At 39.0% G+C, this 57,671-nt stretch carries 53 protein-coding genes and 1 pseudogene (2 of these 54 cut by a window edge); 21 read left to right on the top strand and 33 right to left on the bottom strand.

Annotation, left to right across the window (positions count from 1 at the left end; genetic code table 11):
- The 4 genes from KN1_RS00535 to KN1_RS00520 form a co-directional block, all read right to left on the bottom strand.
- On the bottom strand, positions 1 to 399 hold the start of the coding sequence (locus tag KN1_RS00535) for a hypothetical protein (RefSeq protein ID WP_221288704.1). The gene continues 489 nt to the left of window position 1, outside the view; only the first 399 of its 888 coding nucleotides appear in the window; it begins with the start codon at positions 397 to 399; its stop codon lies beyond the left edge, outside the window.
- 1 nt (position 400) lies between these two features.
- Complete coding sequence (locus tag KN1_RS00530; RefSeq protein ID WP_221288702.1) at positions 401 to 2,671, bottom strand: nickel-dependent hydrogenase large subunit; 2,271 nt, start codon at positions 2,669 to 2,671, stop codon at positions 401 to 403.
- A 2-nt stretch (positions 2,672 to 2,673) separates the two neighbouring features.
- On the bottom strand, positions 2,674 to 4,029 hold the full coding sequence (locus tag KN1_RS00525; RefSeq protein WP_221288700.1) for an NADH-quinone oxidoreductase subunit B family protein: 1,356 nt from the start codon (positions 4,027 to 4,029) through the stop codon (positions 2,674 to 2,676).
- Positions 4,030 to 4,105: 76 nt separating this feature from the next.
- Positions 4,106 to 5,116 (bottom strand): hypothetical protein, encoded by a 1,011-nt coding sequence (locus KN1_RS00520; protein WP_221288698.1) that lies wholly within the window; start codon positions 5,114 to 5,116, stop codon positions 4,106 to 4,108.
- 87 nt (positions 5,117 to 5,203) lie between these two features.
- On the opposite strand from KN1_RS00520, the gene KN1_RS00515 reads away from it, so the two are divergent.
- From KN1_RS00515 to KN1_RS00500, 4 genes are all read left to right on the top strand, one after another.
- Entirely contained in the window at positions 5,204 to 6,466 is a 1,263-nt protein-coding gene (locus KN1_RS00515; RefSeq protein WP_221288696.1) for a thioredoxin domain-containing protein, read from the top strand.
- On the top strand, positions 6,447 to 6,938 hold the full coding sequence (locus tag KN1_RS00510) for a hypothetical protein (protein WP_221288694.1): 492 nt from the start codon (positions 6,447 to 6,449) through the stop codon (positions 6,936 to 6,938). Before KN1_RS00515 ends, KN1_RS00510 begins: the two co-directional genes overlap by 20 nt.
- Before the next feature lie 84 nt (positions 6,939 to 7,022).
- Positions 7,023 to 7,439 carry a DUF3211 domain-containing protein gene (locus KN1_RS00505; RefSeq protein ID WP_221288693.1) on the top strand — a complete coding sequence of 139 codons (417 nt, stop codon included), beginning with the start codon at positions 7,023 to 7,025 and terminating at the stop codon, positions 7,437 to 7,439.
- Positions 7,440 to 7,706: 267 nt separating this feature from the next.
- Positions 7,707 to 8,687: a right-handed parallel beta-helix repeat-containing protein gene (locus KN1_RS00500; protein ID WP_221288691.1), complete on the top strand. Its 981-nt coding sequence runs from the start codon at positions 7,707 to 7,709 to the stop codon at positions 8,685 to 8,687.
- Here the strand turns inward: KN1_RS00500 and KN1_RS00495 are convergent.
- On the bottom strand, positions 8,646 to 8,900 hold the full coding sequence (locus KN1_RS00495) for a HypC/HybG/HupF family hydrogenase formation chaperone (RefSeq protein ID WP_221288689.1): 255 nt from the start codon (positions 8,898 to 8,900) through the stop codon (positions 8,646 to 8,648). The two genes, KN1_RS00500 and KN1_RS00495, sit on opposite strands and share 42 nt — an antisense overlap.
- A gap of 44 nt (positions 8,901 to 8,944) precedes the next feature.
- Here KN1_RS00495 and KN1_RS00490 point away from each other — a divergent pair, with 44 nt between their 5' ends.
- On the top strand, positions 8,945 to 10,108 hold the full coding sequence (locus tag KN1_RS00490; RefSeq protein ID WP_221288687.1) for a nickel-dependent hydrogenase large subunit: 1,164 nt from the start codon (positions 8,945 to 8,947) through the stop codon (positions 10,106 to 10,108).
- Here KN1_RS00490 and KN1_RS00485 read toward each other — a convergent pair.
- Positions 10,081 to 10,401, bottom strand: a complete 321-nt coding sequence (locus tag KN1_RS00485) for a hypothetical protein (RefSeq protein ID WP_221288685.1) — start codon at positions 10,399 to 10,401, stop codon at positions 10,081 to 10,083. The two genes, KN1_RS00490 and KN1_RS00485, sit on opposite strands and share 28 nt — an antisense overlap.
- Before the next feature lie 419 nt (positions 10,402 to 10,820).
- On the opposite strand from KN1_RS00485, the gene KN1_RS00480 reads away from it, so the two are divergent.
- The 4 genes from KN1_RS00480 (at position 10,821) to KN1_RS00465 (ending at position 15,926) form a co-directional block, all read left to right on the top strand.
- The gene (locus tag KN1_RS00480; RefSeq protein WP_221288683.1) at positions 10,821 to 12,272 is read left to right on the top strand and encodes an APC family permease; all 1,452 of its coding nucleotides are present in this window, start codon (positions 10,821 to 10,823) and stop codon (positions 12,270 to 12,272) included.
- A gap of 253 nt (positions 12,273 to 12,525) precedes the next feature.
- Positions 12,526 to 13,062 (top strand): helical membrane plugin domain-containing protein, encoded by a 537-nt coding sequence (locus KN1_RS00475; RefSeq protein WP_225905743.1) that lies wholly within the window; start codon positions 12,526 to 12,528, stop codon positions 13,060 to 13,062.
- 391 nt (positions 13,063 to 13,453) lie between these two features.
- Entirely contained in the window at positions 13,454 to 14,434 is a 981-nt protein-coding gene (locus tag KN1_RS00470; RefSeq protein WP_221288681.1) for an NADH-quinone oxidoreductase subunit B family protein, read from the top strand.
- Complete coding sequence (locus KN1_RS00465; protein ID WP_221288680.1) at positions 14,427 to 15,926, top strand: nickel-dependent hydrogenase large subunit; 1,500 nt, start codon at positions 14,427 to 14,429, stop codon at positions 15,924 to 15,926. Before KN1_RS00470 ends, KN1_RS00465 begins: the two co-directional genes overlap by 8 nt.
- On the opposite strand, the gene KN1_RS00460 is transcribed toward KN1_RS00465, so the two are convergent.
- Complete coding sequence (locus tag KN1_RS00460; protein ID WP_221288678.1) at positions 15,923 to 16,279, bottom strand: winged helix-turn-helix transcriptional regulator; 357 nt, start codon at positions 16,277 to 16,279, stop codon at positions 15,923 to 15,925. The genes KN1_RS00465 and KN1_RS00460 overlap by 4 nt on opposite strands.
- A gap of 664 nt (positions 16,280 to 16,943) precedes the next feature.
- On the opposite strand from KN1_RS00460, the gene KN1_RS00455 reads away from it, so the two are divergent.
- Complete coding sequence (locus KN1_RS00455; RefSeq protein ID WP_221288677.1) at positions 16,944 to 17,933, top strand: hypothetical protein; 990 nt, start codon at positions 16,944 to 16,946, stop codon at positions 17,931 to 17,933.
- A 620-nt stretch (positions 17,934 to 18,553) separates the two neighbouring features.
- Here the strand turns inward: KN1_RS00455 and KN1_RS00450 are convergent.
- The gene (locus KN1_RS00450) at positions 18,554 to 18,961 is read right to left on the bottom strand and encodes a rhodanese-like domain-containing protein (RefSeq protein WP_221288676.1); all 408 of its coding nucleotides are present in this window, start codon (positions 18,959 to 18,961) and stop codon (positions 18,554 to 18,556) included.
- 384 nt (positions 18,962 to 19,345) lie between these two features.
- Positions 19,346 to 20,185 (bottom strand): hypothetical protein, encoded by an 840-nt coding sequence (locus KN1_RS00445; RefSeq protein ID WP_221288675.1) that lies wholly within the window; start codon positions 20,183 to 20,185, stop codon positions 19,346 to 19,348.
- A gap of 342 nt (positions 20,186 to 20,527) precedes the next feature.
- Between KN1_RS00445 and KN1_RS00440 the strand changes: the two genes are divergently transcribed.
- Positions 20,528 to 20,968: a hypothetical protein gene (locus tag KN1_RS00440; RefSeq protein WP_221288674.1), complete on the top strand. Its 441-nt coding sequence runs from the start codon at positions 20,528 to 20,530 to the stop codon at positions 20,966 to 20,968.
- Positions 20,969 to 21,639: 671 nt separating this feature from the next.
- On the opposite strand, the gene KN1_RS00435 is transcribed toward KN1_RS00440, so the two are convergent.
- The 4 genes from KN1_RS00435 to KN1_RS00420 all read right to left on the bottom strand — a co-directional run bounded on the left by KN1_RS00435 (position 21,640) and on the right by KN1_RS00420 (position 24,423).
- Complete coding sequence (locus tag KN1_RS00435) at positions 21,640 to 22,026, bottom strand: type II toxin-antitoxin system VapC family toxin (RefSeq protein ID WP_221288673.1); 387 nt, start codon at positions 22,024 to 22,026, stop codon at positions 21,640 to 21,642.
- Entirely contained in the window at positions 22,023 to 22,280 is a 258-nt protein-coding gene (locus KN1_RS00430; protein ID WP_221290405.1) for an AbrB/MazE/SpoVT family DNA-binding domain-containing protein, read from the bottom strand. Before KN1_RS00430 ends, KN1_RS00435 begins: the two co-directional genes overlap by 4 nt.
- Positions 22,281 to 22,510: 230 nt before the next feature.
- Positions 22,511 to 22,765 (bottom strand): hypothetical protein, encoded by a 255-nt coding sequence (locus KN1_RS00425; RefSeq protein WP_221288672.1) that lies wholly within the window; start codon positions 22,763 to 22,765, stop codon positions 22,511 to 22,513.
- 5 nt (positions 22,766 to 22,770) lie between these two features.
- Positions 22,771 to 24,423 (bottom strand): helicase HerA domain-containing protein, encoded by a 1,653-nt coding sequence (locus tag KN1_RS00420; protein WP_221288671.1) that lies wholly within the window; start codon positions 24,421 to 24,423, stop codon positions 22,771 to 22,773.
- A 227-nt stretch (positions 24,424 to 24,650) separates the two neighbouring features.
- Here KN1_RS00420 and KN1_RS00415 point away from each other — a divergent pair, with 227 nt between their 5' ends.
- Positions 24,651 to 25,385, top strand: coding sequence for an endonuclease NucS domain-containing protein (locus tag KN1_RS00415; RefSeq protein ID WP_221288670.1), 735 nt, complete (start codon positions 24,651 to 24,653; stop codon positions 25,383 to 25,385).
- A 450-nt stretch (positions 25,386 to 25,835) separates the two neighbouring features.
- Here KN1_RS00415 and KN1_RS00410 read toward each other — a convergent pair whose 3' ends face one another.
- Positions 25,836 to 26,210, bottom strand: coding sequence for a clan AA aspartic protease (locus KN1_RS00410; protein WP_221288668.1), 375 nt, complete (start codon positions 26,208 to 26,210; stop codon positions 25,836 to 25,838).
- Entirely contained in the window at positions 26,186 to 26,548 is a 363-nt protein-coding gene (locus KN1_RS00405) for a ribbon-helix-helix domain-containing protein (protein WP_221288666.1), read from the bottom strand. The genes KN1_RS00410 and KN1_RS00405 overlap by 25 nt, the downstream gene beginning before the upstream one ends.
- Before the next feature lie 1,165 nt (positions 26,549 to 27,713).
- Between KN1_RS00405 and KN1_RS14895 the strand changes: the two genes are divergently transcribed.
- Positions 27,714 to 27,839: a hypothetical protein gene (locus tag KN1_RS14895; protein WP_258712534.1), complete on the top strand. Its 126-nt coding sequence runs from the start codon at positions 27,714 to 27,716 to the stop codon at positions 27,837 to 27,839.
- On the opposite strand, the pseudogene KN1_RS00400 reads toward KN1_RS14895, so the two are convergent.
- The 12 genes and pseudogenes from KN1_RS00400 to cmr4 all read right to left on the bottom strand — a co-directional run.
- Positions 27,836 to 28,649, bottom strand: a pseudogene (locus KN1_RS00400) (transposase); the annotation flags it as partial. The gene KN1_RS14895 and the pseudogene KN1_RS00400 sit on opposite strands and share 4 nt — an antisense overlap.
- 193 nt (positions 28,650 to 28,842) lie before the next feature.
- Positions 28,843 to 29,187: a hypothetical protein gene (locus tag KN1_RS00395; RefSeq protein WP_221288665.1), complete on the bottom strand. Its 345-nt coding sequence runs from the start codon at positions 29,185 to 29,187 to the stop codon at positions 28,843 to 28,845.
- Positions 29,188 to 29,481: 294 nt separating this feature from the next.
- Entirely contained in the window at positions 29,482 to 29,979 is a 498-nt protein-coding gene (locus KN1_RS00390; RefSeq protein WP_221288664.1) for a hypothetical protein, read from the bottom strand.
- Entirely contained in the window at positions 29,964 to 30,410 is a 447-nt protein-coding gene (locus tag KN1_RS00385; protein ID WP_221288663.1) for a hypothetical protein, read from the bottom strand. Before KN1_RS00385 ends, KN1_RS00390 begins: the two co-directional genes overlap by 16 nt.
- 418 nt (positions 30,411 to 30,828) lie before the next feature.
- Positions 30,829 to 31,218: a hypothetical protein gene (locus KN1_RS00380; protein WP_221288662.1), complete on the bottom strand. Its 390-nt coding sequence runs from the start codon at positions 31,216 to 31,218 to the stop codon at positions 30,829 to 30,831.
- 243 nt (positions 31,219 to 31,461) lie between these two features.
- Positions 31,462 to 31,959: a hypothetical protein gene (locus KN1_RS00375; protein ID WP_221288661.1), complete on the bottom strand. Its 498-nt coding sequence runs from the start codon at positions 31,957 to 31,959 to the stop codon at positions 31,462 to 31,464.
- Positions 31,960 to 32,477: 518 nt separating this feature from the next.
- On the bottom strand, positions 32,478 to 33,380 hold the full coding sequence (locus KN1_RS00370) for a hypothetical protein (protein WP_221288660.1): 903 nt from the start codon (positions 33,378 to 33,380) through the stop codon (positions 32,478 to 32,480).
- Positions 33,377 to 36,388, bottom strand: a complete 3,012-nt coding sequence (gene cas10 / locus KN1_RS00365; RefSeq protein ID WP_225905742.1) for a type III-B CRISPR-associated protein Cas10/Cmr2 — start codon at positions 36,386 to 36,388, stop codon at positions 33,377 to 33,379. The genes KN1_RS00370 and cas10 overlap by 4 nt, the downstream gene beginning before the upstream one ends.
- Complete coding sequence (gene cmr6 / locus KN1_RS00360; RefSeq protein ID WP_221288659.1) at positions 36,378 to 37,265, bottom strand: type III-B CRISPR module RAMP protein Cmr6; 888 nt, start codon at positions 37,263 to 37,265, stop codon at positions 36,378 to 36,380. Before cmr6 ends, cas10 begins: the two co-directional genes overlap by 11 nt.
- Positions 37,258 to 38,520, bottom strand: a complete 1,263-nt coding sequence (locus tag KN1_RS00355; RefSeq protein WP_225905741.1) for an RAMP superfamily CRISPR-associated protein — start codon at positions 38,518 to 38,520, stop codon at positions 37,258 to 37,260. Before KN1_RS00355 ends, cmr6 begins: the two co-directional genes overlap by 8 nt.
- Entirely contained in the window at positions 38,501 to 39,022 is a 522-nt protein-coding gene (cmr5, locus tag KN1_RS00350) for a type III-B CRISPR module-associated protein Cmr5 (protein WP_225905740.1), read from the bottom strand. Before cmr5 ends, KN1_RS00355 begins: the two co-directional genes overlap by 20 nt.
- 1 nt (position 39,023) lies before the next feature.
- Positions 39,024 to 39,911 (bottom strand): type III-B CRISPR module RAMP protein Cmr4, encoded by an 888-nt coding sequence (gene cmr4, locus KN1_RS00345; protein WP_221288653.1) that lies wholly within the window; start codon positions 39,909 to 39,911, stop codon positions 39,024 to 39,026.
- A gap of 79 nt (positions 39,912 to 39,990) precedes the next feature.
- On the opposite strand from cmr4, the gene KN1_RS00340 reads away from it, so the two are divergent.
- A complete protein-coding gene (locus KN1_RS00340) occupies positions 39,991 to 40,542 on the top strand; it encodes a hypothetical protein (RefSeq protein ID WP_221288651.1) in 552 nt (183 codons plus the stop codon).
- 706 nt (positions 40,543 to 41,248) lie between these two features.
- Positions 41,249 to 41,383, top strand: coding sequence for a hypothetical protein (locus tag KN1_RS14890; RefSeq protein WP_258712532.1), 135 nt, complete (start codon positions 41,249 to 41,251; stop codon positions 41,381 to 41,383).
- 1,213 nt (positions 41,384 to 42,596) lie between these two features.
- On the opposite strand, the gene KN1_RS00335 is transcribed toward KN1_RS14890, so the two are convergent.
- Entirely contained in the window at positions 42,597 to 44,006 is a 1,410-nt protein-coding gene (locus tag KN1_RS00335; protein ID WP_221288649.1) for an MATE family efflux transporter, read from the bottom strand.
- 120 nt (positions 44,007 to 44,126) lie between these two features.
- Positions 44,127 to 45,062 carry an FkbM family methyltransferase gene (locus KN1_RS00330; protein ID WP_221288647.1) on the bottom strand — a complete coding sequence of 312 codons (936 nt, stop codon included), beginning with the start codon at positions 45,060 to 45,062 and terminating at the stop codon, positions 44,127 to 44,129.
- A gap of 63 nt (positions 45,063 to 45,125) precedes the next feature.
- Between KN1_RS00330 and KN1_RS00325 the strand changes: the two genes are divergently transcribed.
- Entirely contained in the window at positions 45,126 to 46,388 is a 1,263-nt protein-coding gene (locus tag KN1_RS00325) for a glycosyltransferase family 4 protein (RefSeq protein ID WP_221288645.1), read from the top strand.
- 6 nt (positions 46,389 to 46,394) lie between these two features.
- On the opposite strand, the gene KN1_RS00320 is transcribed toward KN1_RS00325, so the two are convergent.
- Positions 46,395 to 47,360, bottom strand: a complete 966-nt coding sequence (locus KN1_RS00320; protein WP_221288644.1) for a glycosyltransferase family 2 protein — start codon at positions 47,358 to 47,360, stop codon at positions 46,395 to 46,397.
- Between the two features lie 93 nt (positions 47,361 to 47,453).
- On the bottom strand, positions 47,454 to 48,467 hold the full coding sequence (locus tag KN1_RS00315) for a glycosyltransferase (RefSeq protein WP_221288641.1): 1,014 nt from the start codon (positions 48,465 to 48,467) through the stop codon (positions 47,454 to 47,456).
- A 36-nt stretch (positions 48,468 to 48,503) separates the two neighbouring features.
- On the opposite strand from KN1_RS00315, the gene KN1_RS00310 reads away from it, so the two are divergent.
- Positions 48,504 to 49,718 carry a glycosyltransferase family 4 protein gene (locus tag KN1_RS00310; RefSeq protein WP_221288640.1) on the top strand — a complete coding sequence of 405 codons (1,215 nt, stop codon included), beginning with the start codon at positions 48,504 to 48,506 and terminating at the stop codon, positions 49,716 to 49,718.
- 7 nt (positions 49,719 to 49,725) lie between these two features.
- Positions 49,726 to 50,757: a glycosyltransferase family 4 protein gene (locus tag KN1_RS00305; RefSeq protein WP_221288638.1), complete on the top strand. Its 1,032-nt coding sequence runs from the start codon at positions 49,726 to 49,728 to the stop codon at positions 50,755 to 50,757.
- Here KN1_RS00305 and KN1_RS00300 read toward each other — a convergent pair.
- Both KN1_RS00300 and KN1_RS00295 read right to left on the bottom strand, forming a co-directional pair.
- On the bottom strand, positions 50,734 to 51,930 hold the full coding sequence (locus KN1_RS00300) for a glycosyltransferase (protein WP_221288637.1): 1,197 nt from the start codon (positions 51,928 to 51,930) through the stop codon (positions 50,734 to 50,736). The two genes, KN1_RS00305 and KN1_RS00300, sit on opposite strands and share 24 nt — an antisense overlap.
- Positions 51,890 to 54,388 carry a hypothetical protein gene (locus KN1_RS00295; protein ID WP_221288636.1) on the bottom strand — a complete coding sequence of 833 codons (2,499 nt, stop codon included), beginning with the start codon at positions 54,386 to 54,388 and terminating at the stop codon, positions 51,890 to 51,892. Before KN1_RS00295 ends, KN1_RS00300 begins: the two co-directional genes overlap by 41 nt.
- 98 nt (positions 54,389 to 54,486) lie before the next feature.
- Between KN1_RS00295 and KN1_RS00290 the strand changes: the two genes are divergently transcribed.
- The 3 genes from KN1_RS00290 to KN1_RS00280 form a co-directional block, all read left to right on the top strand.
- On the top strand, positions 54,487 to 55,512 hold the full coding sequence (locus KN1_RS00290; RefSeq protein ID WP_221288635.1) for a glycosyltransferase family 4 protein: 1,026 nt from the start codon (positions 54,487 to 54,489) through the stop codon (positions 55,510 to 55,512).
- A 181-nt stretch (positions 55,513 to 55,693) separates the two neighbouring features.
- Positions 55,694 to 57,466 (top strand): carbamoyltransferase family protein, encoded by a 1,773-nt coding sequence (locus KN1_RS00285; protein ID WP_221288634.1) that lies wholly within the window; start codon positions 55,694 to 55,696, stop codon positions 57,464 to 57,466.
- A gap of 120 nt (positions 57,467 to 57,586) precedes the next feature.
- Positions 57,587 to 57,671, top strand: the beginning of a protein-coding gene (locus KN1_RS00280; protein ID WP_221288633.1) for a glycosyltransferase. 680 nt of this gene lie beyond the right edge of the window; the window shows 85 of its 765 coding nt (coding positions 1-85); the start codon lies at positions 57,587 to 57,589; its stop codon lies off the right edge, out of view.

Below are 57,671 nucleotides of genomic sequence, written 5' to 3'. Positions count from 1 at the left end.
TACTGAAGCCGGCATTAACCAACCCAGTATGTTTTGCACCCCCGTCAGCTCGCTGAATATATAGTTCCACGCAATGATATGTATCCCGACTACGATAATTAACCCTAAGATGAAAATGTGATTAAATATCGTCTCTAAGATCAGTAGTGGGTCTTTTCTGGCAGCACTTGAAAAGGGCCTCGGGATAGACGTTACAGCCTCTTTAAATTCTGTAGCAAAACCCGCTTGTGCCTTCACCGGAGTCCTCCTAAAGAGGAACTCCCTTCCTATTCTGTATATAGTCCCGAACACAAAAAGGACTATACCTATCGGGAAGATTACGTTTAGCCCCCACCAGTAAAGGCTTAAAGGAGTAGATGGCCCTCCGTTAGCCCCTATTGCAGCATGGACTACTATCATTTCACTTCACCCTCATTGCAAACTTATAGAATGCTTTCACAGACTCAGCTAGGTCGATTGGGGCCCCTAAGGATATATACCTCACTTTTCCGTTAGGCAATACTACGTGGACTCCACATACAAAGCAAGGGTCGAAGGACCTAAGTGTAGCGGCAAACTCAAACCCGTCCCATTGGTCGAACGGAGTAACTGTGAGCTTAGGTACACCTTGAATGTTGTATGCAGGATTACCTTGTATTACTTCCTCAAAAGTCCCTGCACCACCGTTTTGGGCAAGTAACGAGAACGGCCCTATAGTCCCTATCACGTCCTGATAACTCCCCGTTACTCTGGGACCTGAGTTCACTGTAGTAGGCTGTATTTGTTGCGGGTTTATAGTCGGAGTGGTGGGACCGCTACCCGGTGCTATTACCTCCGAGTGATACTGTGCCCCTCTGGGAGCCTCTTTCATTCCTACTCCTAGAGCAACACCATTAGAAGTATTTGCCTTGTAAGTCCAATCATACTGGTTCCCTCTACTTACTACAGTCTGTCCTTGGGTCAGGTATTTTAATGCTGAGAACCAACCTATCCACGCTCCTCCTGCATCTAAAGCACACTCATGTGCTCTCGCTCTCATCCTTTCCACAGCATTGGTTACTACTGTTATACTACCGTTTGATAGTTTGGAAGATAGGGCCCACGGTGATACATATGTGATATCTATCTCCCCTTGTAGCTCTGGTGGTAATGCTATTCTGGCTGAGACAGTCTTAGGTAAGTTCCAAGTTACTGATTGTTGATTGCTATTATATGTGATCTGTATCCCGGCTGATGGGTAATTAGCGGTGTATATTGGGTGAGGGGCTTGAGGCTGTAATACTTGGGCCCACATAACTGCTTGTGGGTCTGCTTCAACGTTGAAGAAGGAATTCATTGTAGGCTTGTGGTTCGCATATGGTACAATTCTAGGTGACACTGCCCAACTGTACTTCCCCATGCTGTTCCCGCTCCCGAAGGGATATCCTCTAGCCTGTGGGCTGGGTATAGTCCATTTCTTCCAAGGGTGGTATGGGCTCACAGGGTTTCCTATAGGATCTTCGGATATCCCGCTGACTTCTGATGGTACCTGAGGGTTGTTTACCCAGTCATCGTAAAATGATGATTCCACAAACTCTCTGATACCTAAGTTAATGTCAATAAGGCTATTAGTCACCAGTGTCGGTGGAGAGTTAGGGCTCGTCTGTATTACAAGACCGGGCTTAACTACTCTAGCCCTCCCCCAATCTCCCATATTCTCATACGTACCGTCATAGGGAGATACGGGAGTAGATGAGGGTGTTACTGAAGGTGCCTCTGAAACGTCACTCTGACCGTAACTTACGAAGTTCCCTGGCCTATTTCCCATCTCAGCAAATCCCAAGTTGTCGAAGTTTTTGTCATAATAGGCTTGTACCCCGAAGTTATTTCCGTAGTCATTTAAGAAGAGGTTGAGTACCTCCCAATACGCTACTTGTTTCTTAGCATAAGCAGTACCGTCAATTAACCTTTGCAGATACCTTTGTAGGTTTTCTACTGTTGCTGGGACGCCTATCCCACCTGGTACCATTGAGATCGGGTGAGGTATCCTCAAGTAGTATAGGACTTCGGCTTCATGCATGATCCTCCACACGTAAGCGCCCTCCAGCCATATGGCACCTATTATAGGGACTAGCCCGTCCATTATATCCGCGACTGTCTTCATTGTAACGCCTGAGAACTTCAGTTCTGAAGGAGCACCGTTGGGAAAAGCTTCAGATAACTCCAAGACATTGCTAATAGGTGTCTGCTGTGCTAATTGATAAATTTCTGGGGGATAATAACCAGCGATTTTGAAGAATAACGAGCTCCAATCGGGACCTCCTAACGCCGTCAGGTGTACTGTAGCGTCGTATACCATTGCTGCGTCGTTAGCTAATATTATCGTCTCAAGCCCTAATGGAGGTGGAGCATACCCTCCCATAGCCATCTCTTGTGCTATCCTCTCAATGAACTGGTGATGTTCTCCGCATATTCCGCATTCCCTTGATGTTAACATTATCACGTCTGGTGCTGGCTTATTCCTTAAGAATATCTCGAAACCCCTGAACATACCTGCCCCGGCATAAGCTTCAGTAGCCCTTGCCTGGTTAGTCCCTTCCATGTTTACCGTTACTTGGATTCCTAATTCTGGTTTAATCCTCACTATCGGTTCAATCACTACTGGCTTAGTCCAATCATATTTAAATAGATAGGAATTTGGAGAGCCACTCATATTTAACTCACCTCTTTAGTTTTAGGGACAGAGGGTTTACCCCTCCTTCTTGATAACGCATAAGACCCTGCTCCGACTATTATTCCTGCGGCTACAGCAGCAGCTAGGAGGGTAGTAGAAGGTAAAGTAGGTGCATTGGGTGGTGCGTAGAAGGGCTCGTATAAATCAGGGAAACCTGGTGCAGTACAGGCTATACACACTCCGCCCCTCGTACACCCTCCTACTCCACCGATCCATCCTAACCTCGGTGCCGGGCTGTTTGCTTCTGTCCCCTTACAGCCTAGGCTGTAGGTACACTGGGGGTCTCCGAAGTTCTGGGCAAAAATCCCTTGCGCGAAGAACCCGGCCCTGGGACAGTTCTGGTGTGTCTCGTTTCCGTAGAAGAACTTTGGCCTATTAAAGACATCTAGGTAGGTGTTAGGTGCGGGTGCTAAGCCTTTTGCATATAGGACGCCTGCAACTAAAGTCCTCATTATCCAGTCCCCTGCTGGAGGGTCTGCGGCTATCGCGATTATAGGCTGCCCTAGTTTTGACTGCCAATGATAACTTGGGCCTGGATAAGAAGTGTTGTAGGGTGAATTAGTAACGGCGTATATATCTTCGTCAATTACCGTTTCTCCCCTGAATGTCCCCAGTCCCTTACTGTATACCTCATGCAAATAGGCCGGGAAGCCCATAATGCCCCTATACGGATCATCTAACATCCCCATGGCATAAGTCGGGCTCCTATACCCCAACCCGTTGGTAGTCGCGGGGATCCCCCCATATGTAGCACATGCACCGGTAGCGTATACTAGTGCGGCGTTTTTCATTAAATTAAATACGAATTCGTCACAGAGTAGCACGTGTCCGCCCGGAGTCCTCCCTGCCGAACACCAGAATGACCCGTCTGGTTTGGTATAGCCGTATAACCCGAACTCGTCAAACATCGTGCCTTCGACGACTAGCACATACGGGTCAAAATCTCCAGCGAGAGCTGCTTCCATAGTAGGATACGCTACATCATCTTGGGGCATTAATATCGGGTGATAGACCAGGTTTACGTTTGGTAGTCCTGATATAGAAGGTGTCCTTAAAGGAATTGGCTGTAGGTTGAATGTTACCTCTGTTATCACGTCCTCGACAGCCGGGTTCATTGCGTCGATAAAAGCTATTGTATTCCCACCACACCAACCGTTACCGGTCCATATGACGTTTACTGGGTCGTTATCGGTGCTAGCAGCCATGTTAAATAGGTCTTTCCATGTTAGCCCTTTTTCTACCATCCACGCGGTAAGTCCAGTTATTGAAGCTATTTTCATGAAGTCTCTTCTAGATATACGGACTTTAACTTCCTTTCCCTGAGTGTCTTTACTCATACTAGGTATATTTTAGGAAACCTGATTAATAAATTTTATTTTGAATCTTAGCATAGTAAATAGCGATTACAAAAATCTAATTTTTAGTTAAATTATTAAATTTCACGTAAAAGAAAGGAGACATGCCGAGTACGAAAGGAAGAACCGAAAAGGGGAATACAAACTGGTACAAATTGTAGAATAGAGCTACTGAAGCACCCCAGAACAAGTTAGGGAGAGCAGAGGCCAGTACCAACGGTAAGCCCACAGTTCTCACATTAACTTGGACAGGCTTAGCTATTAATAATAAAGAGACGAACAGTCCTACAAGCGTTGTGATTGCGTAAGGTACTTCGTTTAGCGTTATAGAGTAATAAAGTTCGGAAATTGATAAGAGTGATGAAGCAATAAGGAACGAGGAAAAGTAATAAGTGTCTATCTTGTTTTTAATGTACTGTACGCTAAACGTGAGTTGTAAGACCACAGATATAAGTAATGCCAAAAGTGAGGCTTGCTTTATAGGGTCTTCTTGGAGCGGTAGTATTGAATGGGTCATTTCGGATGCAATATTAGGTCCGCTGAGTGCTAGTAGAGAAATCCCCAATGCATAATAGTTCCTTGTCTTAGCACACACAAATATAATTTCCGGCAGTATCATGAGAAAGAACATGAAGGAGTTTACAATTTCTAAGACCGATGGGACTATTATACTATATAGAGAAAGTGAGAAAGAAGGTATATCAGTAGCATAAAAGTAAAGGGAGTACAACGCGTTTAATAACCCACCCCTAACAATAGCATAATAGATCAGACTCATGATGATCTCATGTGAAATTGTTGACGTTATTGAAGCCAGAGCTATTTTACCGGAGGAGTGTAGCAGTCTAGGGATCAACCAGAGATAGACAGTAATCAAGAGTGATACTAGGACTGAATTGGATATAAATATTAAGAAGATACCCGTCATTATAAATGATACCTCAAGGAATAAGTAAGCTTTTTCCTCCCTTTTAATTAGGCTCAGGTAAAGGAGGTACGAGATAAGGACAGTCATTGTAGCAATATAAAATAAATAGATCTCTACTAATTGGTGAATCTCACCGCCCATATAATTACTTTTTCTAATAATAATTATAAAGTTTACTTTATTATACCTAGTATACCTTTTTAAATTAATTCCACAACATTATAATGTATGATATTTTCAGACTGGAGCCCGAGGTTTAGAGGGGAGCATGAGATGAAAGTCCTGCTTACCGTCACCTCTTGGTGCGAACTTTGCGATAAGCAAATAACGGAATTGAAAAAAATTGAGGAGGAGTTTAGAGATGTTGAGTTCGTACTCATTGATGCCGATGAGAGGCCTGATATAGCCATCAGGTATACCCCCCAAATATATCCGAGCATTAGCGTTATTACCGATCGAGGCATTATAGGTGGGAGTTACGGTCTAATTGAGAGTGAAAAGTTAAGGGAACTGATTTCTACTTCTATCTATCTCTTGGGGGGAAAGGGAAAACTCATAAAACCGCCTGAGGTAGAGAAAAAATTACCAGCCTTCTCAGAAGAATATGTGTTCCGGGACATTCTAAGGAGATGTGAGGGGTACTTTGACTGGATCTCGGGTGGGTTTGAAAGAGAGCCTAAGTTTGTGTCTCCCGAGGTCCTCAAACTCTTTCTTAAGTTTAACGATTTCTATCACCAGTCAATGGTCTCCATAACGTTAGATAACGCTATCGACTACTTATGGGATAATGGGTTCTACTTATTCTCGAAGAGCATAGACTGGAAAGAGCCGTATAAGGTAAAGATGTCGGATTTCAATGCGAGTATGGTAATGATCCTCCTTGATGCTTACAAAACGATAAAAGATGATAAGTATTTGGACTATGCTATTAAGACCGGGGAATTCCTTAAGTCGATGACGAGAGATGACGGACTGATAATGAATGGTGTCGCTTTCGATAAAGTGGATACAAGGCCCTTCATGCACGTCAATGCACTTGTCTTAGAGGCGTTTTATACCCTAGGTGACTATGAGGACTATTCAGAAAGGGCTAAACTACTCTTAGAGCTCTTATCAAGATCTGGAAATCACAGGGTCGATAACCCGGAATCCCCCCTCTATCTTTTTGATATAGCCCACTTGTTGAGGGCTTTGACTCTAGCCCGAGAAGATAGCTTGACGCGTAAGGTGTCATCAATTTTAGGGCATTATTATGGTGGAGGAGGGTACTATGACGTGACTTTAGAGTTTGCAGAACGCGAAGGTATAGGGAGGTTTAAGTTTATTTATGATAACTCGGTACTAGCTGAGGCCCTAATTAATCTGGGAAGGGTAGACGATGCGAGGAAAATTATCCTCGACATATTACCCAGTTACGTATACTACTCCTATTTTAACCAAGCTCAGTTTGCGTTAGTTCTAGGTGAGATACTTGGTAAATTTAATAACTAAGGTATACTTTGTGCTTGTAGGATTCGGTCAGGTAGTTTTTCTTTACGAAATTTTGGACGTATTTACTCATAATGTAGTTTATCCTTCTTCAATACTGAATTATTTGATCGGTTATTCCATTCTGGCGGTCTTGATTGTCGATATCCTGATAACCTTAGATGGTCTGTCACGATACGTGTCCTTTTTGACTCTGATACCCGCGATTAACATTATTGCCGTGGGGTTTTTAGCTTACAAGCTTTCACAGTCCTTATGGACATCCTTTTTTACCAGCCTAATCTGGTTTATTAACCTCTTATTAAGTCTAACGTTACCCGTACCAGCAATACTAGCTTATGGCTTTGATCTATCTCTATTGAGCTATATGGTCCTCCAAGATGTGGTAGGTTTAACCTCCTTAGCTCTCATGGGGATCCTTATTGTTAGATATGAAAAGAGTAGGGGGAAGTTAATAAACGAAAAAAGGAATTAATAAGATGTTTAAACTTCTTTATTTTTCTAAAAATAGTTAAATTAACACTATCTTTATTACTTTGCATGATAATTTATTAATTTGATGAAAGTTGAATACTCAGTTACCACGTCTCACACAAGAGAGGCGCTGAGGGAGATCTTATCAGACCCAGTGTTTGTCCTTCCCAGGATTTTCAAAAGCATAAAAAATGTGCAGAGGGATCGTTCTTCTTATTGGGGTTCCGCAAGTTTTTTAGGAATTTCCCACGAGTTTCACGGAAATGTGTATACTTCATATAGCAGGATAATGTATGTCTTTCAGCTTAGAAGGAGAGAGGGAGAGTTGGGTAATGGAAGGATAGTGTTCAACTTGAAATCAGAAGGTAGTCTGCAAATAGAAGTCGAATATGAAGGATGGATGGAAAAAACCTCGCTAAGGGTTTTAAAGAGGTGGATGGACGAATTTATATCGGTAATTGATGAGGAAATAAGGCTAGAGAGGATAAAGAGAAAGATATAATATTAAGGCTTTATATTCTCTTTCTTTTTTATTCAATTCAACTTATACTCACTCAGTCTATTGAAGGGCAAGATGAAGTTAGCTAATAATGCTTTTGGGCTCATAACGCAGGACAAGACATATACCGCCCTACGTTTATAGACCCGGTTTGTTAGACGTTACATGCTGTACGTATAAAGGAGTACATGGGGTTTGGGCTTAAATTTAGTTTGTGATTTGAAAAACAATATATAGTAATTAAGTGAAATAATAAACAGTCGGTTAATTATGGTGACCGAGAGAACACAGTATTTTACACTCATAATTACCTTACTATTAATAATCAGCATCTGTCCTCATTTAGGTCTGAATGCGGTAATATTGTCTGAAGTAGGTAGCAAACCTAAAGTTATTCCTCCCGACCTCGTGATCGATCACGTTAAAAACGTCGCATTCGATAACATTACAACGAGTTGTATTACGATTAAGGACTCAAGGAATATAACAATAGAGGGCTCTTACATACACAATAGTCAATATTTTGGTATTTCGATTATAAATTCGTCTAATGTGTTAATATTTAACGATACAGTGGTAGGGAACAACTATGATGGTGTGAATATACAAAATTCGTCTAACGTCTTTATCCAGTTCAACAATATTTCATTTAACGGTCACGACGGAATAACCGTATGGGAAGGGAGCCAGAACATAACCATAAGCAGTAACGTACTCGTGGGTAACCAATACGGCATATTCATTTTAGGTAGTAATAATGTTAGCGTAACACGAAATCAGGTTATTAACTCTACAATATACGACGTATACCTATATGATCCTGCTTACGTTGAAGTAAAAGATAACGTAATCATAGGTGGAGGAGCAGGTGTAGAAGTAGATTACGGTGATTTCATTTACGTGAGTGATAATGTTATAAGCCATGACCAAGTAGGAGTTTATCTAGGTTTAGGCATATACAACATGAGCTTATGCTATAATAACATTTCTTTTTCCAAATATTTTGGCTTGGTTATACACTATTATCCTCAACCTTTTCTCTCTAAAGGAAACATATTTAAGTCCGCCCCTACTATTTACTTTTTCCAGAGACCTAACTCAACGAACACAGTTGAAAAGCAGTCCGCCCCTACGATCATTACATCTCCGCATAAAAAATCCGTGTTAGTATCTCCTATTGCGGTTGCTGTTTTGGCTACCGCCGTGTCGCTAACCTTTCTTTCCCTGCTCAAGAGAAGACGTAAGGGCTAATTCTCTCATCTGCCTTTCGTAACTTAACAGCTCAAGGTATTCTCTTTCACTTATTTTCTGTATTATCATACCATAACTGACTAATACGTAGTCTCCTTCCTTTATTTCGTCTTCAGCGTTGTTAAGTGCAGGTGTAGGTTCTCCGTTACCGAAGTCTACTAATGCTATCATATCTCCTACTTGTACTACCTTAGCTGGTATACTGATGCACACAATAATAATGTTATTTTATTAACTTTATAAATATTAGTTACATAATGAGCTTGTTAGATTTAGAGGTAATCGATTTAGATGTGGAAATAAGGAAAGGAAAGGTGGTAAGGGCGAGGAGTTCCGGCAACAGGGTCAGGGATTTCGATAAAGTGTTCTTAGGGAAGAGGGCTGACAAGCTCTATCAGCTCCTACCGAGGATCTTAGCTACTTGCGGACAATCACATATTTTGGCTTACACGCAGGTAGGAAAGTCTTCCGTAGAAATTACACAAGCCTTAGTCATCCTTGAAATAATAGAGAGCCATATAAAACACCCTTACGCCTACTGGTTCCCTTACACCGTGAAAGACCCCGCTTATTCCTTTCCCAACGGAGATAAGTTTAAGAAGATCATCAAAATTTCACAAGGGATAAAAAGTTTAATGGAGAGAATAGGAGGAAAGTGGCCCCATACAGACTACCTTGAATCTAAGAAAAAGGTAACGGTTAAGGAGGAATGGATCAGGGACGTAAAGACAATAATTGAAAAGGAGGTTATAGGGATGGACTTACAACAGTTCATGGATTTAAGTTCAATTGATGAACTGAAAGGAGACGTAAAACTTCTGGTAGAAAGCGGTCAAGAATTTGATACTCCGTCAGGGCTGGACAAACATTTGGTAATAGGGTTTCCGTTCAATTATTCGGGGGATATTAAAAAAATTGAAGATAAGGGCTTGGAGGTCTTTTATGAGGGTGAGAAGGTTGAGGTAGGCCCTTTAGCCCAAGCACTAACGTTTGACAATTTTACCAGGAGATATTACTATAGGAGAGGACCTTCGCCTTTACTCAGGGAGCTATCCAGACTTAGAGTTATGGGAAAACTGCTGTTAATGTTGTCGGATATAGATATTGAATCGAAAGGTTTTGAGATAGAGGAAGGAAATTACGTCTCACACCTAGAGTCTATAAGAGGGTCATTAATACATACTTTTGAAATTAACAAGGGGATAGTTTCGTCTTACAGAATCCTTCAACCAACTACGTTTATCGCTCAGCCCGGCGGTGCACTTGAGAAGAGTTTAGAGGGAATTACGGTCGACGACCCAAAGAACCCTATAGGAATATTGTTAACTGTGGCTTCTTTAGACACATGCTTTGTAACGAGGATTAATGTATATAGTGAAGGAAAACTAGTAACTCAGAGAAGAGTAGGGGGGTTTTGCTGACTGTAATCTCTTTTCTCAACTATGACTGTAACCGTATTATTCTCCTTCTCGTCCGTGATTATACTCAGAATTTTCTTGTCTGGAAAAAGGGAGTTAGTTATTTCCGTTACCTTCTCGGCATCTTTTTCTGAGTTAGCTACAAATAAAATAATCTCTGTATTAGTTGAGAGGAGTAACAATTGTATAAACTCATTAGTTATTTTTGAAGTATCTACGCGTATATATTTTACTTTTCTAAGATCTAAGCCCATTAATTTCAGAAATTCACAAATTTGTCCTATTTCGCCGACCATTAAAACTTATCATACCGTCTAAGTTATATAAAGTTATTTTAGATCGTGTTTAACATTACCACTAGACAATTTACGTGTTAGTCAGATTTAAAATTATTTTATTTATAATAGATTATTTGTTTAAAAATTTAGCAATTTTTATTAATAAATACCTCAAAATGCATTGATGCTCCTCATCATATCGTCATTAAGCTATTTATAAATAGAGTATTACTTACGTGTAGGAAGCCTGTGATCAGGCAAGGTTTAGCGTGTCCCTCTTGTGGTAGTCATCACGTTGTTAAGTGAGGTAAGCCGTGTGATTACCTCCCACTCCGGTGGGCATTAGACCGCCTTAGAGTTAATTGTGGAAAGGATCACGAAAACATATATACTGGTGGTAGGAATAAACTATTAAAAATTCCTACCGAGGTGAGAAGATGAAGTTAGGTTGGCTAAGGAAAGAAGTATTACACATAAACGATCTGATACCTCTCTCAACTTCCAGTGTAGCACCAACGTTCAGTATAGCAGCAGCTTATGGAAGTATGGTATCAATCATGGGCCCCCATGCTATAATGGCAGTAGTGCTATCGTTTCCCTTCTTCCTTTTCGCTTCAATAATATTCAGGCAGCTAAATAGGAAAGCGCCCCACGCCGGGGCCTCGTACCACTGGGGGATGAAATTCATGGGCAAAAAATACGCTGCTTTTCAATTCTGGATCGTTACACTGGCCTATTTCCTATCCCTACCCCCGATAATAATACCTGCCGGGGAATATACGTTGGACATGTTATATAGGCTGGGGTTGATCACGAGAAGTACGGAATTAAGTGTGTTCTGGGACTCTATAGTAGGTATATTATGGGCGATTGTAGCCGCAATACCCCTCATACTAGGAGCTAAGCCCACAGCCAGGTTCACAGAAGCCTTCCTGATCGTGGAATTAACCATTTTAGGTAGCTTTATAGGTATAGGTCTCATTTCCTTAAACTCTCACGAAGTTAACAATTTCAGTTGGGACTGGTTCTTCGACCCCAAATATTTTTCATCCCCGAATAGCTTCTTGGCTTTAGCAGCTACAATGGTTATTGTCGCCACCATCTTGGACGGGTGGGAGATAGACAGCTATGCATCCGAAGAGTCTAAAAAGCCCCACAAGTGGCCCGGTCTATCTGGTATTGTTGGGCTCCTCTCAGTATTCCTGATTTACATGATCACTATGCCAATAATGACTATTGAAACACCTATCCCTGCCCTGTCATCTTCTGTAGACCCACTGGCCAGGTGGGCATCTTACGTGATCCCTCAATACGTATGGTTAATGGATATAGCAGTTATTACTTCTACAGCCAGTTCGCTGTGGCTTACCGCTTACATCCTATCCCGGGCTTGGTATGCGGGTGCTAGGGATGGAATACTACCGGAATTTTTCGGGTGGACACACTCCAGAACTAACTCACCCGTCTTAAACGTGTTAGTTTTGACTGCACTCGAGGTCTTGGTTCAAGTGCTGGAACTCGCTTTTCCCTCTGTGTCGTCATTCTTCGGTATCGTACTCACCGGGGCTGGTGCTTTCCTGTTAGCCGAATTCGGTATGGACGCAATAACAGCAACAGTTGTTTGGTGGAGGAGCAGGGCTGTAAAACCTGTTGACTGGACAGTAAGGATAATATCGCCCTTAACTGCAATAGTAATGGTAGGAATTGTAATTGTAGGCGTTATAAATGCAGGTTCGGCCTTTCAGGTTCAGCCTTCCATTTACGCTGTCACTCTAGGGGTACTCGCGTCGTTTGGTTTACTTTTTGTTTATCGTTCTGAAAAATATAAATTAGTTGTACCGGAGTGGTTAAAAATAGATGATAAGACAATTTTAAAAGATGAAAAATAATAACATTAGCGTGAACTTTAGCTCTCACTTATTAAAAACTTTTTAATCTCTATATTAGTCAATTTTTCTAGGTCTTATAAATTTAACTGGCGTTGGACTTAGGCAGGCCTGCAAATATTACTGTTCAACTATAATTACAAATAAAGGATAGTTATTTTTATTATAATAATATTCGTAAACAAAGAATATTTTTACAGAAAGCAATTAGTTGAAACTATCAAAATATTTTTATTTTTCCATTAGTAAAGAGGTAATGATGACCGAAGATCTCAAGGAATTACTAGAAGATGAGGACTATAAAGAGGGTCTCAGAAAATTAATAGAGATGGTGATCTATTTAAACAGTAGCGGGATACTTGATTCTATACTAGATCTTTTAAAAAGCGGAAACTTACTAAAATTCATCAGGTCACCAACATTTAAAGCTATAATTGAGTTATTGGGAGATATACAACAAATGATAGATAGCGGAGAAGTGAACTCAGAAGACTTTATCAACGGTATAACTGCAATAGCTAAGCACCTTGACAAGATAGGGAAGGTAGTGAGTAATCTAGAACAGCATGGAGTATTAGATGTTATGACCTCAGGGCTTTCTAAGGCTGCTGAGAAAATAGTCAGAGAAAACAGTCAGTCTAATATTGTTGAGTTATTAGCGTCGTTTGATGATCCCGATGTTAAAACTACCTTAGCTTATCTCCAATACATGTTAAAAGAACTGGGAAAATCGACCAGACCTCTAATCGAAAAAGATTCCAATAGTAACGGGGAAAAAGGTGTTAACTCATAATTTCTAAATAATAATTATACTCGATCAGCGTATAGAAGACAATAGCACCTTTAAAATTATATCGGGATTTTGAGCGTGTTATAGGTGAGAGACTCCCGTCCTTAAGGGTCTAACTAAGTATACTCCTGCATATTTCACTCAAATTGTGAAACACCAATTATACTGTCGTCACTGACCTATAAAATCTCCTCGCAGCACTTAAGGCATGTTAAGTCATTGAACCACACCGTAGCTGTGAGGTAAGAATCCCTTTCGTGGACAATTTATAGCCTAATAAGTGTACTATGGACGCCAATTATAAACATATTTTTACTCAATTAATACGTAATTCACATTATATAGTAACTTAGTATATGAAAATATATAAACGTATAATTTATGATCATTTTACATGACAAAAAATATTTTATGGTTACAAGGTGGCGCATGTGGCGGGAACACTTTATCCTTCCTTAACGCTGATCAGCCCGACGTTTTAACCTTCCTTGAAGACAATAATGCCAAGCTCCTTTGGCATCCTTCACTTTCCCTAGAGTCCGGAGAAAAAGTGAGGGAAATTTTAACTTCGATCCTCAGAGGAAGAGTCCGCTTAGATGTACTTATCTTTGAAGGTACAGTGATCCTAGGGCCGAATAACACCGGAAGATTTAACATGTTTGCAGGGAGGCCCATGAAAGACTGGTTAAGGGAATTAGTCCAAGTAGCAGATTACGTGGTGGCTGTGGGTGATTGTGCGAGTTTCGGAGGGGTACCAGCCTCAGACCCCAACCCTACCCAGTCAACAGGCTTACAATTCCACAAAAAAGAAAAAGGGGGATTTCTAGGGAGCGGGTTTAAGAGCGTTAAAGGCCTACCGGTAATTAACATTTCAGGCTGTCCAGCTCACCCATCATGGATAACTACTACACTTATTCAGGTTCTCTCTGACAGGCTTACCTCGGAAGACCTGGACGAATATCAGAGGCCTAAATTTATTTACTCCACGACTACGCAGTTTGGTTGTCCAAGAAACATTTACTTTAGCTATAAAATAGGGTTAAAAGAATTCGGGCATCAAGAAGGTTGTCTTTACTTCAACTTAGGGTGCAAGGGTTCTTACACTAGGTCTCCGTGTAACCTAATCCTATGGAACAACCAAAGTAGCAAGACTAGGGTGGGAACTCCTTGCTTCGGATGTACTGAGTTCGATTTCCCTACGTTTAATTTCTTCATGACCGAAAAGAACAGGAGTGGGATCCCTAAAAGACTTCCCTTAGGGGTAAGTAGGGGTAGTTACACTACTTTTTCAGCAGTAGCTAGAGCAACGGCTCCTAACTACTTGCTCAAGCCCTTAAACAAGAAAAAAGGAGAAGAGGCAGATTGGCTTGAATGAGAAAGTTATAAGCCCTTTTAATAGAGTTGAGGGAGACTTAGACGTAAAACTAATATATGACAAAAACAAAATCGTTGATGTCAAATTCTCATCCAACTTATTCAGGGGAATAGAGGTAATACTCAAGGGGAAGAACCCGTTAGACAGCCTGGTCATAACCCCTAGAATTTGCGGAATTTGCGGGGCATCACACTTATACGCTGCGGTGTCAGCTTTAGAAATGGCTTATAAAGCAGAAGTACCTTTTAACGCAGTCAAAATACGTAATGTAATGAGTATGGCTGAAATCTGCCAAAACGACGTCAGACATACGTATCTGATGTTCCTGATCGATGTAACCAATAAGAGATACAAGGACACAGAGTTCTACCCGGAAATAGTGAAAAAACTCTCTCCTATGATCGGGACTTCGTATAGGGAAGCGTTTAAATGGTCAAAAAAATACACTGAAATATACGCCATTTTTGGAGGACAGTGGCCCCACGGTTCCGCGATGGTACCGGGCGGTATAACAGCTGACCCTCAACAACAGGATATTGTAAAAGCTAAAGGGATTATAAGGCAAGTAACAAAGGAGTTTTGGGAAAAGACAGTCCTAGGAGGTCCGTTAGACCAATTCCTTGAGACAGTAAGGAGTTTAAAAGACCTCGAGCAGTGGAGTGAAGATTATAAGGAGGGTGATATCTCGTTAATTTATAAGTTCGGTGTCGAGATGGGACTGGATCACTTGGGATATGGTTCAGGAATACTGATGAGTTACGGACACCTTCCCGTGGAAGAATATTCTTATGACAGCGAGTTAAGGGATTTGAAAAGGCGTTTCAGAGGCGGTCTATATTTCATATCATCGGACACGTTAGACAGTATAGACCAGAGAAATATCTTAGAGTTTGTTAACTTCTCCCACTACACCTATTCTAGGGGAGATACAGCGGGGCTACACCCATTTGAGGGGGAAACCGTACCAGAAATAAGCGATGGGAAATACACTTTCACTAAGTGCTTCAGGTATAGATATAAGGGCTCACTCGTGGCCCCTGAAGTGGGGGCATTATCGATGATGTCCATAAGTGCTAGTCCTCTTATTACGGACATGGTAAAAAAGAAGGGACCAAGTGTCCTCGCAAGGGTTATATCTAGAATAGTGAGGGTTTCACTGTTTCATAAATTAATGGAGGAAGAGCTCGACCAGTTCGTCATCGGCAAACCGACATATAAGAAAGTTAACCAGAGGGATGGAACGGGTTTTGGTCTAGTCGAGGCCGCAAGAGGAGCACTAGGGCATTGGGTAGTTATAAAGGACGGAAAAATAAGTAATTATCAGATAGTGACACCTACTCAGATAAATATGGGCCCTGAAGATCCTTGGGGGAATAAGAGCCACTTGGCTAAGGCACTTATAGGAGTCGAAGTAGCTGATCCAAGAGATCCAATAGAGGCGTACCACGTAATTAGGGCCCAGGATCCGTGCTTAGTATGTACAGTCCATTAACACAGAAATGTATCCTTATGTTCGTTATCGATAAGGTTGATCACGCTTATAAGAATCTGAATCGCGTTCTTCACTGCCCTACCTTCAGTAGTCAGGGAATAATAGACCCTCAGAGGCTCTTGCTCGACCTCCCTCTTTACCAGTTTAAGCTCTTCCAACTCCTTTAAACGGGTAGACAATGCCTTCTGAGTTATCCCGCTCATCTTACGTTGAAGTTCATTAAACCTTAACCTACCGTATTTATCTAAAATAATAAGGATAGCATAAGTATATTTCTTGGCTATCAGTTCGAACAGCCTCGAAGAATAGGCCATACATAGATCTTCATCCTTAATACAGCATTTAGAGGACATAGGCTATTTCACCTTAACTGCAAAATAAGTTTTTTGGGAATTAATTAGGCTATAATTATAAATAGATCTAAAAAACATAATGACTATATTATGATTAGTTATGGCCACTAAGGCATTTATTGTGAACTGAAGAATTTTTTCTCGAATTAAGGTAATTCTTGGACAAATAATAAAATGTATCTAAAATTATTCTAGATAAATTATAAACACATTACCTTACGCTTTTATACGTAGCATGTAGTAATATTGTAGTATATGTATTTAATAATTGTTATAATCTTACTTTGTTTAGATAAATAGAAACCGAAAAAGAGACATGAATCACCTAAATATAAAACGGACACGTTTTATAGCGAGATAATGAAAACTTTGCCCTTTAACACCTGACTGAGTATAATATTGTGAAAAAGCAGTATTAGTTCTATCAATTACCTCTCGTTAAATAATGTATCTTATTATCGGCACAAGTTTTATATATTCATACACAAAAGAAATATTACTGCATACACTTATTTAAGTGTCCATTACCATTTTAACTAGTTCATATCATACATATAAAATAAATCTTGTTAAAATCATTTTAATCTTAGTCCGTGTCCATAGTTAGAATAGTTTTAACTCTTTTTTATTACTTTTCTAAAACTATGATAATATCGGACTTAAAATGAAGCGAAAAGATAAAGAAAATAAACTAGACAGAAAAAAGAAAGCTGTATCAAATGTAGTATTTGGTGCAGCTGTAATAATACTTTTAATAATAGCAGCAATAGGGTTTTACTTATATGCAACTAAACCAAGCGTAACCACTACAGTAAAAACCACGTATACGCATACTGTGCCTATGATGTATAATTTGTCTGCTGCTTTTCTTAATGGTCAGGTTATAACTTTTAATTATACTATGGACTTTAGTTGTAATACGTCTGGTATTACGATTTTTGCTAATGAGTCTCAGCAGGAGAGTGTTGCTGATGGGTGTGAGGTTGGTCAGGGTTTGCCTTCTTCTGATTTACCGTCTAATGCTGCTCCGGTTTATGTGATTGTTCCTGCTTTTGCTGGTTTGTCGATTTTTGGTGTGCAGAAGTTGGGTGCTAATGCTCAGGGTTTCCCTACGTTTACTTATAATGGTACTACTTATACTGTATTGACTCAGTGTGGTGCTGCTGATACTCCTGCTGCTTGTCCCGACCACATGTCTTTGATATATTCTCCTGCTTTTACTGCTGTTGAGGAGTCTTTGGGGATTAAGAATGGTGTTTTTGGTCTTCCTGAGGGTGTTTTGCCTACTCCTGCTCATGACCACATTGTGACTTTTAGTACTACTCAGTCTATACCATGGTATATTGTAGTAGTACTGGTGTTTAATCCTAATATTTTCCCTAACCCGTTGACGGGTCAGTGTGAGCAGATTGTGCCTTCTAATGTGACTAATGATACTTCCTTGTGCTTGAACTCTTATGCTAATTTGCAGAAGGCTTTGAGTACTTATGATAGTGCTGTTTTGATGGCTAACCAGAATAACCCAATATGGAAGACGCTGTTGAACGGTAAGGCTGTTGACGCTATTGAAGTACCTTCAAATATGATATTGTACTTCAGTGACCCCAACGTATACCCATACCCAGACGCATACTACACATACACAAGCTCATAAACAAGCCTTGAAAATACAAAGATAAGTCATCCTAATTTTTTTAACTATTATAATTTAGTTGTTACTTACTTTTTTCGACTATTTAAAGAGCTATAAACACTTGAGATCACAGAACCACGGGCTATTCAGTTTTTCATTGCTAATTGTAATTTTACCTTTTAAATTGACATAATTCAGTGCACAAATAGTATAATATACTGAGGTTGTTCTATGTAATTCAAATTATAGCCTCCTTATATAAGCTTTCACTCGTCCCGTCGTGTTAATATTACTTTTAGTATTTATTTTATAGTTAAAACCCTAACTTTAGTGAGATAAATTGAAATCACAAAAAGACCCGTTAATGTTTTTCATCTAGCCCGTTAATAATACTACCGATAATAGGGATTTAAATTAAAGAAAATAGACCTATTAAGTTTACCTCCTTTTTTAGTCTTTTCATAGTAATTCCTAAAGACTAACGCACTACTCTTAAAGATATTAAGTAGTGTTAAATGTGGAACAGACACGTTACCTTGGAAAACACTACAATACTTAACCGCCACGGTTTTTCAAAAAGTAAAACGAGCAGACCACTGTCGTCTTACCTGTAGGGGGCTCGCCTGAGTTTTATCTAGGCCCTACTTGCTCTTTAATAGTTTATACCATAGCTTGCCGTTATCATCGATGCCTTTTTGGACTTCGTACCCCATCCTGATCCATAAGTCTATACCACCTATTACGTTATAAGCCCTTAATCCGTCGAATAAATAGGGCTTACTGTAGACTAAATATGTCGACCTGTTAGCGTGTTCACATATCACAGCCACTTGACTTAACTGTGTGCGCTCAATGAACCGTGGGAACAGAAAGTCAAAATAATCTAGGGGTATGAGTACCGACCCGGGGATGTGGTGTTCTTGGTACTCCCAAGGTTGCCTGATGTCCACTATTACAGCTTCCCCCCTTTTATACAGCTTCCTAGCCACTGAAGGAAACACGTCTAATATGTTGGGGAAATACGGGGTTTTTCCTCCTATTATTTCCATCACATTTTATTCTCAAGACCGGTATTTAAACACGTTGAAATTTTAGATTTTATAAATAATTTTTACTTTATATTTAATTTTTAAACAAGTCTAAAACCCCTGCGGAGAACAGTTTTATAAAAGACGGAAAGCCTTACCATTTAAAGCCGGGACGTAGATTTAAATACGCCTTTTTCTAACGATAACTCAGCAGCGGGGGAGAGGGTGAAAAAACATTACATGTTAAGGGGTGTTAAGCTCGAAATAAAGACCGATGAGAAAACCGTGACGTCACACGTCCATTTGGAAAAAACACACCAGACATAATGGTGTCATGTAGGACGCTAATACTACTATGATACACCTAGTCCTTTCAGTGATAGGCCTTGTAGGTTTTCCTAGATTTCACATAGGGGCCGTGTTATTTACCGTCTTCTTACTCTGTACCCTCTCTAACATCGCCATTACTGCGTTGTCTAGGTCTAGGGAGTATAACGTCACCTTAGCGGTATTGGGTATTGATAGTAGCTGGAGTAAAGCGTCCTGCCCTGATATCAAGCTCTCGTTGTAGTTGACGTTAATCCTCTCTATCCTCCCGTTTTTGATCAGGATTTTCCCGTTTACACCTTCTCCCTCTATCGTTATTACACCGTAATGGACCTCGCTTATACCCTTTAGTACTTTGGCTATTATATCACTGAGGCTACCCTCGTCACTATACACGACAGTAGGTGTTATGTCCAGTTGTGAGGCGTCGCTCGGCTTAAAGTAGTACTTTACGTAAGGGACTATATGGTCCTTGACTATATGTTCCGGTAGGGCGAAGGGTGTCTTACCGAAAAACCTGTCGAACGCTGATATCTCGTATTCAGAGATAACAGAAATCCTCACCAGTGACTCTAAAGTCCTGACACTTCTTACTTCGAAGTTAATGTTCCATTTGAGTTTGCCGTCACTTGTATTGCCCTCATATGCTATCCCTGAAGGGGTGTACAGTGGCCCTTTCATCTCCCCAATGTTTGTATACACTTTACTCTCAGGCGTCCCGAAGATATAGATCACTTTAAACTTGGTAGAATAACCCGACAATGAGGACGGGGTCACGTATTTCTGGGACTTGGGGTCGAATACTTGGAGTATGCTCACGTGCCCGAATACACCTGATAAGAGGAACGGGTCTGACAACCAGCGTAATATCCTCTCCTTAGACGCGGGGACTGTAATTTCATGTGTATAAGATCCCATTCTCTTCCCAATTATTTAATATAAAACGCTCTATTTAAATCTAGTGGTATATTTGAAAATATAGGTTAAATATGATATCTCCTTTTAACTTAAGAATTCTACTTGAAATAGGCTAAAGGAAATCATAGTGTCGTCACCGGGCCATAAAGTCCCGTTATACTACTTAAGGCATGTTAAATACTTTTCCCGCACCGTAACCCTTAATAAGTTCACTTTCACGTCCAGTCTAAGCTTAACGACGGGACTATGAAGGAAAAGCTCACTTTTAGCGTGGGGAATAGAAACCGTAAGAGGGACCACTAAAACGATATATTTATTACTTTAAGAAAAAAAGATTATTTTGTGCCCAGTGATTTATGGCTGGAGTATTATGTAGACCCAGAATACTATAGGATGGGTAATTACGAAAAAGGGCTCTATGACATGGGTTTGAAGGAGCTCGCTAAGTTCCGCTATGCGAGTATGAACCCCTACCAGACCAACTCCTCCCAAAACGTCCCCCCGGTTACGATAAGTTATGGGAAGAGGCCGACTAACCCTTCGCCCGACTCTCTTAAAGAAGTCCTTGGTTACGTCTATGGCATCTTATTTTTATTATTTATCCTGTCCCAAGTCCCATCGGGGCTATTTCACAGTTTTCCAGACCTCTCTTCAATTCTCCTTATCCTCATTATACTTTTTGTTGTTTTTCCAATACTGATTACCTTAAGCGTGACATTTTCACTATACTCCCGCTTGCTCTTACGCCAGCTGAGAAAATTATTAAGGAAAATAAAGAAGTAAATTTTTAAGTAGATCTTTTTTGAGAGAATATTATTCACCGTAAAGGTGGTTTTGGGCTATTCACGGGCGTGTTACGAGCCGTACTCACTCAATTAATAAAAGCCCACCGGGACGATAGTACAGTGCGGGGCATCTATTAGCAAGGACTCGGGTCTTGTACTTTAGCGTCCTTCTGAGTATGAAATACGTTAGACCGGTGTACCCCTACACCTGACGTCCCCTTACACTGGGAGGTCGAGGATCTCCCCGGACCGGGCCGTCTTCTACACCGCGGTTCAGGTAAAGGGTTTTATGTAAAACCCTTATGTCAACATATTTTTATTAATTAAACTTGAGTTATTACATATTTCACGGTTATGGGTAGAGGACTCTTGAATATTTAACTAAAATTAAGTATAAGCACAGACGTAAATATTTAGGGTAATACTTAGTTGCCACGATTTTTAAATAAGCCCGACCAGAGTTTATTTCATTTGACGGTCAATATGGGGTTAAGCCCCGTTAGTCCCTGAGGAGAGGAGTAAACATGTCCGGTTACTCTTTAAGGTACAGACGGGCCTCTACACCCGCTCGGTATATTAAAGGGAGTAACATCGTTTGTCAAAACTTTAGGGAGTTAAGGTGCTAACAGTTTTTGGTAACATACTACTCGGTATAGTAGTGGTGGTCATTTATCTAAGCCAAACCCTTTGGACACCCTTCACTTTATCGAAGTCTGCGTCTTCACTGACGACCCTTAAGACGGAGTTATTTAACATAACAGCTACATGGAAAGCGTCGGATGGCTTTAAGCCCACCAGCATTATGTCCTTCGCCCTCTTATACTCCTCAACCGTTATAGGGAATACTACAGAGTACGGGAGGACTACATTGTCTAAAAACTCCAAAGTGTCTTCATACTTCACACCGTATTTCTTCTTAGACACATAGACTACTTCATCAATAACTAAGGGGTCCAGTGCAGTATTTTCCTCACTGAGGAGCTTATAATAAAACTCTTCTACTCCTCTTACACCTAAGTTCAAATAGATGAGGAAGTTAGCGTCGAGGAAAATCACTCAAATTCCTCCTCTAGGCTTATATTAGCCAGCTCACCTAACTTAGCCTCCTTTGCATACGATATTTTCTTCTTGTGTCCCTCCATATATTTCCTCAAGGACTCGAGGTCGACTTTCCTTTCAGGCTCGAGGATAATTTTCCCGTCTGTGACACGTAGTATTAGTACGTCCCCCTCTTTAATCCCGACGAGGTCCCTTATACTTTTAGGGATTATTACGTAACCTTTTTTCCCGACTTCCACCTTCAGGGCCAAACCCGGTTCACTGGAGTTAATCTGGTTAAACCCCAATTTAAACTTTATACCCCGTAGCTGTTTATACTAACATACGTGTCCTAAAGCCCTGACCGTAGAATACGCAAAACCGTTTAGCATGACCGGTAAAGACACACCGGGTGTGAAGGGTCTCGCATAAAACGCTGTCCATTTACAATTAAAGAGGGGAGAGGTTTTCCCCCTTTTTGCTTTTTAACATTTTGTCTAGTTCACGGCGGGCTGGTCTGCATTAACACGTCGTTAAACCTGATAGACTTGACCAGTGCTAACCCGGGAGGTGCACTTACCAACATGTCAATATACTCCTTTGCCCCCATGTCCTCCAAGACGTCCTTGTTGTTCCTCATAATTACCTTCGTGTTGGTCAACTGGAGTATGAGCTCGTTCAGGTCTTGGGGCATATGAGTGGCTAATACCGTGCCCAGTCCCCTTACCCTACCCAGCCTCAGTATCCTGTTGATCATCCTCTCTATCGTGGACTTTGAGACTTCACCCCTAGCTTGGGGAAGAACTCATGTGCTTCGTCCATTACAAGCAACGTGAGGAACGTCTTCTTTGGGTTCTCCTTATACCACTTGTCCTTGAAGCCGTACACCTCGTTTAACACTTTGTATACGATAATACTGAGGGGGTCTGTGGACTCTGTGGACTCTAGCAGGAACGATAAGTCTACTATTACCAGTTCAGAGTTCAGTACGTCATCAGGGATTTCGTTTATCGTATTAGGGATGTCGAATATGCCGAAGTCGTTTAAGCTCCTGAGGAGCCTGTTAATGTTTGACTCCGTACTGGAGTGTAAGTCTAAGTCCTCTTCCATGACGTATTTCAGGAGGTCGAAGAGTTGGAAGGTAATTGAAGGGTTAGGGCCCCCACCGAGCTTATCGTTTCCTCCCTCCTTCTTTATTATCACGTACTCTACGCTCTGGTTACCGTGTTGGACCCTCTTTGACACCCTTTTACTACTCGTGACCTTAGAGTTAACCTCCTTGAGGAGTTCCCCGGTCAGTTCTAAGGGTTCGTCCACCAAGTTACTGAGGGCCATATGATTTAAGACCCAACCGAACAACTTGTTGACCAATGCCTTATGGTCGTCACTTAGGGGTTTATTGCTCCCTACCACCAGTTCCATTAAGAAGTGGTACAGGTTGGCTTTAAACCTGTTATATATCGGTTCCCACATCATCGACGCTTGGTCGCTCATATAGGGGCTGATCTGGTTGAAAGTCCTGAACACTTTAGAGAACTTAAGTGAGTAAGGGTAGAACTTAAGGTCCCCGCAACTGACGTAGTCCCCGAGGCCCTCAGCGCCTTGGCAGTACCTCTGCTGGACCATTTCCTCAAAGGTATTATAGGTCTCTAAGAGCTGTTTAGTGACGGGGACGATTACTGACCCTTCTAGCCCCTTCTCCATGGCGAACCTGACGAAGTCCCCCTGCCTGTCGAAAACGACTGACTGCTTGGGTATACCCCGGTCGAATATGACGGACTTTAAGAGGGTAGTCTTCCCCGACCCGGTAGTCCCTATTATCAGGACGTGGTGCCTCAGGGTCTCTTCGTCAAGCACTACCCTCGCCCCTATCTTCTCAAAGCCCGAAAACACGTTCCCTATTGTCACCCCTTCCTTAGGCATGTTCAGGGCTATTTCTACCAGCTCGTCTTTAGGCAGGAACACGGGGGACTGGGGGTCTATGGGGGAGACTACGGGAGTAGGCCTTGGGGCCCCCTTCTCCAAGTCTTCTACCCTGACTTCTGCGAGGGGGTTTATTGTCAGGACTGTGTTCGTTATTATAGTCGACGGGTCTTCCCTACCCCTTATCTCCCTTATCCCTAAGGCGGTCATCATGTCCCCTCTGGTTATCATGTCGACTGAGCCGATGACGATGACTTTCGGGATTATTGAGGCTATAGCGATTACCTCCCCCCTCTTCACGGGGTTCTGGAAATAGCTCTCAAAGGAGATGTCCACTTTTATGAGGGGTTTACTCCCTATGTTAACGTACTCAAACCTCGTGACTTTGCCTATTACTCTCCCGTCCTTGGAGAACTTGGACACGACGTCATTTGCTTCCTTAACTCTAGCCTTCAACTGTTCGATCAACTTATCGGTGTACAGTTCTTCCATAATACGGTATTAGTTATAGACTTTAAAAAGGATTACGGAGCTTGTAAACACTCCTTAATATTTACATAACCTTTACCGAAATTGTGAGAACCCTCGCCTTTTCATACCAGTCCCGCCTATTGTGGGGCATTCCACCCCATTAGCTCTTTCCACCTGTTCACGACCCCCAGTCATTGGTTTCCCTCTCCCTTCAAAACATATTTAAACTGAGTGGGGAATATCTGGTTATGGAAGACGAGATCGCAAAGTGGTTTAGGGAGAGCGTTTTGAGGATAGTCGAGAAACTGAAGAGCGGGCAAGAGCTGACAAATACTGAGGCTTATATCGCCCTGACATATTTCTATTTACAGTCTTTTGAGAGGAAGGTAGAAGAGTTAGAGAGGGGCTTAAGGGACGAAATAAGGAAGACTAGAGAAGAACTGTTAGCTAACGACGAGAAAATAAAGAGGGAGCTACTTGAGAACGATGAGAGGGTTAAGAGAGAGATAATAGAGTACATGGATAAGACTAAGAAAGAGCTACTGGAAAATGATGAAAAAATAAAGAGGGAACTGCTCGAGAACGACAAGGTGATAAAGGGTGAGCTCGAGGCTAAGATCGACGAGGTGAAGGGCGAAGTCGCAGCAATTAGGAGTGATCTAGGTATCCTTAACGAATCGTTCTTTATCAGCAACTTTTTGGGTAGTATTAAAGAAGGGGGTGAGAGGGTAACCAGCGTTTACAAGCATTATGAGACTCCTGTCGGTGAGGTCGACGCCGTTGTCGAGACCGACAAGGCAGTTTACGTTATCGAGGTTAAGTTTAAGGCTGAAATAAGGGACGTAGACGACTTGTTGACTAAAGTCAAGGAAGTCGAGAAGGACTACCAAGGTAAAAAGGTCGTCCCGGTACTCGCTGGCCCAAAGATTAATAAAGCTGTGAGGGGTTACGCAAAAGGCCTAAACGTCATGATATACCAGTGACAGTTGACCATAAGGTGATGCCTTACAACGAGTTACTACGTCTAATACGGCTGAAAATACGACGGCCCCTTTAACGCCCCGTAACGCCTTAAGGAGGACACCCCTCCTGATAACCTGAAAGGGCTACTATACCTGCGGGCAACATCCTCTTTCGTGTCATGAACGCCATAAGACTTGTCAAACAGTTAACCCTGATTTCCCTTGGTAATACCAAGCAGTGGTAATACTGATAAAGTTTTCAGGCTTACACACAGTTTGTTAAAAAGCACGGAGCTAGGAAGGGGCTGAGCACTGCTAAGGCAAGTCCCGAAACCGGGGGGCTCACCGACCTAATGGGCGTGGAGGGAGCTCTTCAAGCTTGTCGGAAACCGTTTAGGTGCGTTAGCCCCGATGAAGGGCCTCTAAGACGAGTTAAAGTAGGATAGGTACTGTCATAAGTAAAACTACAGTTTAAGGATCCCTTACACAGATTTCCTCTCCTTTCTTAAACTCGACGTTTAATTTCTTTAACATCTCCCTACCTATTAATGTCAGACCTCTGCCGAATATCGGGGTTTCGGCAAAACCCTTAAGAATTAAACTCCCTATTTTAACGTCTACCTTTGCTACCTTAGTTTTAATTAGGCCGTTCAACGTCAAGTAGAACCTTGAGGTGTCAATCTCTAAAGAGCTAATTTTATCATAAATAGGTTGGGGGACTAAAAGAAAACCAGAAAACCCGGTGTCGATAAGGGCCTCAACGTCAACCGTAACTCCGGTATTTGGGTCAATTACAGTTACGGGTATTAAGGGCCGGTCGCTTACCCTAAAGCAACTGATGTCCATCCCCATTCTCCTATAACTAGTTTAGGGTATTTATTACTGCTCAATAAACATTTAGTATGGCCTTTAGCTTTCTCAATTGCTTCCTCCTCACTCTCGAAAGCCCCTATAACCTTTCCTTCACACACTAACACGTACTTTCCCTCATTATAGGCTTTTATCGCGTTTGGGTCTGTTTTTAACACCGCATAGTTCAAGTCCTTTACACTGTTAGTTACCTCAAGCCATAAGGCTATAGCTTGCTGGACAGCTTCAGATACACTAATGCCTAAGGCTTCCGCCTTTACTTTAAGTACCTTATAGAGGTCTTCGTCAATATCCTCCATCACTATCTTAGCCATAATTAATTATACGCCTAAGGGGGTAATAAGTACCTTTGAAACCAAGTGCCCGATGACCCTGACCAGGGAGTCAACGAGTAGTTTTAACTCGGACTGTTTTCAAGTAAGGGGGCAGTCAAGTACCCTAACCGTGGTATCTCAAATATACACACTCTACGAACCCTTTAGTTTAACAGACGTTTCTCTCCTAGCCTTCACCAATACTCAATGAGACTTTAAGAAATACTAGAAAACAAACCGTAAAAACTTAGGTCGTGAAAAACCTTCTAACTAATTTTTAAGGCATATGTGGCCTACAAACCGGGCCTGACGTCCAGTAACGGGCCTTTCGGTCACGTTTCGAGCACAGTGTTAGCCGAGATCACCTCGTGAGCCACCTAGACGTACATAGGAGGGGCTTATCTCCCCTCCCCAATAACGGTAATGAAGGACAGTGCCAACTATCAATCCCGGGGGCCTGCTGACCTCTCCTCCAACCTCTTACGGCAAACCTCAGCTTAATACTTTGGGGGCGTCATAGCACGTGTTAAATCTGTCCTACCACCTTTTACAACTGGACTGCCCTATCACACCCCAAGTCGAGGATGTTAGCGATGTCCTTAGGGATATAAATCACGTAGCTTTTACCTAACCCTTATAGTCCCTTCTTGACGAGGTTTACCTAATTAACCGGGGCGATAATACTTTCCGCAATACTATACCTCACTACAAAGGCCTGACTTCTTATATTAGTCAGGGCTTAAGTCACACTGAAAGGGGTAGTGACGCCCCTTAAGCTCAGACCCGAGGAAGTGCTTAGCCCCCTTATGTAAGCTGAGGAGTCTGGCTTACTGGAACAGTTGAGGGGGACCTATTTCGGTCTACATAATCTCCCCCCTTTGATAAGAAAAACACTATACTTTATCCCCTTAACTGCAGAAAAGGGCAATTACTGTCAGTCCCTTATAGAAGAAAAGGGTCACTATAATGGTATACCGATGTGATATTACGGTAAACTTCGTCATTATTATTAAGGTGAACGAGGAAATTACTAAGGCTTCACAACTAGTGAACACGATAGTGGGGCTGAGTCCCCTACCCTATGCGGTTTTTCAGCTTTATTCGGTCGGTAGCATAATGAGTTTACCTATGATTACGCGTAGAGGTTGATAATGAAGGAAACCCTATGTATTTCACTACCTATGAGGAGTGGCTGAGATATGTGAGGACTTCAGGTTTAGAGGAAATAGCGTTACCAGAGGTCAAGACACTGGAGCTGGAAAAAGTATTGACAGCAGTTATTCTACTTTAACGTAACTTAAAGATTTTCATCAGAGCCGGTGCACCCCCTAAACGGTTTTCAATAAACCACAAAAACTCTTCCACACTCCTCAAGTTAAGGGAGCTCACCAAACCCCTTACCGTGTTAACAACCATCACGAAGAGGGACAAGTAACCTTGCAACCTCGACCTCTTGAGGAGGAGTCCTGCACACCCAAGGCCTTGATGTCCTTGTGCAACTCCTCTATCTCCCACCTTATCTTCCAAGTCCTCATTACCTCCTCGTCGCTTAAGTCCAAGTCAGTAGTGTACAAGTTTAACCTATCACCTTTATATACTACTATTAACAACTTTACTGTGATAACTCTGTCCCCTAGGGTCAGGTCGGCTAAGTAAGACCCCGGAGGGAGGTCCCTGACGTGTGGGTGCCCCTCTACCCACGACGTCACCCCAAGGCCTTGACCCTGAGGAGCCTCCTGTTAGACTTCAACTCCGAAACTACACTACCCTTCACTAGTTTCTCAGACCAGTACCAAGAGTCGAAGACTACCCTTACCACGGTGAAGTACTGCTTGAGGACTTCGAGTATTCCTGCAGCCATGTCTATCTTGGTCTTGAACTCGTTTACCACCCCACTCTCCCAGGTTTTTCTCGTCGCGTAGGGGAACGCAGATTAGGTAGGTCTTGCTTGTGGTTAGGTCGTGTATTGTTAGGACTTGGGCCCTTGGCCCTATTTTGCGTGTGTTGAGCGCTAGGTGTAGTTCCCGTATTTGCTTGCTGTGCCTTTAACTCTTGAGTATGGTTTGTGGTCGAATGTGTCGTCGGTTATTACTATTACGGGTCATTCACGGCTCCTTTGCGATTTCTATTTGTCTAAAGAGAGTGAGATTATAACATTAAACATACACACAGCAATATTAATACATAGTATGTGTAAAGGCGTAAAGTGACGTGTAAATAATTAGATTTACATAGAATAATCTTCGTGTACTGTATTATTTGTATACCGAATTATATTAATTTAAGAGAGATAATTACAATTCGCAAAGGATCCGTGAAACTCCCACTATTACTGGTCCTGTTATTTGTTTGCGTAGTGCTTGGAGGTAGTCTTCCCACGTGTTTTCGAGGTGTTCTAGTGCTTCGAGTAGGTTGGGGTAGTTTAGTTTGAATGTATTGGAGGTGTTCTTGGTGCTCGCTCTCCCTCCTGTTAGGGGTGTGAGTGATAGGGTTAGTGCTGTCTTTCTGCTCAGCCCTGCCATGACCAGTATCCCGACTAAGAAGTTGAACGCTTTGATGAACTCGTTTTTTGCCTTGTGTAGCTCGTTTTCGTTGTTGATGAATTTCTCGTGTTTCACATTTTTCAATAAGTTAGGCACTACTCTAAAAACTTTATTGGTAATACCAGGAGTTTGGTATTACCAAGGAAAAGTAGAATAACTGCTGTAATATCATAAAAACAAGATTCCCATACTGACGAAGTGTCCTTTATTACTGGCTTTCGACCTCACTAACTTTCTTTTCCTGTATGCTTAACGCCAGACCCGTCTAGCTCCTTGCCTGGACGTACCATTACTACAGTCTCTTAATCACTTATAAAAATTACGAGGGTCATTTAACTAGAAGTGTCCCAGTTAATTTTAGTAACGAATAATGTTTAACTATACTTGCTTTTACGAAACTAAAACGTTAACTAACGTATTTAGTACGTCGCAACTGTCATCCTTACCAAGTTCCAAAATAGCCTTTTCTACCTCTTCGTACTTAAGATAATAATTTTCTATCTCAGTTAGACCCGTAGACTTAACTTCAGTATGTGAAACGTTAATTAGGTACCTCTTCCTTATGTCCGTCCATTTATAAGCCAAAGATCTAACTTTATCACGTATTGCTTCAATATCAAGATTTTGCATTACATAATAAATAGCTAGAAAAAATTCGTATTTAATCATATGTTCACTATAAATCCTACTCCTAATATTTCTCCTTAATGTAGAGTCGCCACATTTACTTATCAAAACCTCAATAAAATACTTGCTCATCTCTTCAATAGCAGAGAGGAGTAAGAAAGCTAGAATATTATTACTGAGGTTAAGCACTTTTCCTTCTTGGTATAATCTATAAAACTCCTCACTATTCCTTTTTATTCTTCGTCCTAATTCCTTACCCATACTCCATTCCTTTTCTCACAAGAGAGAATTACGTTATCACCTCTTTCGACCATCTTCCCTACAGCATACCCCGCCAGTCCAGAAAGGACTGCTATAAGAAGAGCGACATTGAGCTTCTTAGATGATACCCCAGCAGTTATACCCCCTGTTGTTCCAGACGTCACTGCTCCTTCGTATTCATAAGTTACTACATTAGAGACTATTATCCTCACTGCTGTAACCCCTACCTTTGACAACAACTCGTCAATTTCCTCACACTGCATTACGCGAACATTAGCTGGAGTCCTAAAAGACAGTGAAACCCTATATCCCTTCTTACTTACCCTCACATCGTCGTCTAAATTAGTTAAATAAGACTTTAACGCATTTTTAACATACTCTACACCCTGTGTGGTATAACCGTCAATGACATATCTAATATGCTTCTCCACAAGATAAGTATTCTATTGTGAATTATTATATATTTTCACTTCCTCCTCACTTTCACACACAAAACTGTGTTTACCCGTGGCGTAACTTATCCTTACTTTTAATCATTTTTAATTCCACCTCGGGGCACACCTCTTAAGGGATCATACACACTCACTCCCAACTCATTGGGGCTGGTCGAGGGAAACACCTATGTATTTCACTACCTATGAGGAGTGGCTGAGATATGTGAGGACTTCAGGTTTAGAAGAAATAGTGTTACCAGAGGTTAAGACACTGAAGTTGTAAAAAGTATTGAAAGACTTTATCCTCTGTCAGGGATTAAAGGACAATGTCAATTCCCTTGCTCAGCGAATTCTGATCCTACACTAACAACACCGGTGCCCTTTATTAACCGACTGGGTATAATTCTTATTCAGTTCACCGACATAACGTGGGATCGCTAATATCCATATAAGAACCAATTTGTCGTCCCCTCGTCATATCATAAATTGATATAATGGGTATAGGTATATCTATTAAAATCTCAATGGCACCTCCTTTAAATTTACCAGAAGGCTTAACAATACCAGAGTACTTTATATGCCTAGGATCGATGTCGACTAACCTAAATCCACCGATCCTAAAAAACTCCCTTTTATCTATAGCAAGCCAATTCCTAGCGATTAAAGCGGAATCTGTGAAAAGCGTAGTCCAGTAGGTCCCTTTGGGGTTCTTCGTAGAGTAAACTATACCGTTCTTTAGAACGAAACATAACTCTGCACTATCCACATATCTATAAAGATAACCGGAATCATATATGAATACCATAAAGAGAATTAACCAACACTATTTTAAAGCTTTAATCATACTTGTAAGACGCTTTATTTTTCCTTAAAGTCAACATGGAACTTATTATACTCGGTCAGTCCATAAAGGGCAACAGTAACTTTAACTCAAAGCGTATATACCCCACCATATATAGGGCTATAAACTTGCCCTTTAGTACTTGACTGAGTATATTAACGGAGACTTTTAGAAAGATGAGCTTAACACCTGCGAAAATTAAAGGACTCAACGAGGCTGTCCTCGCACGGGAATACACTCATTCAATACTTCGGATATTGCATTCACTATTCTGTTTGCATCATTAATAACATTATTAAGTGAAAGAGTAACGCGTATCACCTTATTCTGTACGATCGACGTAACTTTGGACCTATAAACTCCTCCATTACTTACACTAACTAAGGGACCGTCCCATGTGAAACAATATGCGTCCCCCCTAAGCGTATTCCTCCCTTCCATCCTAAGGTTTTCGATAGAGAGGGAATAAGTTTTTGAGCCCACTATCGGGATATGTGTTTCACCTTCTTCTTCCTCTCCTACCTTTCTATTACTTGCTGTAATTACTATCCTCTCTGAGTCAAAGGGATATAATTCGTACTCTACAGAGAGGAAACCCTCCTCTTCCTTTAGCCTCCCTTTAACTTCATGCAAAGCTAATTCGAAGACCTCCGTTAAGTATTTTAGGTACTCACTATCTAAGATGTGTACTGAACCCTCTTGCATAAATAAAAAATAGTCGTAACTCATATATAAGTCGTGGAGCTTCTCGTCATCGTTATTCATAGAAAATGTATTTTTAGTATATGACCTCTAACGGCCCGTCCTGACTCACGCATAACCGATATATTGCAATTACCAGCCTGAGGAAGAAATTCTCTTTATAAAAACGCTGGTCGCAGAATAACAAATGCCGTAAACTGCACTACCTATTTTTGTTACTTTCTTGCAAGAAATCTCCAGAGCTAGAGGTCCTTCATCATGTGCTTTTAACATAAGGGAAAAAGGAAATGTGACAATTCTCCCATAAGTATACTCATAACGTCGCTTAATCCGTCTCCTAAAACTAGAAACACTGATGTATACTGTTCTTACTTACACACCTAAATTAGAAGACTTCAACGCGTTTTTAATATAATCAACGCTCTGTATAACCGTCAATAGTATATCTGACGTGCCTCTCCATAAGGCATATCCTTAATCTGAAATTAGTCTACTTTGTTTGGTGGCGGGTTATTACCAAGCTATTGCGGATTTTCATACCTATAAATTGCACCGAAACCTAGTTCACTTAAAATTCCCAAAGCTTTGGCGTCCCTACACTTCTCTTTTACCTTAATAACAGTACCAGGCGGTAAAGCTTGGAGCATTGGCCTTCTCACCTTTCCGTAACCTAACGCATAGTATACAGTCTTAACCTTAAAGTCAGCCCTGTTACCCTTCTCGACCAAGATACCGTAAATTTCCTCAACGCAGTCAAATCCCTTTACAGTGTCTATCCTAGCGAAGTAATCTTTATCCGTTTCGAAGAGTAAGGGCTGTAACAATATCGCATAGTCCCCTTTACCGTAATCACACAGTGAGTCCTTTATCTCAACTCCCGCATATCTATTTTCACCTCCTATCGCGACTAACCTGCCTGGTTTAACGCTAACGTTCACGCAGTACTCTAATGTATATTCAGAAGAGAAGAATTTCTGATAGAATGAGTGAATAGTGGTTCTATTACTTCTATTTATTTGGTTCATTTGCCTCGTCTGAAAACGTAACTCCTCTACTACGCCCTCCTTATCCACGTTCATGTTAACATACTTTTTAACATCGAGGATTAACTTGCTAAATAGTAGCGGATAGTAAGGTGAGGGCTCATTACCTTTGTAAATCACAGGGCCCCAGATTAGGGGATTATCGGATTTATCATTATACGGATTGAGTCCCCTAGAGGTTAAAGATTTGTAAGCGTCTTCTAAATCCCCTATCCCTTCAGCTTCGTTCGGCCGAACTACATTATTCAACCTCCCTATTATTCCTAATATCGTGGTCGGAGAAGGAAAGGCCGAAATTACGTCAACGTTTTCTATTATTATCCCGCTACTTTGCCTTAGTCCTATCCTATATTCTTCAAGCGGTCTTATTATGAGCTTCAAAGCACTCCCCTCATTATTCTAAACGCTTTAAATACCTCATTAAATATATTACTTTTATAACCTCCTACTTCAAGAATTTTCATCTCAAATTCGAAATTGCCTATTAAGTCTTCCCCTCCATTTCTAATTAACACGTAACTAATTAGCCGTTTAAGTAGCTCATACGTAGGTCCTTTCGTTACCCCATTTTTTACAAAACCATCTATTAGTCCCTTGAAACCGTTTTCATAGTCTTCGTATACTGAGGAACTCAAAATATTACTCAGGTTTAATACCCACATTTTCTTTAATAGTCTTAAATATTTATAATCCCACATTGGCAATATACTTTCATAGTTTAACCTAGAGGAAGAGATGATAACCGAGAACTTTTCCCTTGCCTCTACTGAGCTCACCCATTTTACCTTTTTCACCTTATTAAGTAACTCAGTCGCAGTCTGTATTTCATTCGTCATGAAATCTGCTATATTAGCAATTCTAACGGAGAACGACCTACCGTTAGGAGATATCGCGGGGATATACCAATTTCTTACACGGAAGAAACCGTCTTTGCCTACAAAGTTATCCTCGAGCCCGATCAGTGTATCTATTAACCTGTCTATTGGGACTAAAGTTACTACATCGTCACCGCCAGCATAAATTATCTGCCCGTGGTTATCTACCTCAACAGTCTTTATGTCTCTGAGTAACGTTAACATCATTGCAGTTGAAAGTGCGACCCTATAAGTCGGAGTCATCAAGATGTACCCTTCATTAATGGTATTAGCCACTGAGGTCATGTTCATATAAGTATAGATTAAATATTTACAATGCTTGGATAAAACTTTAGAAGTAGGATTTCGTGAGTATTCCTCAAAATAACCGTGCTTTAGCAGCTTAGGTAAAACGTCTAAGTATTTTTCAGCTTTTATCTCTGCCCTAGCGGTTTCAGTCATGTTATCAACGTCAGCCTTAATGATAGCATAAAACCCTCTGTAACCTTTTATAGCGTTTATGAACGCCTCGTTGACCTCGCTTACCTCATAATCCTTTTGAATACAGCTCAGTTTCTTGTCACCTATCTCCGTACATTTACTGAACTTTTTCCTAGCTTCCACCGGGTTTCCAAAGGCCTTGTATACGTCAGATTCCTCTCTGTCCAGAAAATTTATCAAATCCTTACACTCGTCTAAGTCCTTAATTTCCGGCTGTATTACTTCCTTATAATAACTGTAAGCTATGTCGTCTGTACTCCTAAACACCTTCAATTTACCACTTAAGGTGTAATATAACCCCCTTTTGATTATACATAAGGGGCCCAGTTTTTCCCCGGGCTTAAACCAAACTTTTAACTCTTCGAACAGTTCACCTTGAGAACCTTTAGTTACTTGAGCCAGCTTCAAGATTTCTTCCTTTGTAGAATCAGAATAATCATCTTCGTTTTTCTTTTTAGCAAAATTAAATATTGCCGGCTCGTTCCCGCAAACTGTACAATATTCCCAGTTCTCGCTCTTATAATCGAACAGCCTTTTAAACGAAGAGAACCATTCTGGTTTAGGAAGAATTTCTTTCTTATACCTTTCCTTGATTTTCTCTCTATAGAGTTTAGTAGTAATATAATGGAAAACGTATTGACCTATAACCTTATTAACTAGCTTTTCAGATAAGATTTTATCGACTTTCTTCTCTTTTAAATCACTCTCTATTTCATCCTTTACCTCATCAATATCTATTACGTATATTGCGGGCCTGATCAGGATTTTGTCAGCATACTTCTCTGCTATTTCAACTAACCCCCTAATTACTTTATCGAAGTCACTACTACCTATTGCAGGTAAAGTAATGTCGAAAGCTTTAACAAATTCCGTACATAACTCACTACTTACATTCCCTGTGGGGAGTTCCTTAATTATACAGTCATATGCCCTCTTATAGTATTCCAGTATTTTATTCTCGGTTTTGATAGGACACTCACCGGGCTCTTTAGGCAAAATTAAGCTAGCTGTCGCAGGAATTATCGCCTCCTTCACGAAGTCCTTATAATTGTAAATTCCGCTGACCTCACCTATTATTGTATTTAACACGTCCTCTACTTTCTCCCTTACTTTACCGCCTATTACGTCTTCTAAGTAGTTCAGGACCATTGCGTAATACAGCGGGTTAAACCTCGCAGTTGGTGCCAATAATATGTCCGGACCATACTCCTTGATTAATTGCCACACAGTCAACCAAACTATCATTGAAAGCATCCAACTTCCAGCCCAATAGTCACTCGCTTTTCTAGCAGAGTTAACTACTCCCTGCACCCCCGGGATATCTATTACTACGTAGAACCCCTTCGGTTTTGAGGAGCTGTATACCCAGTTTATCATTGAGGCAGAGGCGTATAAGTGGTCAAAAATTGTGTAAAATGGGGCTCTGGAATCTTCAACCTCTACTGGTAGATCAGAATAAATCCACAGAGGTTCGTATATTGTATATATCAGAAAGTAAAGGTATTTGGTCTGGTCCGATATATTTTTGATATTAAGATTCGAGATAGCGTCTTTAATTACTTCCTCAAATTTCTCCTTAAATACTTTAAGTTTTTCTTGATCTATATCGTAATTAACCTTGACGTAATATGAGGGATTAAATATGTTATGAAAATTAAAATAGTTAAAGAAAGCTTGATTTTTGAATCCCTGCTTATTTATATCATGATCTTTAGATTTCCGCTTATTTTTATTATTATATAGATAGTTTAGAACCCATCTGTTATATTCAGATGCAAATATATCGGCGTAATATACTCCCGTCCCTTTTTTTATATATATATTGCAGAAATCTTTAGGTTTATTTTCTAGCTCTTTAATAATTAAATTATAAAGCATTATTGACGCTTCTCCTTTATGACCTCCAACCCCGCACGCTCCTTCAAAGTTTTTTCTAAAGAAATCTTTACCGCTTTTCCCCATTGTCACAGTCATTTTATGAGGGGGGTCATGAAATAAAGCGTATATCTTATTCAAGAAGAAGTTATCGTCCACTCACCCTCACCCTCCCCACCTTTTTAGGCTTAATGAAGTTAAAACTGACAAGCGAAAAGTCTTCTAGTTCAAATTCGCCGTATCCCCTTGAAGTCTTAGCACCAATACCTTGTTTGAAAGCGTAAAATAAAGGCAAAAGAAAAGACATCCCGCCACTTTTATAACCTAAATAACTCGCCCATTCTTGAAATAGCGGTAAAGCGTCTTGGTGAATACCTACAACAAACCTAAAAGTAACCCCCTCATTTATTGCGACCCTTAAGGAAGGTTTTGGGCTAACCTCATACTCGTTCTTAACCGCCCCTCCTCTTTTAAAATAATGAGGAGTGGTTATATCGCCAGTCAGTAATCTCTCACCTTTAATAGGGTATGAGTCTAAGACTACTAATAAAGAAGAAGAGGCGTCAAGACCGGTCACATAAATCTCGACGTTTTCGCCTCTATGTATGTCCTTTTCCGGCACACCAAAAATCTCGTAAACATAACTAATACACTCCTCGTTCTTATTACACAAGTCCGTCATATAACTCCTTAAAACTCCCTTAATTACAGAACCGGGAATATAAGGTAGATTTAACGCGAGGTCCCACACTAACCCAGTTTCGAAGAAGAGGTAAAAGGGTGAGAGTTCGGAGACCCCAACGTAAAATTTCTTGGCTGTCCTTGCAGTTATGTCCAAGGCACAATAGCCCGTACTCCTTAATGCGTTCACACCCTCATCTAAAGACTTGTTAGCAATTTCCATGTTCTGTGAAAATGAGCAAGAGGTGAGGGTTTTGACCATTTTCCGTTTTATTTCGTCTTTATTCTTAAGGTCGTTAAGTAACATACCCACGTAATCTTGGAGTAAACAGATGAGTGAACAGCCATCAGGCATCGCTACCACCAGAGAGCATGAGTTTTATCTGCTTCAATGCCTTTTCGACATAACTTCTTACATTTCCTTTCACTACTTCTTTTTCTCTATCATGCTTCCCCCTATGTATTAATTTTTTTGCCTCTTCCTCCTCATAAATAAACGGGATTAGATAAATCTCTTCGCAAGTATATCCGTCGCATTTTGGAGACAGTGTAATATATGATATTCTCCTTCCTTTATCTTCTTTCTCCCTATCTTCTTCTTTTTTAATGGAATAACCTAATCTCCCTTGTCCTCTTGGTAACCCTAAAGTCCACGTATGGTAATTATAGCCGTGATCCTTGTAAGGTTTTCCTTCAAATCTCTTCCATGCTACTTTAAGTGTTGCATTTCCTATAGCAATAAGGTAAACTATGGGGTTTTGACCATATATAGGCAGGAAGTTATCATTCCTATAATTGAATAAGCAAGGACGAGATATCTTCTCTAGGTTTAAAGGTCTCACTTCGTCGTTTTTAATAATAGGCTTCAGCAAAGAATATAATTTTCCTAACTCTTCGTCTAAACTACTTTGTCCGCTTTGGTTTTCCGGTACAAATCTCCCGAAACCCCTAGTAGCAGCCCTCCCAATTCCCATATATTTCATTGTGAATATTAATGACATTTTAAAGAATTCAAAGAACTCTTTACTAGCCCCATTATTTATTACCTCGACCTTTATCCTAATACTCCTAGGCCTGGCTGGCTGATTGTAATAATAGAACTCAGGGCCATTTTGGCCTAAGTGGACAAGATTAAATCTCGGCACACAGAAATACATTAAATATTCATCTATTGGAGAAAGGGAACCTAAGTTACATAATGTGTCCTTATTATGACAAATACTCTTATCTAACTTTAAAGATCTCTTAAACGCGCACGCAGCTTCTTCTTTTGTAAAATAATGTGGCTCAACATCACCCCTCTCCTTAATAACTCTCACAGTTATCTTAGACTTATTATTTAAAGTCCCTAACTCTTTAAGGTATCTTTCATCTACCTCAGAAAAATTGTCCCGAGATAAAGCTTGTGCAATAATGTTTCTCATAAACCATCTAGTCTTACCTACAATTCCGTTAGCAGTAGGATAAGTAACGTTCCCGTCGTCGTCAAAAGTATAACCGAACTCGTTACCTCCCCACCACGGTGTAACGTTAATAAACGATATTACCTCCCTCCTATCATTAATCAGCTTATTAACTACTTCTTCTATCTTAGCTACTTCTTCTATCACCTTCACCACCATAAACACCGTCAACTATTTTCTTTAACTCTATAGAGAGATTAAGGACGGAACCCTCAATATTCGCAAGGAGGTTCCCGTCATTTTTTAACGTTTTGAGGGTCGATATGTAATCCTCCTTTATGTAGCTCACGACATCAACAGACTCATCAAAGTCGCACTTATCAAAAAACTTTATGTCATTGAGCTTTAACTTGACCCACGCGAAACTCACTACTAAGTACGAAGTATACCCTTCCTCCTCTACCTCGTCACACAACTTTTCTTTTTCACCAACCCCTTTTCCCTTTACAAAGTATTGAATTGAGGGGAGTAAGAGTTTATCGTCTATTTTTGACAGCAAAAAAGTCAGTGAGGGGATTAAACCGAGTTGCTGAACCATTTGCGGCATCTCCCTAGCCCTGCTCCTAAAACCCTTAACGCTCTTGTTACAAGACCTCACCAGCTCAAGAAGTTTCGCGCCGATGTCCAAAGCGTAATCCACCTCATCCATATTAGACACCCACGAAAACTTTCATGAACCCCTTACCTATACTCTCCTTACCCCCTATGTTAAGGTAAAGGGAGTAAACGTCGTCCGAAATCTTGTTTGCGTTAAATACCTTGGAAAAATAAGGCAAGAAACGTAAACTATCGCAAGCAACCTTGCTGGTAACCTCACAGTACTTATTACTAACACTTTCGTCAATAACGAAACCTCCTATAAAAATCGAGCCCATAGGGATGTATTCCTCACTCCACAGCCCTCCCTCATTAACGACCTTAGTCAAAAGATTTAACCTATTCCTAGTATAGACTATTAAAGACCTATCAATAAGCCTCCTATCATCTGAGACCGCCAGTTTACTGTTAAATAAAGGAAGAGAATTCAATATTTTAAAACCGTCGAGATTGAGTGTCTCGATCTCACTATTATATATTTCAGCTACCTCACCGTCTCCTTTTTTATCTAAGAGCAAAGAGATGTCGTTACCTAAAGTCCCCGTATACCCGTTTATGTCCTTTATTACGTTAAATATATTTCTAGCCCTTTCAATGAGATAACGTGTGGTTAATTGCACAAAACCATTACGAATAGGAGCCGGGACGGAAAATAGGAGTAAATCTAAAACGTTGAGTACACCCTTATTACTCTCCGCTTCTTCGGGCTCGCTACCGAACAAACAGCAACATTCTGGTTTTTCCTTACAGTTTATTCTCCCGGAGCCATTGACCGCCTCGCCAGCACATAAAGCCTTTAAAGGGCCTTTAAATGCCGAGGAGAAAATTATGGGATAACCAAGTTGGTCTTTCTGAACGGGTAAGTCTACGACCCCGTAACCCCTACCTGCACCTGGATGAAGGTTAGTAACTGCATACGCTAAAACTAAAAGCCCTTTCATTGACTAAAATAAGTTTTTCTTTTTTATAAGTCTTCACACCAAATAATATTTATAATTTGAGAAGTTAGATAAGTATAAAATGAGCACCACCCAACAAAGTGGCAAATCGGTCTTTGTACCAATTATTAATGGTATAGAATACTCGATAGACCAAAAGAAAGCTAAAATTTCTTCTGAAGAATTAGATTTTGTAAAAAACAATATTAATTTATACTTTAAAATTAAAGATAATAAAGTGACAGGATTTAATAATGTGTTCGTGCTATTCGGTGTTGTAGCATCTGTTAGTAATAAAAAAATTAAATTGGAGCTCACCTTAAACCCATGTGATTATGTGAGGGGATTCGTATTTCATGTAAAGAACTCAAACCAACTGAATAACATATTTGATGGGTGTAATGAGCTTGAGGTAAGTGAGAACGCATTTGCAGTACTCAATAGGGAAGATAAGATGAATACTTCTACGATTTCAGTTTGCCTAGCTCAGGATAATAATAAAGTCTCCGTTTATACTGGACAGACAAAGATAGAGGAAATACAGAGTACTACAAAACCCATTAAATTTAATAATGATATTAAAGATAATATTGGCCCTAATGACTGGAAAATATTCAAATATTCAACACACTAAGAAGCAGTAAATTTAGTAAATCCAGATAGAGCCACTGAATGACACGACTACTGTGAGCGTAGCTGGAGCTGAGTAAGTGTGCCACAAAATATATACTCGTAAAGATCTATATCTTCTCTCTATGAAGACTAGAAGGTCCTAAAAAGAATTATTTAACAAGAACTGAAAAATCATTTAATAAACTTGACTAGATTAGGACTTAATGGGCTTCAATTCTAGTCTAAATCGATTTCGTTTAAAGTTTGTTAACAAACTACTTCTTCGCGTGAGAGCGTCCAATGAGTGAGTAATAAATATAGTTTACTTTATTAATAGGATTTTATAGAAAAGTCAGTATTACAGACTCGGCCGGTAGGACAGCATTTACAGTGGGGATCACCTAAGATTGTGTATCCGTTAAACTCTACGTTATAAAACCCCATTAGAAAAGCTCTCTTAACCTTAATTACAGGGCCTTTCACGGCCCTCTTGCGGTCCTTATTTGCCTAAGTATAGTGAGGTCATAGCCATTAGATAATACACACAGCAGTATTAATACACGGTATCGCATATAACCGTGTTATAAGAAAGTTATAACTCAGTTTATACGTATGACTTTACGTGCACCGTATTATTTATGCACATAAATTGTGCTGGTTGGAGAGAAAATCGCAATTCGCAAAGGACGAGTGAAACACATTTTTAATGCTCCAACAGACATGTAATTATGGAGAGCGGAAAAGACGGAGAATACTACTATGTAACGATTGAAAGTGATGAGGAACTGAAGAAGTTAAAGGAGTTAACACTTAAGAAAGTCAGAAACGGTAAGCTTTCTTACGCTCCCCGACCCTCTAAATAAGAACAGTACAATTTTTTGGCTCAAAACTAGTTGTCTTCATATCTCCGGTAACTCCTATAGAGAATAAAGGCCCCCACCCCTATCTGTTTGACCCTTTAATTTCTCCCTAGCGTAATTCTTTGGATCCCCTAGTAGGTACAGCTTATCAAAGGTCGACATTATGACTCCCTCATGGGGGAACTCCTCAGCTAGAAATTCTGAGAGCTCTCACAGGTTAGTTATCCCCTACCTGAACACAAACTTTAGTCCAATTTTCTACGGATCATAACGTAAAATGGCGTGGAAATACACACATTTTTCTCTTTTCGTAATGATCTCATTAGTGATAGTAGTTATAGCTATGACGGTAAGTACACGCCGAGGAGTTTACGATTATCTGAACTAGTCTGAAACCATCACGGCCTCGATGGGGTCACTTGAGAAAAGAATAGTTTACGTGGACCCGTTTACGTCGTGTCATGCTAAGTCAGGCACTGGGGTTGAAGGTAAACTAAGGCCTACGCGGTGTGCTTGACTTTGCGGGTAGGACTGTATGTCCGCAAACAGTACGAAGACCGCACCACTTTGACCTATAAGGCCTGACCGGGTATAAAAAGTAAATTTACAAGAAGGGACCTCAGGCTTTACGGTGGCTATTCAATTTCCCTCATCAGCAATTTTGATAAAAGCCAGCGTTAGCCGGGACGATAAACTGGGTTTCCCCCTCAAAGCACAGGCTACTACTGTAAGACTTCATTAGACGTGTCTCCTACCTCCTCTGCCGTACTCGGAACCTCTTCCGGGGCATCCCTGCCCCTTTCCGACAAGACCTTTACATCCTCTTCGACAGTAAACGCAAAGGGTAAACGAATCCCGTCGACGAGGACTACGACTTTTCGCTCGCATAAATTAGCCTACTTTTGACACCTCAAGCTAAAGCCAGCCCTTTGCGGATATCGTGAAAAAGGCTATTATTTTCCACGTTTTTGTCAAATTTCTTTTCAGGCCTAAACACACCTTTATTACGGGTAACTGCTATAATGTTTACATTAAACTCTGAAACAGTACGGCATTTGTGTATTTAGCATAGTTAAAAACTGTTAAAACGTGGATTTAACGTAAAACATTACTCAATATGCATAAAGCATTTTACGCTTTCTATGTTTTTGCCATAGTGATAGTCACTATATTAGGACTGAAGGACCTCGTCTTTACCCCCGACACACTACGTTTGTTAACTCATAATCCTTAAGATAGTGGACACGAACTTTAAGCCACGCGGTAAGAAGCCTTCTATGACCCTGATCTCGTCCTCACTAATTATTTTAAATAATTTGAAGATAAAAATAATAGCGAGAACTAATAGGAAATCCATAAAAACTGGGTCAACGAATATTTCATAAGCACCAATAAGCGGAGTAATTGAAAGGAGGACAAACTCTTTCTTAGTCGGGATAAAAACTGAGGTCCTGGTCGCATAAAAAAGGACAAAGAGAGAAGATATAGTGGCTACAATGATCTGAGATATAGCCCCTCCTATTATCCCTATCCTAGGAATCAATAAATAGGAAGTGAGCACTACTAAGCTACCGTTTAAAACTGAGAGGGCAAGAAAAGGCTTCAAGTCCTTCTTAGCCGCGACAATGAAATTAGTTAAGGATCCCATAGAAAAAGGAAGGGTAGATGAAACCAAAAGTAAAATGAAAACTTCTAGTCCAGCCTTATATGCCGGGAAGAAGTGATCAATTACTATCTCACCTACGGGAATAGAGATTATTACGGCTAGAAAAGTTAAGAGCGATAAAAATCTAAAAGAAAGAGATGACATCTTCTTCTCGTCTTTTCCCAAAGCTCTATAAAAAGATGCTGTCGGTAGCAAGACGTTTCCTAAAGCACTTAAAATCATCGAAGGCACTCCGGCTACTAATGCAGAGAATTGATAAATGCCTAGGTAATAAGAACCCAACAAGTATGCCGTAGTTACTCTATCCCCTTGAGAAGAAAAGAAACTAGATAAAGAAGAGAGATAAAGGGGAAGACCCTCCCTGAAGTGCTTAAAGAGGAAGGTAAAGTCCGGAGAAGGAAAGAGTAATCCGACTTTTCTGCTCAGAAATACATAATTTGTGGAGACCGAAATTATTGCACCCAAAGTCCAGATCTCGATGAAGAGGTAAATGCTGTGTAAGAGAACTGCAATTATCGATATCCCCCATCTTATGACTAGAAAGAGGTTCCCTGTTATTGCCGATTCAGTAAACATGTCCATCCCTATCATTACTGCTGTTAATACGCCGTTGAGGAGATAAAGAAAGAGATAGGGGATTGCTAACTTAACGTAATTTGGGAATATGAGAAGGATAAGGAAAACTGGAAGGGCTAAAAAAGGGAATGAAAGAAATATTTCTATTACTCTTTTATTTATCTCTTTTTTAGCGTAAAGATATGAGATTTCTCTTGTTATTATTTGACCGGGGATTAAATAAAAGAAAGCTGATGTGACTACTTCAAGAAGTTGAATTATAGCAACTTTTCCAAAGAATGATGGATTGGAAATCTTTGCCGTAATAACGAAAAAGATTAAGGCAGTTATAACGTTAGTAGTAGTCACACTAATGCTTTTTAACGCGTTCTTTATTGGATTCATTCAGTTTAGGTCTTTAAAAGTAAAATATTAAAGCTTTTCATATCACCTTTATATACTTTATTAATAATATTTCTATTAGGAATGCCTATTAAATTCTAAAAAATTATAATTTCAGAAAAATTATTTAAGTTTAGTACAATAGAATAGTTTAGTATTACTGTCTATTTTTATTCTTTCTTCACATCTATAATATTGTTCTTCTAATCTCTTTATTAACTCTCCATGGGGTATTTTGGTTATTTTCTCATGAGATTCAACAAAAATTTTCTCAAAGTCTAACTCTGATGAAAAGATTATATCAGCCTCACATCCTTCGCAGTCCAGCTTTAAAAGGTAAGGGTCTTTAACCATTTTTCTTACATTATTAAAGGAAAGCATAGGAACTTCTATGTCTCCTTCATTTGTTACAGTAAAACCTCCGGACTCCTCTATATCGACAGTTGATGGAACTTTAGTTTTTCCTTCTTTAGAGCTAATTGCAGCATTGATTAAAGTAATTTTATCCTCTAGGTTATTAATTTTAACATTCTGTAAAGCAATTTTATAAACTGTAAATAATGGCTCAAATGCATAAACATGCGTTGCTCCTTTTAATACAAAATATATTGCAGAATCACCGATATTAGCACCAATGTCTACTACTTCACCTTCTATCTCTGTGTTATATTGCTCTAAGACAAAATTTTCAAATAAATTGAAATTTATTTTATTAATAAATCTAATATTATATTTCTTATTATACCATATTTCACCTTCTTTTATAAAGCCGCCAGCAGAAATTATAATAGATAAGTAAGAATCTTGAATAACTTTATAGTCATTATAATAGAGACTTTCACTCTCAAAATGAAACTTTGAAGGATTAAAGTTAAATTTATTGACTAAATCAACAAGGGCTATAACACAATCTATTGTACATTTTCCCCTAGATTTGTCCTTTAATACAACGTCAATTATTTTTTCTCCTTTATTTATATTTTTTAATATAGAAATCCAATTATCATAGACTTTTTTATACGCATTTATTCTAGTAGTTATATACGTTAAACCTTTCATCTAGTACATCTATGTAAAGGTGAGATTTAAAACCTTATAATATTTCATACTGTAGAGGATATAGTGATAGGAGTAGTAGTACCAGTAAGGACATTTATCAATTTTTTTGGAGGAGGAGAAGTACATTCTAAAGAGGTTATAACTAGACTAGCTAAGAAAACAGACTTACTTTTATTACCTCCTTCTAGTGAAATTATAAATAATTGCAGAGAAATATGTAATTATCTTGATAAAATACCATTTGATTTTCCAAGTTTTATAAAAAAATGTGAAAGACTTAACTATTCGGAAATTTTACATAGATACTCAGAATGCCTAAATGACGTTAAAATAGTGTATGACCCTATTACCTACGTTTATATGGATATGTCTTCTAAATTAAATAAGATTAAGCTCTTTCTCAGATCTCTTAATGGGAAAGTATATTGTGATGAAATAATATCTTTTGACGCTTACTGCATTGCAAAGACTTCCAATAAACCATTAGTTACTACAATTCAATCTGAAATAAGGACTTATGCCGAATCACTAAGATTCTTACAAGGAAGCATAAAATACAGATTAGGAGACCCTCTATTCGGGTTTAAGAATAGATATAACTTCCTCGACATAGCTAAATTTGGAAAGATTTTGAAGGATCCTATTGTTAAGTATGTTTTATCAGTAAGTGAAGGAACTTTAAATGCTTTAAATATTAAGAACGAAAAGATTAGAGTTCTTAACCCCGGAAACGCATTCGATCCAAAACTTTTACAATACAGAACTAAGAATAAGGAAAAATACTTAGTATTTTGGGCTAGGTTATATTATCTAAAAGGGATATTCGAAATCCCATATGTAATGAGGAATATTGTAAAGAGAAACAATGATGTTAAACTCATAATATTCGGCAAATTCTTTAATGATAAGGAGAAGGAAAAATTCTTTAAATTAGTTAAAAAATTTAATTTGGAGAAAAACATAGAGTATCTAGGTTTTATTTCAGACAAGGAAAAATATAAAATAGTCAGTAAAGCAAAAGCATTGATATACCCATCTCACATTGATTCTTTTTCACTAGTAATTCTTGAATCCCTAGCATTAGGGACTCCGATAATATCTTATGACCTTCCAGGACCTAAGAGTGTATATGGAGATTTAGAAGCTGTGAAATTCGTAGAAGAGTTTGATGTAAAAGCAATGGCTGACGAGACGTTGAATATTCTAAATATGAAAGATGAAGATTACCTTAACTTAATATATAATGAGAAGCTTAATAAATTCTTAGAAAAATATAATAGCTGGGATAAAGTAACAGATGAAATTTTAAAGTATATTAATAAGTAATGGTAACTATAAAGGCTCTTTTATGCATTCTATTTGAGGAGAATTTGACTGTTGTAATGTAAGCTTAAGTCCTTCTTCGTTTTTAACATATCTGAAATATCCATCATTACACTTATAAAGAAGTAAATCTCCGAGTTTCTCTTTTAGATTTTGTGACGTATAACTTTTCATATTACTATACATAAGTGGTAAAGGATACATGAAAAACTTCTCTGGAATTGCTAATTCCTTTGGGTTAACAAGTTTTGATAAAGAATTGTAAATAAGCAAAATATCATTATGTACTTCTTTATTATATCTATAAATTCCCTTTAATTTAGCTAAAATAAAAACTATACTAGCTGCTAACGTAACCATTTTTCCATAATTGCTATAAATTTCAATTATATCATGATAATTAAATCCATGTCCCCTTATGGAGTCTATAGTATTTCTCAGTCTTCTCTTATAGTATTTTATACCTTTAGCATATCTAAATTCCCTATCAATATTTTTCCTATACAAATTTATTGTAGCTATAACTGGTATATAATAATCAAATCCGATTCTTATAGAAAATTCTGTATCTTCTCCTACATTCAAATCCCTCCAACTGCCCTCATTTTTAATAATTTCTTTTTTAGCTATTAGTGAGAAAGGACCATATACTATCTTATCTAGCATAGTTGTTGTCCATTGTATAGCCTTGTGGAAATTTTCATTATAGTATGTGTCTAGATCAAAGTATGCTGTTATTGAATTATCAGGACAATGTTCTAAAGCATAGGCCCTGCCCTTACCCCTACTTGATTTTAAACGCAAAAGAGTTAAATTATACTCCTTCCTTAACTCCTGTAACTTCTCCCACGTACCGTCCCTAGAATAATTATCAACTATTACTATATCATAAGAAGGATTAAAGACTGATTTAATACTCTCCTCAATAGTATTAACATTATTAAACACAGTACCATATACACAAATCCTATCCATACGAGTATATTAAACGACTTATTTATAAAATATTATAGTGAGGCGCTTAACAATCAGAATAAACCAAGATAAATAATATATATTAAAGTATTATTAATGCATTAAGCTATTGTATACATTTATTATTCCCTTTATGGAGTTTTCCCAAGAGAATTTACTTGCCTCCTTTCTTAGTTTCTCACCATATTTTTCACCGAAAGATAAAATATAATCCAAAGATGGTAATTCGTCTTCAACTTTTATACAATACTCACAAACTTCTTGTGGAATCCCAGCATCTTTAAACACTATAACTGGAATTCCCCTAGCTTGAGCTTCAACTATTGGAAATCCGAAACCCTCCTCCCTAGTTGGAAAGAAGAATGCGTCAAAAGAATCGTAAACTTCTATAAGTTTCTCATCTGACACCGGTCCCATTATCTTTATTCTAGAGTCATCTTTTGCCTCCCTTAAAATCTCCTTATAAATTTCGCTGTTAGGATTATAACTTCCCCACAATTCGAAAACTACATTTTTCTCTTTTAATTTCTTAAACACTCTTATCCCCCTAACTACGTTCTTCCTTTCTGAGTCTATCCTTCCTATATAGCCTATTTTTACTATATCTCTCCTATCCTTCTTTCCCACAGGTTTATTAAAGAATAACCCGTCTATACCAGGGTTAACTATGAAAACCTTTTTCTTATAACCCAGTTTTTCCACGTCTTCTTTCACTAAACTTGAGACTACTATAACTGCATCGGAACTTAGTATACTCTTCACGTAAAATCTTTTCATTAAAGGCATTGGTTGTGATTCTCTATATCTAAGAAAAAATAAATCATGTACGGTAGTTATTAACTTTGCCTTGCTCTTCCTTATCGGAAAGAAAGGTTTGGGAGATAGTAAATGAATATTGTCATAGCCAGAATAATTATTAAATATTCCTTTAACTGTAGTTAAAACAGAAGATGAGAGCGAAGAGTAATCGTAAAGGGGTAAAATAGCAACGTCAACCCCTGCGTTAATTAGGCCATTGTAAACTTCTCTCGCATACCTCCCTATACCGGTAACTTTACTTACGTCTTCCTTAAAGTCTCCTTTACTAGATACTAGAAGTACTCTCATCAAATTTAATATCTGTCTATAAGAATAAAGCTAACTGTGAAGATAACAATTATAACGTCAAGTTTGACTTCAAATTATTCCGGAGGGTCCACTCACGTTAACAATGTCGTTTATCGTCTAACGAGATACTTTGACGTAGAGTTTGTCCCTTCTATAAACTTCTTTATTAATAACCCTAAGGCCGAGGGTGAATTGGATAAAATACGCAAAAACGGGATTAAAATCCCTGAATTTGTTTATTCCTTCTCCTTCACTAGCCTTAAGCCGTCTTTTCTTCCGTACTCTCCCTCTGTGTATGAGGCTTTTGCTGAAAAGGTTAAACTTGACTCCGACTTGATATATGACCCAGATTATACTACGCCGGAGAGCGTCTTCATTTCAAACAGAAATAAGGTACCGCTAGGCATGGCTCTCCATGAACCTTTATATTCTCTCTCACAGTCAATATTATACACTTATTATTCGCTAAAGCCATTTTTCTTAAATTCAATAGATTACTTTATAAAAAGGTCTATAGCACTTTATTTACTTACTAGGAGAAAAGAAGGATATATTAAGCGGGCTAACTACATGAGCTTTATAGCTGGAGTAAGTAAAGGCACTCTTGATTCCATAAAAATAAACAAGGCAAAAAAGTACCTCCTTTATCCGGGCAATGGCGTAGATAAGGAGCTTTTACAATACAGGACTAAACGTAAAGAGGACTATTTAGTATTCTGGACTACTTTAATCCCGCCTAAAGGAATTCTTAATTTCGCCTATATACTAAAGTCGCTAAAAAATAAGGGAGTCGATGTTAAGGCTAAGGTAGCCGGCAAGTTTCTTTATGATAAGTTCAAGAACCATTTCTTTAAATACGTGGACGAAAATTCTCTAGATATAGAATACTTAGGTTTTACCGAGAAAAAGAAACTTTATGAAACAGTATCTAAAGCGAGACTTTTAATATACCCATCTCTAGCTGACGGGTTTTCCATTACAGTTTTAGAAGCACTAGCATTAGGCACTCCAGTTATAGCTTATTCAATACCTACAGTATATTCAGTTTACAAAGACGTCCCGGCGGTAAGGTTTGTTAAGGAAGGTAATATAAATAGAGTGGCAGAGGAAGCTGAAAGAGAACTTAGAAACGGGGAATTATTAGACGCGGTGTTTAGCGATGAGGTAAGGTCGTTCGTAGAATTTCATAACTGGGATAACGTCACAGAAAGCCTTGTTAAGATTATTAAAAATATTGTAAATAACCGGTGATAATTACATGAGGATCCTAATTTCGCCACCGATGAGGTTTGGCGAAGAATTTACTGGAGGCGCCAGGAGGACTTTAGAAGTTTATAGTAGAATAGGGGAGGAAGTGTACCTTTGCGTCGATAAACATACTTTGAGTAAAGTAGACCCTAGTATTTCACCGCTTCTAAATAAATTTAAGTTAGTAGAAAGTAGTAGCACTTCGAGAAAGGATTATCTCCAAGGCTTCTTACACTGTCTGTCCACGGCTAAGAAAGCAGATGTTATATTAAGTTATTCCGAGTTTTCATTAAGCGTTGCCTACTCATATTTTCTATCAGTCTTGTCCAGAAAACCTCTAGTAATATTCGTCCACCACGTTACTGAGGAGCTTAGAGGTAATTCAAGGTTACACTTCCTCCTTAAGTTAGGGTTTAAGGGGAGCAAAGGGATAATTTGTCTAGATAATCCAGAGGTAATAGAGGAGTTAAAAAGGATGTTTAGTTGCAAGAAGGTCTTACCGTCTACTAACGGTATTAACGTAGAAGATTATTATACTACCGACGAGAAGATATGTGATGGTTTATTTATAGGAAATTACGGTGAAAGAAAGGGAGTAAATTATCTAGCAAACATATGGGAAGCCGTAAATGAAAGAACGAGTGCAAAGCTCTGCATAATAGGTAAAGGGTGGAAGGAGGTTCCAAAAAACTCTATTTATTACGGCTTTGTAAGCGAAGAGAAGAAGAGGGAAATTTTAGCTAAATCGAAGGTCTTTGTTTTTCCATCAGTCTATGAGGGCTTTTCGTTAGCTACTGCTGAAGCTTTGGCTTCTTATTTACCCGTAATTACCTGGGACTTACCTTGGGCTAAGAGGTTTTTAACTATTAAGGTCCCGCCTTATGATATAGAAAAATTTGCAGATATAGTGATAGATCTACTTAGAGATGAAGAGAAGAGGAAGCAATTGGGAAATGAGAGTAGAAAATTTGCAGAAACCTTAACTTGGGAAAGAGCGAGCGAGATGGAAAAGAAGGCATTATATGAAATTCTTAATCAGTGAATCTACAGCATTAACTACGTTATCCCATGAAGAGTGGAGTTTAATGAACTCGTCAAGGTCTGGAGAAAACATTTCCTCTATCTTCCTGTTATCAAGTTTAACTAGGTCTTTAGCCTTTTCTACTAAAGATTTGACATCAAATTCTCTTATAAAGAATACCGGCTTAAACTTATAAATCGAGGTCAGTGAAGGTAAGTCATAAGCTATTACTGGCGTTCCTACTGCTAATGCCTCGATCCCAGTGACTGAGAAGGACTCCTGGTGTGAAGGTAAAATTAGAGCCTTAGCTTTAGATAATATTTCAAATTTCTCCTCCTCGGACACGTTCTCGATTACTTCTACTCCCAGGCTTTTAGCTCGCTTGGTTATGAACTCTTGTTCAGGGTAACCTATCATTTTCAGCTTAACATACTTACCTACTTCTAGAGCTTCGTTAGCACCTTTTGCAGTGTTTATCCTCCCTAAAAAGACGACGTAGCCTTCCTTATTAAAGTCCCTGTATTTTAACGCCAAGGGATTGAAGGCGTGAGGAGGGGATAAAACTCGTGTATTAAAATACCTAGGTAAATTAGTATAAGAAAGGGCGCCATAATTCATTACTGCTATAAAAGAAGGTTTTCTCCTTAGGGCCTTTGTTAAAAAGACTATGTTTTGGAGTCTCTGGATACTGCAAAACTCTATTGCACTCTTTTTGTTAAACCATATTTTGTTCCAAACATTTACACAACGCAAGAACGATTCTTTTTCAAGCAAAGAATTATGAGGGTCAGTCATTAATAACATGCCATAATTCCTTCCAAGTCGTGAGATTAGGATCGAAGACATAAGTTGTATTCTGTAATTATGTGAGGTGTAAGCGAAGTCTAACTCATCAATTTCCTTCTTATAACCTTCTAGGAGTTCTTTAGCTAGAGGCGAAAAAGTTAGAAGTTCTCTAACTAGGGAAAAAGTAGGCTTTTTATCTAAAAGACTTTCAAAAAACGCTGGGACTTTTGCGTACTTTTTTACTTCCTTCAACTGATCTTCGGAAATACCCAAAAATGAGTGGGGTGTGGGTAAATAGTAAAGTTTATATCTCAACGAAAGCCTCTTAATTATTTCCCTTACATGCCTTTCTGTACCGCCATTAAGGTTACTTATTGCCCTTGAGTCCACTAATCCTAATGACATCATTCCTAAGTACCTCTATTCCTTTGCTAAGGACATTCTTATATAGTATGAAGTAGATAAACAGGGCGTAAAAGAAGATATCTACTGCAGTCATTAATACGTTAGTTACGAAGCCTAACTTTATAGAAATTGTTAATATACCGCTGGAGGAAAATATATACTGACCGAAGCCGTTAACTCCTAACGCTTTTCCGTTGCTCACCTCTATCCCGCCATAAGGTAGCGGTAAGGAAGTTTCTACTAGATACCCGGAGTTGCTATATGCTGTAAACTCTGCCATTAATTGGTTAAAGCTGAAATTGATCGGAATGGACACTAATTCTGTAAGGCTTACATTCTCCGGAATTATCATAGTCCAAGGCTTTACGGTTACGTTCTCCTTAGAAATTACAGCTAGGTGAGTTATATTTCCTTCGTCATCAATTATGTAATTACCCGAGAGGATAGTAACATTTCTAGTCCCGTTATACAATGACATATAGTCCTCGCTCACAGTGGATGGATTAAGTACCATTGTTATAGTATTTGAAGTCTTTACTGGGCTTATAATCGCGGGAGTGTAGTTGAGTAATGGATAAAGTAACCATTCTGCTTTAAATAATACAGTCTCGGTCTTACAGTCGAAATAAATTCCCATTTTAGCCTCTCTAAAAACTGAGGAGTTTGGTTGTTCTAGTAGATATACGTCACCTTTTGCGTAAATTACTTTTAACCCTGAGTCGTTAAGGTAAGAGTAAATAAAAGAGTTACTTATTGGAATATAGGAAGTGTCATCAATAAAGAGGTATTTTACACCGGCTATATCGTAAGCTAAAGGAGCCTGGTTGACGTAATTAGTTTGAGGAGGAGAAATTGTGACATACCCAGGCATTAGAGGGGGAGAAAGGGAAATGAATTGGTAATGGGCCCATTTCTCACTAAATCCTATTTCTCCGACGTAAACTACGCCTGCAGTAGAAGTAGATAAGGTATTCATCACATGAACCCATTGTGGTGGGGGGTTTAAGGGATAATAATATCCTTCTAGGGATATACTATTACCAGGGAATGAGCCAGTCACTTGTGAAGGATATAGTGTACCATTAAAGTACTGCCAACTGGCAAATACTGCTAGTACAATTATTACCAACACTAGGGTTTTCTTAGTTATCTCTTTATTAACCTTCTCTAGGATATAATTAACTCCTAGTATGGAAAGGTAACTTGCTAAAGGTAAAGTCATTATTTCTGCATCATATGGAATAGCAAAAGTGGTGCCAAATATTCCTCCAATAATAGGTAGTTTTGAGGGGTCGATCTCGAATAGGTACACAAAAGTCTTTATAGGTACATTCGTCCCCGCGGATATTGAGAGTATGATAAACATAGGGGTGAATAGTAACGCCGAGATAGGTAACCTCTTTTTATCGAATAACGCTAATGTTGCTACTGTTATGAAAATGTATAATGACGCTAACCAAATATAGGTTATTACATCTGGTGGTAGTAAAATTAACGAGTGATCACCAAAATAGGGTAAAAACCACCAATCATGCCTAGGATATAGAAGGATCGAAGGCGGTGCATAAACTATTGAAGTCCACCCGGTATTTATGAACGCAAAAACGTTAAAGATATGAGAATTTCCAGACCACGTTGCAATATATGAATACGTATCAGGTCTATAAGCTTGTACAGATACAGCCTTACTTAAACTGGGTTGTGTTATAAGTGAAGTGTAAATAAATATATAGTAAACATAAATTAGTATGGGTAACGATAAAATGTAACTTAGGGAAAGGTATTTTATTGATTTTAATATCACGCCACGTTTTATAGTTATAGAGATTATGAAGATTAAGACCATGATGTATAGTCCCCAGACATAAATTCTTGGGTCCATCAGCCCTCCAAAACCTAGTGCTACTCCGGACTTCATTATATCATATTTGTTTACACTTTTGTTATTAATTACAATATCCAAAAATTTTAGTACAGCGTAAGAGAATACAATTACTCCCCAAATAGAATTGAAAAAATTGTATGTAATATACTCAAGGTAAACTGGATTAAGTATGAAGAATAGGACGCCAATTATTCTTAATAGATTTTTATACTTTGTAATTCCAAAAATTTCTATTGCCTTGTTTATCATTGCCCATAATAATAAAAATGTTACGCTGAAAGTAACTAAGAGAAATATTTTATCCAGTATGATAATATTATAAATACCTAACGCTGTAAATACTGTCAAGTACAAATATAAGATTCCATCGTTTACAGCTAATCCAGTTTCTGGGTTATAAACCGATGCAGTTAGTAAATATTCTACCTCTTTTCCGGAGAATAAGGGTAGGTTGTAATTATAAAAGTTTAAATATCCATTGCTAAATAGAAATACATAAATAGGTGCTAATGATACAAGATACATTATTAGGGCAATTATAATATCTCGTCTAGTAATAATAACAAATCTACTCATTATGAGATGGGTAACTGCAGCACATATAAAAATTTTGGTATGTCCTAACGCACGGTTAAGCTAACTTTTAAAAGATTATATGGAGAGAAATATTTATAGTGGCATGTTTTATAGTTAAGGGAGATATAGTAGAATCCAAAACCGGGACAATCAGATGGGCTTTAGAAGTTCAGAAGTCTATTCCTAATACTTCCTTGTTTTACATTGGTAAATCGAAACCTATTTCTGAAAATCAATACTTAATCAAAACTGAAAAACTCGGTAAAATGTACTTAATTATACCCAGTTTTTCCAATTTTAAAAATATAATTTTATTGTTTAAATGCAAATCAATATATTTTGTAGATATTCCTGCACTTCCGTTCTTTTTACCGATATACTTTGTTTTAAAGATTATGAGGAGAAAAATAATATTTGGCCTTCATGGTTTTATCCAACGTGATAATGGCTTTAACGGGAAAATATTTAGATATATTGCAAGACACGAAATTGTTCACGTATTAAATAAGTATGATAAGGACTTAATGGAGAAAAATGGTTGTAAGAAAGTTGTTCTAATTCCTAATTTCATATACACTGATAAGTCAGAAATTATAAAATGCGGCAAATTTGTAGTATTATTCGTAGGAAGACTGGATATCTATCATAAAGGGATAGATTTGTTAGCTGATATAATATCTAGAATTAAAGATAAAGCGGAATTTCATATAATAGGGGATGGAGAAGGAAAGAAAATAATAGAAGAAATTGCAAAAAGTCAGCATAATGTTAAATACCTAGGAAAAGTTAATGATGAAACTTTACGTATGGAGTACGCCAAAGCATCATTATTTATTCTAACTTCTAGATTTGAAACATTTGCATATGTTTTGCTTGAAGCACAAACCCACGGTTTGCCTGTAGTCGTATTTGATTTGCCAGAAATTAGAGATAATATAATTAATGGAAAATTAGTAAAACCGTTCAATACTGAAGAATTTTCTAGAGCAATCTTAGATTTTTATGACAAATATACACTAGACAAAGAAAAATACTATAAAATGAGAGAAGAGATAAGAACATGTGCGTATAATAGATTTGGTAAAGATAAAATAGTAAATGAGCTTATGAAGCTTTTAACATAGGCATTAATTCATGCTTATTAGACATTAAAGACACTAATATAAATTATAGTTATTTTCACGATTCTAGCTAAATATCCGCTATTTACGATTTCTTCTTAACCTTACTTATTTATAACGTCATTATTAATGATGATTCCTCTATATTTATGATTTATATAACAAAACACATAAATGTGATGTAATGATAGTAATAGGCTTTAATTGGCCAATATTCCATGATCATGCTGTAGCTGTAATACAAGACGGAGAATTAGTTTTTGCTACAGAAGAGGAAAGGTTTACTAGACATAAGCACTCAATTGAAGAGCTTCCGTTAAACTCTCTAAAGCAAGCATTCAAATTCTTGAAAAAGAGAGGAATAAAGCCTAAGGATGTGGACGCTTATGCAATAAATTGGCACCCTTCGTTGTTTAATTTGAAATACAGATATCTTAAATCGTGGCAAGCATTAGTTAAACTCCTTTCATATAGTGTTATTAATTACACGGAATTTTCGTCGTTGGTAGGTAATTTTGCTAGACCAGATATTGTATGCCTTGCAAAGAGACTTATTAGAAAGGCAATTTCAGATCTCGGAGAAGAAGTACCCTCAGACATCAAAATATATCCTGTTAGGCATCACTTGTCTCATGCAGCTTCTGCATATTACTTTTCAGGCTATAGTTCAGCAGCAGTCATGACGATAGACGGCACTGGTGAATATGAGGCGACAGTAATTTGGAAAGTTAAGGATGGAGAATTTGAGCCTGTTCTATCTATGCATACATCCTATGGATCTTTAGGAGATCTTTACGAGAATATTATGATGCATATATCTTTCAATTTCCTTGAAGGTCCTGGAAAAGGTATGGGATTAGCCCCTTATGGTAAAATGTCACACTATTACGATAAACTAAAGCAGTTTGTTAAAATTAACCCAGAAGGAGATATGCCATTTTATATAGCAGATGGTAAGATGATAAAAACAAAGGATCACGTGAAGCCCTATTTAATATATTCGAATATCGCCCAAAAAGTAGTAGGTAAAATAGTCTGGGATCCTCATGGAGAATTGAATGAAGACGCTGTAAACGTTGCTTGGGCTGTTCAAAAGGTCACTGAAGAAGCAGTTTTGGCTACTGCAAAGTGGGCAAAAGACCACACTGGTGAGGATAAGGTGGCACTTGCTGGAGGAGTAGCACTAAACGCTAAAGCTAGTATGGAGTTGCATTACGCTAAGATCTTCAACGACGTGTTTATCTTTCCGGCTGCTAATGATGCCGGTGGGCCTGTTGGTGCTGCAGCTTACGTTTACGAACACGTCCTTGGGGGGAAGATGAAAAGACAGAGATTAAGGAACGTTTATCTAGGCCCAGAATACGACGACGAGACCGTTAAGAAGGTCGTTCAGGATAGTAAGTTTAAGGCCGAATATGTTGGTGAGGACGTTAATGCTGTAGCTGATTTAGTTGCCAAGGGTTATATCCTAACTTGGTATCAAGGTAGGGCTGAACTAGGCCCTAGGGCACTCGGTAACCGTTCAATTATTGCGGACCCAACTAGGAAGGAGTATTGGCGTTTGGTCAACGAGATTAAAGGTAGGGAGTGGTGGAGGCCATTGGCACCGTCTTTGCTAGACGAGGATAAAGGCACTTACTTTAAAGACCCGGTCTCTCACGAGTTCATGATTTTGATGTTACGTTATAAGGACAAAGAAGTATGTAAGAGAGTTCCGGTAACTTGTCATGTTGATTTAACTGCAAGGCCTCAGACTGTCACAAGGGATCAGAATAAGACTTGGTATGATTTGATCAAGGCGTTCAAAGACATTAAGGGTGAAGGTCTCATAATGAACACTTCCTTTAACCTCGCCGGCGAGCCCTTAGTTGAAACACCTCAGGAAGCGCTACGTAGTTTTGCAGTTAAGGGGTTCGACGCGATGTACATTCAAGGGTGGTTAATATACAAGAGGTAAAATTTTTATCTAAATAACGCGAACCTTTATACTGGTATAAGGTCTTAAAATCATATCTTGGACTAAAGGCCCTCTATATTATAGATTAACTTTTAAATTCTCCTAAGTTAGTTTATAAAAATGAAAATAAGCGTAGTAATTCCGACGTTAAACAGCGAGAGAACTGTGGAAGTTGCAGTTAAGTCAGCCCTTTCCGTTGCAGACG

The organism is Stygiolobus caldivivus (assembly GCF_019704315.1).
GTDB lineage: Archaea > Thermoproteota > Thermoprotei_A > Sulfolobales > Sulfolobaceae > Stygiolobus > Stygiolobus caldivivus.
This window is presented reverse-complemented; position numbering and strand designations above follow the sequence as displayed.

Excerpts from the sequence above, each read along its gene's own strand:
- KN1_RS00525 (WP_221288700.1), bottom strand. The coding sequence starts at position 4,029 with ATGAGTAAAGACACTCAGGGAAAGGAAGTTAAAGTCCGTATATCTAGA.
- KN1_RS00445 (WP_221288675.1), bottom strand. The coding sequence starts at position 20,185 with ATGGGATCTTATACACATGAAATTACAGTCCCCGCGTCTAAGGAGAGG.
- KN1_RS00420 (WP_221288671.1), bottom strand. The coding sequence starts at position 24,423 with ATGGAAGAACTGTACACCGATAAGTTGATCGAACAGTTGAAGGCTAGA.
- KN1_RS00295 (WP_221288636.1), bottom strand. The coding sequence starts at position 54,388 with ATGAGTAGATTTGTTATTATTACTAGACGAGATATTATAATTGCCCTA.
- KN1_RS00340 (WP_221288651.1), top strand. The coding sequence starts at position 39,991 with ATGAGCACCACCCAACAAAGTGGCAAATCGGTCTTTGTACCAATTATT.
- KN1_RS00300 (WP_221288637.1), bottom strand. The coding sequence starts at position 51,930 with ATGATGTCATTAGGATTAGTGGACTCAAGGGCAATAAGTAACCTTAAT.
- KN1_RS00305 (WP_221288638.1), top strand. The coding sequence starts at position 49,726 with ATGAGGATCCTAATTTCGCCACCGATGAGGTTTGGCGAAGAATTTACT.
- KN1_RS00320 (WP_221288644.1), bottom strand. The coding sequence starts at position 47,360 with ATGGATAGGATTTGTGTATATGGTACTGTGTTTAATAATGTTAATACT.
- KN1_RS00475 (WP_225905743.1), top strand. The coding sequence starts at position 12,526 with ATGATGACCGAAGATCTCAAGGAATTACTAGAAGATGAGGACTATAAA.
- KN1_RS00415 (WP_221288670.1), top strand. The coding sequence starts at position 24,651 with ATGGAAGACGAGATCGCAAAGTGGTTTAGGGAGAGCGTTTTGAGGATA.
- KN1_RS00380 (WP_221288662.1), bottom strand. The coding sequence starts at position 31,218 with ATGGTATTCATATATGATTCCGGTTATCTTTATAGATATGTGGATAGT.
- KN1_RS00405 (WP_221288666.1), bottom strand. The coding sequence starts at position 26,548 with ATGGCTAAGATAGTGATGGAGGATATTGACGAAGACCTCTATAAGGTA.
- KN1_RS00520 (WP_221288698.1), bottom strand. The coding sequence starts at position 5,116 with ATGGGCGGTGAGATTCACCAATTAGTAGAGATCTATTTATTTTATATT.
- KN1_RS00375 (WP_221288661.1), bottom strand. The coding sequence starts at position 31,959 with ATGCAAGAGGGTTCAGTACACATCTTAGATAGTGAGTACCTAAAATAC.
- KN1_RS00470 (WP_221288681.1), top strand. The coding sequence starts at position 13,454 with ATGACAAAAAATATTTTATGGTTACAAGGTGGCGCATGTGGCGGGAAC.
- KN1_RS00500 (WP_221288691.1), top strand. The coding sequence starts at position 7,707 with ATGGTGACCGAGAGAACACAGTATTTTACACTCATAATTACCTTACTA.
- KN1_RS00390 (WP_221288664.1), bottom strand. The coding sequence starts at position 29,979 with ATGGGTAAGGAATTAGGACGAAGAATAAAAAGGAATAGTGAGGAGTTT.
- KN1_RS00330 (WP_221288647.1), bottom strand. The coding sequence starts at position 45,062 with ATGAAAGGTTTAACGTATATAACTACTAGAATAAATGCGTATAAAAAA.
- KN1_RS00425 (WP_221288672.1), bottom strand. The coding sequence starts at position 22,765 with ATGATCAACAGGATACTGAGGCTGGGTAGGGTAAGGGGACTGGGCACG.
- cmr5 (WP_225905740.1), bottom strand. The coding sequence starts at position 39,022 with ATGGATGAGGTGGATTACGCTTTGGACATCGGCGCGAAACTTCTTGAG.
- cmr4 (WP_221288653.1), bottom strand. The coding sequence starts at position 39,911 with ATGAAAGGGCTTTTAGTTTTAGCGTATGCAGTTACTAACCTTCATCCA.
- KN1_RS00505 (WP_221288693.1), top strand. The coding sequence starts at position 7,023 with ATGAAAGTTGAATACTCAGTTACCACGTCTCACACAAGAGAGGCGCTG.
- KN1_RS00490 (WP_221288687.1), top strand. The coding sequence starts at position 8,945 with ATGAGCTTGTTAGATTTAGAGGTAATCGATTTAGATGTGGAAATAAGG.
- KN1_RS00480 (WP_221288683.1), top strand. The coding sequence starts at position 10,821 with ATGAAGTTAGGTTGGCTAAGGAAAGAAGTATTACACATAAACGATCTG.
- KN1_RS00335 (WP_221288649.1), bottom strand. The coding sequence starts at position 44,006 with ATGAATCCAATAAAGAACGCGTTAAAAAGCATTAGTGTGACTACTACT.
- KN1_RS00455 (WP_221288677.1), top strand. The coding sequence starts at position 16,944 with ATGAAGCGAAAAGATAAAGAAAATAAACTAGACAGAAAAAAGAAAGCT.
- KN1_RS00530 (WP_221288702.1), bottom strand. The coding sequence starts at position 2,671 with ATGAGTGGCTCTCCAAATTCCTATCTATTTAAATATGATTGGACTAAG.
- KN1_RS00285 (WP_221288634.1), top strand. The coding sequence starts at position 55,694 with ATGATAGTAATAGGCTTTAATTGGCCAATATTCCATGATCATGCTGTA.
- cmr6 (WP_221288659.1), bottom strand. The coding sequence starts at position 37,265 with ATGCCTGATGGCTGTTCACTCATCTGTTTACTCCAAGATTACGTGGGT.
- KN1_RS00315 (WP_221288641.1), bottom strand. The coding sequence starts at position 48,467 with ATGAGAGTACTTCTAGTATCTAGTAAAGGAGACTTTAAGGAAGACGTA.
- KN1_RS00450 (WP_221288676.1), bottom strand. The coding sequence starts at position 18,961 with ATGGAAATAATAGGAGGAAAAACCCCGTATTTCCCCAACATATTAGAC.
- KN1_RS14890 (WP_258712532.1), top strand. The coding sequence starts at position 41,249 with ATGGAGAGCGGAAAAGACGGAGAATACTACTATGTAACGATTGAAAGT.
- KN1_RS00410 (WP_221288668.1), bottom strand. The coding sequence starts at position 26,210 with ATGGACATCAGTTGCTTTAGGGTAAGCGACCGGCCCTTAATACCCGTA.
- KN1_RS00460 (WP_221288678.1), bottom strand. The coding sequence starts at position 16,279 with ATGTCCTCTAAATGCTGTATTAAGGATGAAGATCTATGTATGGCCTAT.
- KN1_RS00485 (WP_221288685.1), bottom strand. The coding sequence starts at position 10,401 with ATGGTCGGCGAAATAGGACAAATTTGTGAATTTCTGAAATTAATGGGC.
- KN1_RS00515 (WP_221288696.1), top strand. The coding sequence starts at position 5,204 with ATGATATTTTCAGACTGGAGCCCGAGGTTTAGAGGGGAGCATGAGATG.
- KN1_RS14895 (WP_258712534.1), top strand. The coding sequence starts at position 27,714 with ATGTATTTCACTACCTATGAGGAGTGGCTGAGATATGTGAGGACTTCA.